This window comes from Macromonas nakdongensis (assembly GCF_002837145.1).
Classification (GTDB): Bacteria; Pseudomonadota; Gammaproteobacteria; order Burkholderiales; family Burkholderiaceae_C; genus Macromonas_B; species Macromonas_B nakdongensis.
The window spans coordinates 18,017-67,949 of sequence record NZ_NWMV01000068.1 but is presented as its reverse complement, the minus strand read 5'-3'; the positions used below and the strand labels follow the sequence as shown (position 1 = coordinate 67,949).

Genomic DNA, 49,933 nt, shown 5'->3' with positions numbered 1-49,933 from the left:
GACGTGACGGGGGATCGCACGGCGTGCGGATTCGATCTGGCGTGCCGTCAGACGGCCACGGTCGGTGGACTTCAGGCCGAAATCGCCAAAGGCCTCGGTGTTGCCGGTGGTTGCAATCCCTGTGTTGCGGCCTTTTTGCTCTTTACGGTCTTTACGGCTAGCCGGTTGCAACATTTTCTATTTCTCCTTAGGCCTGGGGCTTGTCGCTGCCATCGGCCGGGGCGGCACAGGCCCTGTGCGAGCAACTGCGCGCCCAGGGCCACCTGGCCACCCCGCTGGACGGCGACCTGACCACCGACGCCGGCCGCGACGCGCTGATGGACGCGGCCCGCGCACTGGCCGGGCCGCTGCGCTGTCTGGTGAACAACGCCTCGGCCTTCGAGCCCGACACCGGCGCCACGTTCGACGCCGACCTGGCCCGGCACCAGCTGGAGGTCAACCTGATCGCCCCGCTGGCGCTGGGCCGCCGGCTGGCCGCCGACTGGCCCGCCGCCGACAGCGACGCCGCCCACGGCAGCGCCTGCATCGTGCACGTGCTGGACCAGAAGGTCTACAACCTCAACCCCGACTATTTTTCATACACGCTGACCAAGCTGGCCCTGGAACGCGCGGTGGCACTGCAGGCGCAGGCGCTGGCACCCCAGGTGCGGGTGTGCGGCGTGGCGCCGGGGCTGATGTTCCTCAGCGGCCCGCAATCGCCCGAGAATTTCGAGCGCGCCAGCCGCGTCAACCTGCTGCGCCGCCCCATCGACCCGGCCGACGTGGCCCGCACCTGCCTGTTCCTGGCCAGCACCGCCGGCCTGACGGGCACCACGCTGTGCGTGGACAACGGCCAGCACCTGGTGCCGCTGGCGCGCGACGTGATGTTCGCCGTGGACAACGGCCACCCCCCTTTGATGCCATGAACGACCTGACCCTGCCCATGCACCACAGCCTGATGGACGAGCTGGCCCTGACCTGCCGCCGCCTGTTCCTGCGCAACCACGAGGTGCAAGCCCACATCGGTGCGCACGATTTTGAAAAAGGCGTGGCCCAGCGCTTGCTTGTCAACGTGGAATTGTGGGTGCCGCTGGCGCGCTCGACGCCGTCGCTGGACCGCCTGCACGAGGTGGTGGACTACGACTTTGTGCGCACCGAGGTGGCGCTGCGGCTGGCGCAAGGCCACATCGAACTGCAGGAAACCCTGTGCGACGACCTGGCCGACCGCTTGCTGGCCCACCCGGGCGTGCGCGCGGTGCGCCTGTCCACCCGCAAACCCGACGTCTACCCCGACTGCGAAGCGGTGGGGGTGGAAGTGTTCCGCCTCAAGCCCGACTCGCCATGAACCACCCCGCCTCCAAAGCCGGCACCCAGATCCTGACGCTGACCGGCCTGCGCTTCGACGCCAACCTGGGCATCCTCGACCACGAAAAAACCGGCCCCCAGCCCATCCAGGTGGACGCCGAGCTGAACCAGGGCACCCAGCCGTTGATGCCGCACGACGACGACATCAGCCACGTGCTGGACTACCGCAAAGTGCGCGAAATCATCATCGACGAATGCACCGCCGAACACGTCAACCTGCTGGAAAGCCTGATCGGCAAGCTGGCGCACCGGCTGATGCAGCTGCCCGGCGTGATTGGCGTGCGGGTGAAAATCGCGAAACTGGAAATTTTTGACGACTGCGAGGTCGCCATCCGCATGGAAAGCGGGCAATGGTGAACCCGCCACAGGACCCCGACATGAGCACCGATACCCCCACCCCAGACAGCGCCGAGGCGAAAAAGGCGCTGAAGATCGAACGCGAAGACCACAAGCTGGAAAAGCGCCTGTGCCGCCAGGTGGGCGAAGCCATCACCGACTACCGCATGATCGAGGCCGGCGACCGGGTGATGGTCTGCCTGTCGGGCGGCAAGGACAGCTACACCCTGCTCGACATCCTGATGAAGCTGCGCCAGCGCGCGCCGATCGACTTCGAACTGGTGGCCGTCAACCTCGACCAGAAGCAACCGGGCTTTCCGGCGCACATCCTGCCCGAGTACCTGTCCAAACTCGACCTGCCCTTCCACATCGAAACCCAGGACACCTACAGCGTCGTCAAAAAGGTGATCCCCGAGGGCAAGACCATGTGCAGCCTGTGCAGCCGGCTGCGCCGCGGCATTCTGTACCGCGTGGCACGCGAGCTGGGTTGCAACAAGATCGCCCTGGGCCACCACCGCGACGACATGCTGCAGACCCTGTTCCTCAACATGTTTTTCGGCGCCAAGCTCAAGGGCATGCCGGCCAAGCTGGTCAGCGACAACGGCGAATTCATGGTCATCCGCCCGCTGGCTTACGTGGCCGAAAAAGACATCGTCCGCTGGGCGCAGGTGCAGGCTTACCCCATCATCCCCTGCACCCTGTGCGGCAGCCAGGACAACCTGCAGCGCGTGCAGGTGGGCAACATGCTGCGCGAATGGGACAAGAAATTTCCCGGCCGGCTCGACAACATGCTGCGTGCCCTGCAGAACGTGGTGCCCAGCCACCTGATGGACCGGCAGTTGTTCCCGTTCGAAACACTCCAGACCACCGGCGTGGCCGACGAAAACGGCGACACCGCCTTCGACGAGGAGCCCCTGCCCAGCGCCCCCGCCCTGCCGGCGGAGCAGGTCATTGCCCTCACTCCCCTGGCCTGAACCGCTGCGCACCATGGGCACACCAGACCGCACCACCACCGCCCGGGACCGGGGGCGCCGCAGCGGCTGGGCGGCGGGCCTGCTGGGCCTGGCCCTGCTGCTGGGCGGCTGCGCCAGCGTCATCCGGCTGGACCACGAGGTGCAGAGCTACCCGCGCTGGTCGGCCGGTGCCGTGCCCGGCCCCGGCGACCGTTTCCGTTTTGAACGCCTGCCCTCGCTGGCGCAAGCCACGGCCGAACAGACCGCCCTGGAAGCGGCGGTGGGCCGCCGGCTCCAGGCCACGGGGCTGCAGCCGGCCAGCGACGCCGCACCCGCCCGCTGGCTGATCGAAGTGAGCGCACGCTCCCAAAAATTTCCTTATGCGCCCTGGGATGACCCGCGCGAACGCTGGCCCTTCGGTGGCTTGGCCGGGCGCGATTACGTGGTCACGGGCAACGGCAAAGTGGTGCGGATGCCGGGCTTCCCCGGCATGACCCCGCCCTACTACCAGCGCGAAGTGTCGGTGCTGGTGCGGGACGCACGCAACGGCCAGGCGGTGTACGAAAGCCGGGCCGCCCACGACGGCCCCTGGCACGGCACCCCCGCCATCTGGGAGGCCCTGGTGCAGGCGGCCCTGGACGGCTTTCCCCAGGCCCCCAGCGGTCCGCGCCGCGTCACCCTCGACGTGCCGCGCTGACACCCCGCCCGGCCGGGCGGCGTCCGTTCAGGCGGGGAGGTGGCCGTAGCGGGCCAGCACGGAACGCAGCACGTCGGCCAGTTCCTTGGCCGCGAACTTGGCCACATAGGCATCGGCCCCTGCGCTGCGCACGTGGTTCTCGTTGGTGTCGCCGGTCAGCGAGGAATGGATCACCACCGGCAGGCCGCGCATGCGCGGGTCTTTCTTGATGTTGCGCGTCAGGGTGAAACCGTCCATCTCGGGCATTTCCAGGTCGGTCAGGACCACCGCCACCTTGTCGTGCATGGGAATGCCCTGGGCCTCGCAGTCGGCGGCGATCTCGAGCAGCTTGTTCCATGCCTCCTGGCCGGTCTTGCCCATCAGGAAAGGCAGGTCGAGCACGCGCAGCTCCTGTTCGATCATGCTGCGCGCCACGAAGGAATCGTCGGCCGCCACCACCACGCTGCCGGGCTTGATGGCCACGGTCGGACCCACGGTCTCGGCCTTGACCTCCACCGCCTCGTTCGGCAGCACGCGCTGCAGGATGGACTCCACGTCGAGGATCTGTGCCAGGCGGGTGCTGTTCTGGTCGCCGTCCAGGCGGGCGATGCTGGTCACGTAACCGCGCGCCACGGTGCCGTCGGCCGACAGGATCTGGTTCCAATCCAGGCGCACGATGTCTTCCACCGACTCGGCCGCGAAGGCCTGGGTCGTGCGCGCGTACTCGGTCACCAGCATGATGTTCAGGCCGGTCTGGGGCGTGCAGCCGACCACGGCGGGCAGGTCGATCACCGGAATCACCTGGCCGCGCAGGTTGACCACGCCGAGCACGTGCTGCGGCGCGCCGGCCATGGCGGTCACCGGCGGCATGGCCACGATCTCGCGGATCTTGAAGACGTTGATGCCGAACAGTTCGGAGCGTTCGCTGCCGGCCGAGAGCCCCAGACGGAATAAGAGCATCTCGAACTTGTTGGAGCCGGTGAGGTTGGTGCGTTCGTCGATGTCCTTCTGGATGGAAGAGGCGCTCATGGAGGTTTCCTGGTGCTTGGCGGGCCCACGGCCCACCGGTTGTTACCATTCTAGGCACAACCGTCGCCCACACAAGGAGTTTCGTTTGCACTGCACCCGCATCCTGGCCATCCGCCACGGCGAAACCGCCTGGAACAAAGACACCCGCATCCAGGGCCAGCTCGACATCCCCCTGAACGACACCGGCTTATGGCAGGCCCAGCGCACCGCCGAGGCCTTGCGTGGTGAAGCGGTCAGCGCCGTCTACGCCAGCGACCTGCAACGCGCCGCGCAAACCGCCCAAGCGATCGGGGCCGCCCTGGCGCTGCCGGTGCAACACCACCCGGGCCTGCGCGAACGGCACTTCGGTGATTGCCAGGGCGCGACCTGGGCAGAACTGGAAACGCTGCGCCCGGAGGTGGCCGAGCCCTGGCGCCGCCGCGTGCCCGACTTTGCCCCGCCCGGCGGTGAATCCCTGCTGACCCTGCGCGAGCGGGTGGCGCAGACCTTTGCCGAACTGGCCGCCCAGCACCTGGGCGAGCAGATCGTGGTGGTGGCCCACGGCGGCGTGCTCGACATCCTCTACCGCCTGACCACGCGGCTGGACCTGCAGGCCCCGCGCACCTGGCTGCTGGGCAACGCCGCCATCAACCGGGTGCTGTGGACCCCCGAAGGCCTGACCCTGGTCGGCTGGGCCGACACCGCGCACCTGGCCGACAGCACGCGCGACGAACTCACGTCCTGAAACGCGAGCGCCCGGCGCTCAGGCGAGGGGACTCAGGCCGCGGCGCCTGGGTCAAACAGGCCGGGCTCCACCTGCGGCGGCTGCAGCCCCAGGTGCCGGAATGCCGCCAGCGTGGCGATGCGTCCGCGCGGCGTGCGCTGCAAATAGCCCTGCTGGATCAGGTAGGGCTCGATCACGTCCTCGATGGTGTCGCGCTCCTCGCCGATGCTGGCGGCGATGTTGTCCAGCCCCACCGGCCCGCCGTCGAACTTGTGGATCACCGCTTCCAGCAGCTTGCGGTCCATCAGGTCGAAGCCCACCGGGTCCACGTCCAGCATCGCCAGCGCGCGGTTGGCCATGTCCAGGGTGATGGTGCCGTCGCCCTTGACCTCGGCGTAGTCGCGCACCCGGCGCAGCAGGCGGTTGGCGATGCGCGGGGTGCCGCGCGAACGGCGCGCCACCTCGAACGACGCGTCGGGTGCGATCGGTGCGCCCAGCAGCCCGGCACTGCGTTTGACGATGCGGGCCAGCTCCTCGGGCGTGTAGAACTCCAGCCGCCCGACGATGCCGAAACGGTCGCGCAGCGGGTTGGTCAGCATGCCGGCGCGGGTGGTGGCCCCCACCAGGGTGAAGGGCTGCAGGTCCAGCTTGATGGAGCGCGCGGCAGGGCCTTCGCCGATCATGATGTCGATCTGGTAGTCCTCCAGCGCGGGGTAGAGGATTTCCTCCACCACGGGCGACAGCCGGTGGATCTCGTCGATGAACAGGACGTCGTTGGGCTCCAGATTGGTCAGCAGGGCGGCCAGGTCTTTGGGCTTTTCCAGCACCGGACCGCTGGTTTGGCGCAAATTGACGCCCAATTCGTGCGCGATGATGTGCGACAGCGTGGTTTTGCCCAAGCCCGGCGGGCCGAACAGCAGCACATGGTCCAGCGCTTCCTGGCGCTTTTTGGCTGCGCCGATGAAGATTTCCAGCTGCTCGCGCACCTTGGCCTGGCCCACGTACTCGGTCAGGCCCTTGGGCCGCAGGGCGCGCTCCAGCGCCTCCTCGCGGCTGCTTTCGGGCACGGCAGACACCATGCGCTTGGGCGCGGGGGCAAAGTCGTCGGTTTCGATCGCCATGCGGGTCCCTTATTTGGCCAGCGCCTTCAGTGCCAGCTTGATGCCTTCGCTCACGCCCACCTCGGCCGGCAGGGCCTTCAGGGCAGCCGCGGCCTCCTTGTCGTTGTAGCCCAGCGCCAGCAAGGCCTGCTGGATGTCATTGTGGGCGTCGCTGTGCGCCGCGCCGCCCACCGGCCACAAATCGGCACCGATCTTGCCTTTGAGCTCCAGCAGCAGCCGCTCGGCCGTCTTTTTGCCGATGCCCGGCACCTTCACCAGCCGCCCCACTTCCTGCGCGGTGATGGCCTGCGCCAAGTCCTGCACGCTCAGTCCGGACAACACGCTGAGCGCCATGCGCGGCCCCACGCCGGTGATCTTGATCAATTGCCGAAAGGCCTCACGTTCAGACGGCGTGGCAAAGCCGTAGAGGATCTGCGCGTCCTCGCGCACCACAAAATGCGTCAGCAGCGCCACCTTCTCGCCACTGGCAGGGAGGTGGTAGAAGGTGCTCATCGGCACGTCCACCTCGTAGCCCACGCCGTGGCAGTCGATCAGGATTTGCGGGGGGTTCTTTTCCAGCAGCGTGCCGGTCAACTTGCCTATCATTGGAAGATTCCTTTTTTCGGATTATCGGTTTGATTCTTCGCCACACCTTCTCCCCGCCCGACAACGTGCGCATGGCGCACCTGTGCGGCCCCATGGACGCGCACATCCGCACCGTCGAAGCCGCGCTGCAGGTCAAGGTGGCGCACCGCTTCGAGCAGTTCCGCGTCGAAGGCCCGAAGGCCAAGGCCGAACAGGCGATGGAGGTGCTGCAGGCGCTGTACGAGATGGCGCGCAGCCCCATCCCGGCGGAGCAGGTACAACTCATGCTCAGCGGCGACACCGCCCTGCCCGACGCTGGCGTGGACGCGGTGGTGGTGCAGACCCGCCGTGGCGAAGTGCAGGGCCGCACCGCCAACCAGCAGCGCTACCTGGCGAACATGGCCACGCACGACATCACCTTCGGCATCGGCCCGGCGGGCACTGGAAAAACCTATTTGGCCGTGGCCTGCGCGGTGGACGCGCTGGAGCGCAGCGCGGTGCAGCGCATCGTGCTGACCCGCCCGGCGGTGGAAGCCGGCGAACGCCTGGGCTTTTTGCCCGGCGACCTGGCGCAAAAGGTGGACCCCTACCTGCGCCCGCTGTACGACGCGCTGAACGACCTGATGGGCTTCGACAAGGTACAAAAAGCCTTCGAACGCCAACAGATCGAGATCGCCCCGCTGGCCTTCATGCGCGGGCGCACGCTCAACCACGCCTTCGTCATCCTCGACGAGGCGCAGAACACCACGCCCGAACAGATGAAAATGTTCCTCACCCGCGTCGGCTTCGGCAGCAAGGCGGTGATCACCGGCGACATCAGCCAGATCGACCTGCCACGCACGCAGTTGAGCGGCCTGATCGACGCCGAGCGGGTGCTCAAACGCGTCAAAGGCATCGCCTTCAACCGCCTGACCAGCGCCGACGTGGTGCGCCACCCGCTGGTGGCCCGCATCGTGGACGCCTACGACAAACACGGCCCGAAAGACTAGGGATGCGCAAGCCCCCACGCCCATTTCATTCGCTGCCCCCCAAGGGGGCTTCAGCCTCCTTGAGGCGGCTCCACGGAAGCTGACATGGCCCTGCCCCCACTCACCCTGTCCCTGCAATTCGGCCGCTTCGACGGCGTGGCCGAGCACCGCGCCGCCCTGCCCCGCCACAAAGTGGAACGCTGGCTGCGCCACGCGCTCGACGCCGACGGCGAAATCACCGTGCGCATCGTGGACGCCGAAGAAGGCCAGGCCCTGAACCGCGACTACCGTCAGAAAGACTACGCCACCAACGTGCTGACCTTCGACTACGCCACCGACCCTGTGGTGATGGCCGACCTGGTGCTGTGCGCCCCGGTGGTGGCGCGCGAGGCCGCCGAACAGGGCAAGACCCTGCAGCAGCACTACGCCCACCTGCTGGTGCACGGCGCCTTGCACGCACAGGGTTGGGACCACGAAACCAGCGAGGCCGACGCGGAAGAAATGGAGGCCCGCGAAATCGAGATCCTGGCCGGGCTGGGGCTGCCCAACCCCTACTGAGCGCGGCAGCCGACACACCGGCTGCCGGCCCCGGTCAGCTCAAAGCAGGCGCACCTTCACGCTGCGCCCCTTGATGCGCCCGGCCGACAGCCGGGCCTCGGCCTGCCGGGCCACCGAGCGCTCCACCGCCACGTAGGTGGAAAACTCGTTGACGTTGATCTTGCCGATCTGCTCCTTGGCGAAGCCGGCCTCGCCGGTCAGCGCGCCCAGCACGTCGCCGGCGCGGATTTTTTCCTTGCGCCCGCCCACGATCTGCAGCGTGGCCATGGGTGCGCGCAACGGTTCGCGGCTGGCGGCGGTCAGCTCGGCCAGCGGGGTCCAGCGGGTTTCGCGGCCCTGCAACTGCTCGATGCGGCCCACGCTGCCCATCTCGTCCAGGCTGACCAGGGTCACGGCCAGGCCCTCGGCGTCGCCGCGTCCGGTGCGCCCGATGCGGTGCACGTGCACCTCGGGGTCGGGTGTCACGTCCACGTTGACCACACAGCCCAGCTGCGCGATGTCGATGCCGCGCGCGGCCACGTCGGTGGCCACCAGCACCGAACAGCTGCGGTTGGCGAACTGCACCAGCACCTGGTCGCGCTCGCGCTGCTCCAGCTCGCCGTACAGCGCCAGCGCGCTGAAGCCCTGGGCCTGTAGCACCGCCACCAGGTCGCGGCACTGCTGCTTGGTGTTGCAGAACGCCAGCGTCGATTCCGGCCGGAAGTGGTTGAGTACCTGCGACACCGCGTGCAGGCGCTCGCCCTCGGCCACCTCCACCCACACCTGGCGGATCTTGGCCGCGTCGTGCTGGGCCCGCACCTTCACCGTCTGCGGCTGGCGCATGAACTGCGCGGCCAACTGGGCGATGCCGTCGGGGTAGGTGGCGGAAAACAGCAGGGTCTGGCGCTGCGCCGGGCAGCGGCGCACCACTTTGGCGATGTCGTCGAAAAAGCCCATGTCCAGCATGCGGTCGGCCTCGTCCAGCACCAAGGTGCGCACCGCGTCCAGGCTCAGGCTGCCGCGCTCCAGGTGGTCCAGGATGCGCCCGGGCGTGCCCACCACCACGTGGGTGCCGTGCTCCAGGCTCAGGGTCTGGCCGCGCAGGGCCACGCCACCGCACAGCGTGACCACCTTGAGGTTGCCCACCGCCCGCGCCAGTTTGCGGATCTCGGCGGTCACCTGGTCGGCCAGTTCGCGCGTGGGGCACAGCACCAGCGCCTGCGCCTGCCACTGGGCCGGGTCCAGCTTTTCGACCAAGGGCAGGCCAAAGGCCACGGTTTTGCCGCTGCCGGTGCTGGCCTGGGCGATCAGGTCCTGCCCGGCCAAGGCCAAAGGCAGGCTGGCCGCCTGGATGGCGGTCATGGCGGTGTAGCCCAGTTGGGTCAGGTTGTCGAGCGTGGCCGGTGTTAGGGGCAGCGCGGTGAAGGCGGCCCCGGCCGCGGCTTGTGCAGATGCGTTCATCGGGCGATTATCCGCCCGATGCCTCCGGTGCCCGCTGGGCGTGGGCGCGGATGGCGGGCAGGGATTGCAGGTAGTGGTAGGCGGTCTGCGCCTCGGGGTAGCGGTGTTCGGCGCCCACGGGGCAGGCGTTGCGCGCCAGGCAACGGTCCTGACAGCCCGAGTCCGCTTGCAAGCGGTGGCTCAGGCAGGCCTGCAAGCGCCACGGGCCGGTGGCCTCGCTGGCCAGGGCACCAGCCGGGCAGGCGCGCACACAGGGCTGGTCGACACAAGCCAAGCAAGGCGACTCCAGCTCCCGTTTCGGCGTCAGCGGCAAGGCCGTGTCGGTCAGCAGCACCGCGCGGTAGGCGAACCAGCTGCCCCACTCGGCGTCCACCCCCACCCAGAAGGGCGACGGCCGGTGCCAGCCGGCCAGGGCACCCAAGGCCTGCAGCCCCACCGGGTGCGGGCCGGGAAAGACCTGGCGCCAGGCGTGACCGGCCAGCGTGCCGTCCATCCAGGCCTTCACACACTCGCCCACGAAGGTGTCCACCGGGTCGCTGCCGTGCAGGCCGCGGCGTTGCAAAGCGGCCCAAAAATCGCGCCCGCGGTGACCGATCAGGATGAGCTGGGTGAAGCGCCCACGCTCGGCCTCGTTCAGGCCCAGGGTGGCCTGCACGCTGGCGGGCAAACGGTGCAGGTCGAACACCGCGTGCAGGTGCAGGCCCTGGGCAGACAAGGGGGCAAACACATCGGCAATCCCGGCCCGTGGCACCGTGGTCGATGCGCCGATGCCGGCGGCAGATGGGGCGTGCATGGTGTGGGATGGGTTGGCGCTCAGGCGCTCATCTGCAAGGAAATGGTCACCGGCCCGTCGTTGACCAGGTGCACCTGCATGTCGGCCGCGAACCGACCGGTTTGCACCAGCGGGTGCACCGCCCGGGCCTGGGCCACAAAGTGTTCGTACAGCCGGCGCCCTTCGTCGGGCGCGGCCGCGCCGGTGAAGCTGGGCCGGTTGCCGCCCGCCACGTCGGCCGCCAGGGTGAACTGGCTCACCACCAGCAGGCCGCCGGCCACGTCCTGGACGCTGCGGTTCATCTTGCCGGCCTCGTCGCTGAAGATGCGCAGCTTGAGGAGCTTCGCCAGCAGCTTGTCGGCCACCGCGTCGCTGTCGCCGCGCTCGGCGCACAGCAGCACCAGCAGGCCGGGGCCGATCTGGCCGACCACTTCATCGGCCACCACCACCCGCGCTTCGCGCACGCGCTGCAACACGGCCTTCATGCGCCGTCCTCCTGAAAATGCGCCTCGATGCCGGCCGGCAGCAGCTGGATGCTGGCACGCAAACCGGGCACGGCGGCCATCAAGGCGCGCTCAACTTCGGACCGCACCGCGGCGGCCTGGCCCAGCGTCCACTCCGCCGGCACATGCATGTGCACGTCCACAAAACAACGTTCGCCCGCCTGCCGGGTGTACAGATGGTCAAAGCGCACCGCTTCGGTCCCGGGGCGCTCGAAACCCGCCAGGGTGCTTTCAATCGCCTGGCGCACCTCGACCGGCACCGCGCCGTCCATCAGGCCGTGCGCCGATTGCCAGACGAGACGCCCGCCCTCGCGCAGGATGTTGAGTGCCACCCCAATAGCCAGCACAGGGTCCAGCCACCACCAGTCGGTCAGCCACACCAGCCCCAGGCCCAGCACCACGCCGGCCGACGTCCAGACGTCGGTGAACAGGTGGCGGGCATCGCCCTCCAGGGCCACGGAACGGTGCAGGCGCGCCGCCTTCAGCATCACCCAGGCCAAACCGCCGTTGAACGCCGAACTCAGCACCGACAGCGCCAGCCCCCAGTTCAACGCCTCCAGCGGCTGCGGCGTGACCAGACGCTCCACCGCCGTCCACACAATGCCCAGCGCCGCCACGAAAATGAGAATGCCCTCGAAACCGGACGAAAAATACTCTGCCTTGTGGTGACCGAAAGGGTGGTCCTCGTCGGCCGGACGGGCCGCCACCGTCACCATGACCAGCCCGAAGGTGGCCCCGGCCAGGTTCACCAGCGACTCCAGCGCGTCCGACAACAAGCCGACCGAGCCGGTGACCCACCAGGCCAGGGTTTTGAGGGCGATCGTTAGGATCGCCACCACCACCGACGCCGTCAGCAGGCGGCGTGGGGTCAGGTGCAACAACAGTTCTGGGGCCATATCAGGGGTGTCCACACATGAGATCCCCACATGATGTCTTCGCCAGATTAACCCAAGGTGACGCGCGCGAACTTGCGCTTGCCTACCTGCACCACGTAAACGCCAGCGTCCAGCTTCAGGCCCTTGTCGCTCACCACGCCACCGTCCACGCGCACGCCGCCGCCGTCGATCAGGCGGTTGGCCTCGCTGGTGGAGGGCGCCAAATTCGCCTGCTTGAGCAAGGCCCCGATGCCCAGCGGTGCGCCGCTCAGGCTCACCTCGGGGATCTCGTTGGGCACGCCGCCCTTGCTGCGGTTGATGAAGTCCTGCTCGGCCGCATCGGCCGCCGCCGCGCTGTGGAAACGCGCCGTGATCTCCTTGGCCAGCGCCACTTTGGCGTCCTTGGGGTTGGCGCCCTGGGCAATCGCCTGCTTCAAGGCGTCGATCTCGGCCAGAGACTTGAAGCTCAGCAGCGTGTACCAGTCCCACATCAGCGTGTCGCTGATGGACAGCACCTTCGCGAACATGGTGTTCGCGTCCTCGGTGATGCCGATGTAGTTGTTCTTGGACTTGGACATCTTGTCCACACCGTCCAGCCCCACCAGCAGCGGCATCGTCAGGATGCACTGCGGCTCCTGGCCATACTCGGCCTGCAGGTGGCGACCCATCAGCAGGTTGAACTTCTGGTCGGTGCCGCCCAGCTCCAGGTCGCTTTTCAACGCCACCGAGTCGTAGCCCTGCATCAGCGGGTACAAAAACTCGTGCACGCTGATCGAGGTGCCGGCGGTGAAGCGCTGGTGGAAATCGTTGCGCTCCATCATGCGCGCCACCGTGTACTTGGCCGCCAGCTGGATCATGCCCATGCTGCCCAGCGGCAGGCACCACTCGCTGTTGTAGCGGATCTCGGTCTTGGCCGGGTCCAGCACCAAGCTGGCCTGCTTGTAGTAGGTCTCGGCATTGGCCTTGATCTGCTCGGGCGTCAGCGGCGGGCGCGTGCTGTTGCGGCCCGACGGATCGCCGATCAGGCTGGTGAAGTCGCCGATCAGGAAGATCACCTGGTGACCCAGGTCCTGCAGTTGGCGCATTTTGTTGAGCACCACCGTGTGGCCGATGTGGATGTCGGGCGCCGTCGGGTCCAGGCCCAGCTTGATGCGCAGCGGCTGGCCGCTGGCCTCGCTCTTTTGCAGCTTCTTGACCCAGTCGGCCTCGGGAATCAGCTCCTCGCAACCGCGCCGGGTCACGGCCAGGGCGTGTTGCACCGCGTCCGACACGGGCGCCGCCGGCGTTTCAGAAACAGCAGATTGGTGATCGTTCATAAGGGTTATTACAGATGTCTGCAGACGCGCAGCCGGTACAATGTCAAATGGTCCGAAGCCAGATTTTAGTTGGCCTGCTTTTTGCAGACACAACCATCTGACGCAGATTGCCCGCGCGCCTGCCGTCGCTTCACCGAATGTAACTTGTTGCCGGCTGACGCGCCCTGGGGCGTGAAGACGGCATTTTGTGCCTCCATCACGCATGAACGAACTGGCCCGCCAACTCCTGTCCACCTTGCAGCGCTACCCCAAGCGCTTCATGGGCGGCCTCGGTGCCCTGCTGCTGGGCACCGGTGTCACGGCCTTCGGTATCGCCCCCATCGACGACGGCATCGAACAACTCCCCGTGCGCCAGCTGGTCGAAGCGGTGCAGCCCACCACCGTGGCGGCACAGGACGCACTCGCCGCCCCCGTGCCCTTCGTGCTGTTCCGCAGCGACGTGACCCGCCGCGACGACAACGCCGCCAGCCTGCTGCAGCGCCTGGGCGTGAACGACACCGAAGCCAGCGCCTTCCTGCGCCGCGATGCCGTGGCACAGGCCCTGCTCCAGGGCCCGGCCGGCAAATTGGTCATGGCCGAAACCGGCGACGACCAGCGCCTGCAGCGCCTGACTGCCCGCTGGCTGCCCAGCGACGACAGCGACAGCTACCGCCGCCTGGTGGTCGAACGCACCGCCGCTGGGCTGACCGCCCGCACAGAAACGGCCGAATTCACCAAAGCAGTGCGCCTGAGCAGCGGCACCGTGCGCAGTTCGCTCTTCGCCGCCACCGACGCCGCCCGCCTGCCCGATGGCATCGCCTCGCAACTGGCCGACCTGTTCTCGGGCGAAATCGATTTCCGCCGCGACCTGCGCGCCGGCGACACCTTCAGCGTGGTCTACGAAGCCCTCGAAGCCGACGGCGAGGTGCTGAAATACGGCCGACTGCTGAGCGCGGAATTCGTCAACCAGGGCAAATCGCACCAGATGTTGTGGTTCGAAGAGCCCGGCCAAAAAGGCGCCTTCTACACCTTCGAAGGGCAAAGCCTGCGCCGCGCCTTCCTGGCCTCGCCCCTGGCCTTCTCGCGCGTGAGCAGCGGCTATGGCATGCGCTTCCACCCCATCTCGGGCGGCCGCAAAGCCCACTTGGGCGTCGATTACGCCGCCCCCACCGGCACCCCGGTGCGCAGCGTGGCCGATGGCGTGGTCGAGTTTGCCGGCTGGCAACGCGGCTATGGCAACGTCATCCACATCCAGCACCGCCAGAACAAGACCACGGTGTACGCCCACCTGAGCCGCATCGACGTGCGCAAGGGCCAGCGCGTCGGCCAGAGCGACCGGATCGGCGCCGTCGGCTCCACCGGCGCCTCCACCGGCCCGCACCTGCATTTCGAGTTCAAGGTCGCCAACCAGCACCAAGACCCCCTGAACATCGCCCGCAACAACGAAGGCCTGCCCATTTCCTCCAGTTCGCGCAAGGCCTTCAGCCAAGTGGCCGGCGCCATGCGGCTCAAGCTCGCCTCGGCCGCCACCCTCGTCCAGGCCAGCGCGGACTGAGCCGCCGCCGGCATCGCGCGTGCGCGAACACTACATCGGCCTGATGTCGGGCACCTCGCTCGACGGGGTGGACGGCGTCCTGATGGCTTTCGAAGCCAACCACGCACAGGTGCTGACTTCGGCCAGCACGGCCATGCCTCCCGACTTGCGGACCGCCTTGGCCGCCCTGAACCAGAGCGGCCCCGACGAACTCCACCGCGCCAGCGTGGCGGGTCATGGCTTGGCCCAGCTTTACGCCGAGGTGGTGCAGCGCCTGCTGCAGCAGGCCGATATGCCTGCATCGGCCATCCGGGCCATCGGCGCCCACGGGCAGACCGTGCGCCACGCCCCACCCGGCCCGCAGCACGCCACCCCCTACACCATCCAACTGAACCAGCCCGCCTGGCTGGCCGAGCGCACCGGCATTGCCGTGGTCGCCGACTTCCGCAGCCGCGACATCGCCGCCGGCGGCCAGGGCGCCCCGCTGGTTCCTGCATTCCACAAAGAGGTGTTTGGCCAAACCGGCCGATCGGTGGCCGTGGCCAACATCGGCGGCATCGCGAACCTCACCGCCCTGCCAGCGGACGGGCGCGTGCTGGGCCTGGACACCGGCCCCGGCAATGCTTTGATGGACGAGTGGTGCCAGCGCCACACGGGCCACTGGTACGACGCCGGAGGCGCCTGGGCCGCGAACGGCACCGTGGCGGAGTCGCTGCTGGGCGTCTTGCTGGCAGAGCCGTATTTTCAACAGACCGGCGTGAAGAGCACCGGCCGCGACCTGTTCCACGCCGCCTGGCTGGACCGGCACCTGGCGCACCACCCCGGACTGAACCCGGCCGACGTGCAGGCCACCTTGCTGCAATTGACCGCCCGCACCCTGGCCGCGGGCGTGCAAGGCACAGACTGGCGCGGACAGGCGCCCGAAACGTTGCTGGTGTGTGGCGGCGGCGCCTTGAACCACACCCTCATGGCCGCCCTGCGGGCCTGTTTGCCGGGCATGGAGGTTGAAACGACCGCCCGCCTGGGCTGGCCGATCGATCAAGTGGAGGCAGCCGCTTTCGCTTGGTTGGCCCGCCGCTGCGTGCAGGGCTTGGCCGGCAACGAACCGCAAGTCACCGGCGCCCGCGGCCCGCGCGTGCTCGGCGCCATCTACCCCGCCTGAACGGGGCCAGCCCCGCTCAGACGCTGAAGCTGGAACCGCAGCCGCAGGTGGTGGTGGCGTTCGGGTTCTTGATCACGAACTGCGCGCCCTGCAGGTCTTCCTTGTAATCGATCTCGGCGCCCACCAGGTACTGGTAGCTCATCGCGTCGATCAGCAGGGAGACGCCGTTCTTGGTCATTTCGGTGTCGTCTTCGTTGACGACCTCGTCGAAGGTGAAACCGTACTGGAAACCCGAGCAGCCGCCGCCCTGGACGAAGACGCGCAATTTCAGGTCGGGGTTGCCTTCCTCGGCGATGAGGTCGGCCACCTTGGCCGCGGCGCTGTCGGTGAAGACCAACGGGGCGGGCATTTCGGTTTCGACGTGTTCAGCTAGAGCGCTCATGGTGCAACTTTCGACTCGGGGACAACGGGCAGAATACTAAAGCAAAATGGTCAGGAATCGAACCGCCTGGCGATTCCCAGCACCACAGGTGGGGTTTTTCACCCGACCAGAAAAAAACCGCCACCGGACAGATCCAGCAGCGGCTTTTGGAGAAACCGCCCACCGACCCAAGGGCCCGAGGCGGTTTCGCAGACCCCAGCGATCAGCGCTTGGAGAACTGCTTGCGGCGGCGTGCAGAACGCAGACCGACCTTTTTACGTTCGACTTCGCGGGCGTCGCGGGTCACGTAACCGGCGGCGCTCAGGGCGGGCTTGAGCGCTGCGTCGTAGTCGATCAGGGCACGGGTGATGCCGTGGCGCACGGCGCCGGCCTGGCCGGATTCGCCACCGCCGTGCACGTTGACTTGAATGTCAAACGACTCGGTGTTTTCGGTCAGCACCAGCGGCTGCTTGGCAATCATGATCGAGGTCTGGCGGCCGAAGAACGCTTCGATGTCCTTGCCGTTGACCGTGATCTTGCCGGAGCCTTTTTTCAGAAACACGCGGGCGACGCTGGATTTGCGACGGCCGGTGCCATTGTTCCAATCACCAATCATGGCAGCTCCTTAGATGTCCAACACTTTGGGTTGCTGGGCGGTGTGCGGGTGCTCGGCACCACCGTACACTTTGAGCTTCTTGATCATGGCGTAACCCAGAGGGCCCTTGGGCAGCATGCCCTTGACGGCCTTCTCGAGTGCGCGGCCAGGGTGCTTGGCTTGCAGATCGCGGAAGTTCGTACCGTAGATGCCGCCCGGGAAACCGGAGTGGCGGTAGTACATCTTGTCCAGGGACTTGGTGCCCGTGACTTTGAGTTTGGCCGCGTTGACGATGACGATGAAATCGCCGGTGTCGACGTGAGGGGTGTAAATGGCTTTGTGCTTGCCGCGCAACCGGAGTGCCACTTCGCTGGCAACACGTCCGAGCACCTTGTCGGTGGCGTCAATCACAAACCACTCGTGCACCACCTCAGCGGGCTTGGCGCTGACGGTTGTTTTTTGCATGAGATTGCTCTGTTCAGAGTTGGTTTGGCGGGTTCTTTTCCACGGTCGGTGTTGCTCTGTTGGCAACCTCTTAGGTGGGACTTCGCCCCAGGGGCGCCTTCGCCGCGGAACCCAAAAATCGCTGCGAAGCTTGCCATTATAAGCCACGCTCGCCTGCGGCGCAAATATCTGCTGCAAGCGGCGGCGGGCGGCAGACAGGGCGGGGCCTACCTACAATGCCAACCCTTGCGGCCCGTCCTTCTCTCCGTACGGACCGTTTTTGACGAAAGACACTGAGCATGCGCAACGAATTCCGACTGATCGCCCTGGCCGCCACCCTGACCGTGGCCGCTTGCGGCCAAAAAGAAGCCTCCACCCCCTCCGCTGCCCCGGCCAGCGACGCTGTGGTGGTCAAGATCGGCCACGTCGGCGCCACCAGCGGCGCGGTGGCGCACCTGGGCAAGGACAACGAGAACGGCGCCCGCATGGCCATCGACGAGCTGAACGCCGCCGGCATCACCTTCGGCACCCAGAAGGTCACCTTCGAGCTGCTGGCCGAAGACGACGCCGCCGACCCCAAGCAGGGCACCGCCGCGGCCCAGAAGCTGACCGATGCGCAGGTCCACGGCGTGGTCGGCCACCTCACCTCGGGCACCACCCTGCCGGCGTCGCAGATCTACAACAGCGCCGGCATCCCGCAGATCACGCCCTCCTCCACCAACCCCAAGCTGACGCGCCAAGGCTACGCCGGCGCCTTCCGCCTGGTGGCCGACGACGTGCAGCAAGGCAGCGCCATGGGCCGTTACACGGCCGAGACGCTGCAGGCCAAGACCGTGGCCGTCATCGACGACCGCACCGCCTACGGACAGGGCCTGGCCGACGAGTTCGAAAAGGCCGCCGCAGCAGCAGGCGCCCAGGTGGTGGCCCGCGAGTTCACCAACGACAAGGCCACAGACTTCAACGCCATCCTGACCAGCATCAAGGCCAAAAAGCCGGACGCCATCTTCTTCGGCGGCATGGACGCCGTGGGCGGCCCGATGCTGCGCCAGATGCGCCAGTTGGGGATGCCGGCCAAGCTGGTCGGCGGCGACGGCCTGTGCACGGGTGAAATGATCAAGCTGGCGGCCGAAGCCCTGGGCGACGGCCAGGTGTATTGCGTCGAAGCCGGCGGCGTGGACGGCGACGAAGTGGCCCTGTCCGAGAAGTTCCGTGCCGACTACAAGGCCAAGTACCAGATGGAAGTGCAAGCCTACGCCCCCTACGCCTACGACGGCGTCAAGCTGCTGGCCCAGGCGATGCAGACGGCCGGTTCCGCCGATCCGGCGCAATACCTGCCGGCGCTCAAGGCCATCCAGTACCAGGGCGCCTCGGGCAAGGTCGCTTTCGACGAGCAGGGCAACCGCAAGAACGCCGCCCTGACCCTCTACACCTTCAAGGCGGGGCAGCGCGAACGCCTGGCCGTGATCCGCTGACCCCCGGCTGACCATGGGGTACCATCCGCCCCATGTTCAGTTACCGCCACGCCTTCCACGCGGGCAACCACGCCGATGTGCTCAAGCACATGACGCTGGTGGCCCTGTTGCACTACCTGGGCCAGAAAGACACGGCCCTGACGGTGGTGGACACCCACGCCGGCGCCGGGGTCTACCGGCTGGACCAGGACCATGCCCGCACCTCGGGCGAATCGGACGACGGCATCTTCCGACTGCAGGCCGCCGCTGCGCAAGCCCAATCCGTCGGGGCAACGCCACCGGACCTGGTGCAGGCCTACCTGGGCCAGGTGGCGGCCTTCAACCCGGGGCTGCCCTGGCGCACCTACCCCGGTTCGCCCTGGATCAGCCAGGCCCTGCTGCGCCCGCAAGACAAGCTCAAGCTGTTCGAAGTCCACCCCACCGACACCAAGGTGCTGGAAAAACAGGTGGCCGAGTTGGGCCGTGGCAAGCAGATCGAGGTGCTGCGCCGCAACGGCTTCGAGGGCCTCAAAGCCCTGCTGCCGCCGCCCAGCCGGCGCGGCCTGGTGCTGATCGACCCGAGCTACGAACTGAAAACCGACTACCAGGCGGTGCTGGACTGCCTGGAGGACGCGCTCAAACGTTTTCCCACCGGCACCTACGCGGTCTGGTACCCGGTGATCGCCCGCCCCGAGGCCCACGCCCTGGCGCGCAAGCTCAAAACCTTGAGCCAGCGCCACCAACGCAACTGGGTGCAGGCCGAACTGAACGTGGGTCTGACCCCGACCGAAGGCACCAGCACCCAGGTGGCGCAAGGGCGCACCGCCACCTCGATGCGCGCCAGCGGCATGCACATCATCAACCCGCCCTTCACCCTGGGCGCGCAATTGCGTGAAGCCCTGCCCTGGGTGACGAATGCCCTGAAAGCCAGCACCGGCTCGGGCTGGACCGTCGAGCACGGCAACGCCTGAAGTCGCCGGCGCCAGGCCGCACCTCAGGGCTGGGGGGTGGCCGGCTTTTCGATCAGCTGCACCTCGGACACCCCATGCCGGCGGATGCCCAAGGCTTCGGCCGCGGCATGGCTCAGGTCGATGATCCGGCTTTTGAGGTGTGGACCCCGGTCGATGATGCGCACCACCACCTCGCGACCGGTGCGCAGGCTGCGCACGATGACCTCGGTGCCAAAAGGCAGGGTTTTGTGGGCGGCGGTGAGCTGGCGGCGGTCGTAGCGCTCGCCGCTGGCGGTGCGGCGGCCGTGGAAACGGTTGGCGTAATACGACGCCGCGCCTTGCTCCAGCACAGACCTGGGCAACGGGAGATCGATCGACTCGGCGTGCAGGGCCTCCACCGCGTCAACCAGGCTCCCGGTGGGCACGGTGGACAGCAACGGCGGCGGCAAGCCGGGCTCTGGCACAGGCTCTACCGCCCAGACCGGCACCGCCCCAGCCACCGCCAGGACCAGCGGACACACCGCTTGGCGCACGCAGCCCCGGACACCCCGGTGCTGGGGCATCCCGCGAAAAGCCCAGATCGTGAAGGTCATGGTGCGGTCAAGGGGCCGACGCCATGTCCTGCTCGGCCACCTGGGCCATCAACCCAGGCCCAAACGCCGCGCCAGCGCCAGCGTGGCCGCGCTCTGGTTCATGGTGTAGAAGTGCAGCGCCGGCACACCACCGCTGCGCAGGCGTTCGCACAGTTCGGCCGTCACGTCCAGACCGAAGGCCTTGATGGACTCGGCGTCGTCGCCGAAAGCCTGCAGGCGCAGGCGGATCCAGCGTGGCACCTCGGCACCGCAGCTGTCGGCAAAGCGCAGCAGGCCCGACGAGTTGATGATGGGCATGATGCCCGGGACCACCGGCACGTCGGCACCCAGCTTGGCCGCCTCGTCGACGAAACGGAAGTAGGCGTCGGCATTGAAGAAGAACTGCGTGATCGCCGAACTGGCGCCAGCCTTGACCTTGGCCACGTAGGCCTGCACATCCGACTCGGGCGACTTCGCCTGCGGGTGCATCTCGGGGTAGGCCGCCACTTCGAGGTGGAAGTGGTCGCCGGTTTCGGCGCGGATGAAGGCCACCAGATCGGCGGCGTAGCGGAACTCGCCCATGCTGCCGTAGCCGCTGGGCAGGTCCCCGCGCAGCGCGACCAGGCGCTTGACACCCATGGATTGGAACAGGGCCAGCTTCTCGCGCACCGAGTCGCGCGAGGCGCCGACACAGGTGAAATGCGAAGCCCCCTGCTGGCCCTCGTCCAAAATGGCCTGCACGGTCTGCAGCGTGCCATCCTGCGTGGAGCCACCGGCGCCGTAGGTGACCGAACAGAACTCGGGCTGGAGCGCGTAGAGCTGCTGGCGCACGGCACGCAACTTTTCGGCACCCTCGGGTGTCTTGGGCGGGAAAAATTCAAAACTCAGGGGCAGGCCCATACAAAAAACTCCCGGTTGCCGTCACCGCCGGTGATCGGACTTTCGAAATAATCCAGACAACGCCAGCCGACCTGCACACAGGCCTGGCGGATGCGCGCCTCCACCAACGCGAGGCTGGCCGGGTCTTTGACCAGACCACCCTTGCCGATGTGCTCGGGCTGCAGCTCGAACTGGGGTTTGACCAGCATCAGCACATGGCCTTGGGGCGCCAGCAGGGGCACCAGCGCCGGCCACACCAGCGTCTGGGAAATGAAGGACAGGTCGCCCACCACCAGATCGAACGGCGGTGCGACCGGCGCACCCCCGGCTTGCGCCAGGGCGTCGGCCGTCAGCTCGCGGGCGTTGCACTTTTCGATGCACCGCACCCGGGCGTCGCCACGCACCCGCGGGTGCAACTGGCCGTGGCCCACGTCCACGCCCACCACCTGGGCGGCGCCGTGCTTCAGCAGGCAGTCGGTGAAACCGCCGGTGCTCTGGCCCACGTCCAGGCAACGCAGCCCCGCCACCGGCTGGCCGGTGTGGCGCAAGGCGCCTTCCAGCTTGAGACCGCCGCGCGAAACGTAGCGCGACTCGGCGGCATCGGCCAATTCCAGCTCGGCACCAACGGGCAGCTCGTCGCCGTTCTTGGCCACGGTACGCCACGCCCCCTCGCCCGCGCCGGGCAGGCGCCAGCGCAAACCGGCGGCGATCAGCCGCTGAGCTTGGGAGCGCGACGCAGCCAGCCCGCGTTCGACGAGGAGCTGGTCCGCCCGCATCAGTAGCGGTAGGTGTCCGGCTTGTACGGACCTTGCTTGGGCACGCCGATGTAGGCGGCCTGCTCGTCCGACAGCTCGGTCAGCATGGCGCCGACCTTCTTCAGGTGCAGGCGTGCCACTTTCTCGTCCAGGTGCTTGGGCAGCACGTAGACCTTGCCCACGTCGTAGCCTTCGGGGTGGCAGAACAGCTCGATCTGGGCGATGGTCTGGTTGGCAAAGGACGACGACATGACGAAGCTGGGGTGGCCGGTGCCGCAACCCAGGTTCACCAGGCGGCCTTTGGCCAGCAGGATGATGCGCTTGCCGTCCGGGAAGATCACGTGGTCCACCTGCGGCTTGACCTCTTCCCACTGGCATTTTTCTTCCAGCTTGGCGACCTGGATCTCGTTGTCGAAGTGGCCGATGTTGCAGACAATGGCCTGGTCCTTCATGGCGGCCATGTGCTCGAAGGTGATCACGTCGCGGTTGCCGGTGGTGGTGACGAAGATGTCGGCCTTGTCGGCGGCCCACTCCATGGTCACGACCTTGTAGCCTTCCATCGCGGCCTGCAGGGCGTTGATGGGGTCGATCTCGGTCACCCACACCTGGGCGCTCAGCGCGCGCAGGGCCTGGGCCGAGCCCTTGCCCACGTCACCGTAGCCGGCGACCACGGCCACTTTGCCGGCGATCATCACGTCGGTGGCGCGCTTGATGCCGTCCACCAGCGACTCGCGGCAGCCGTACAGGTTGTCGAACTTGGACTTGGTGACCGAGTCGTTGACGTTGATGGCGCGGAACATCAGCGTGCCCTTGGCCGACATTTCCTTCAGGCGGTGCACGCCGGTGGTGGTCTCTTCGGTCACGCCGATGATCTGGGCGCTCTTGCGGCTGTACCAGGTGCTGTCCTCGGCCAGCTTGGCTTTGATGGCCGCAAACAGGATGCGCTCTTCATCGCTGCCGGGGTTGGCCAGCACGCTCTGGTCTTTTTCGGCCTGCTTGCCCAGGTGCATCAGCAGCGTGGCGTCGCCGCCGTCGTCCAGAATCATGTTGGGGCCTTCGCCCTCGGTGCCCTTGGCGCCGAAGTCGAAGATGCGGTGGGTGTAGTCCCAGTAGTCGACCAGGGTTTCGCCCTTGACGGCGAACACCGGCGTGCCGTTGGCGGCGATGGCGGCGGCGGCGTGGTCCTGGGTGGAGAAGATGTTGCACGAGGCCCAGCGGACTTGCGCGCCCAGGGCCTGCAGGGTCTCGATCAGCACCGCCGTCTGGATGGTCATGTGCAGCGAACCGGTGATGCGCGCGCCCTTCAGGGGCTGCTTGGCCGCGAATTCCTCGCGAATGGCCATCAGACCGGGCATTTCGGTTTCGGCGATGCGGATTTCCTTGCGGCCCCACTCAGCCAGACCGATGTCGGTGATGGCGCAGTCGGCGTTCACGGGGTGTTTCAGGGATGCGTTCATGGTGGCTCCAAAGCACAGCTTCGCGGACGAAGCGTCGTCAAAAAACCACTGACTCGGGGAAAAGGGACTCACCGCACGGCCAGTGGGTGAGCGTCGTTGCGGATGGAGGCCAAGCGCGGCTTGACCGACTGCCGAGCCTCGCGTCCCGTGGGCCGGATTACCCGGGTGTGGACGCTGCAACGCTCCTCGGCAGGCTTGTATTATAGAGAGAGGTACGGCAGCTTGCCAAGCGAGCGCCGGGGAGTGCCTCTCTATAATCGCCCAAACCCCAGCCGGACCCCGCCTTGAGCCAGCCCACGCCCACTCCCTTCAACGCCTTGTCTCTGGTGGCCGCCGACATGCGTGCCGTGGACGCGGTCATCCAACACAGCCTGAGCAGCGACGTGCCGCTGGTGGGCCAGGTGGCGGAGTACATCATCGGTGCCGGGGGCAAACGCGTGCGCCCCGCCCTGCTGCTGCTGCTGTGCGGCGCACTGGGTTGCACCGACCCGCGCCGGCACAGCCTGGCCGCGGTGGTGGAATTCATCCACACCGCCACCCTGCTGCACGACGACGTGGTGGACGAATCCACCCTGCGCCGCGGCCGCGACACCGCCAACCAGGTGTTCGGCAACGCCGCCAGCGTGCTGGTGGGCGATTTCCTGTACTCCCGCGCCTTCCAGATGATGGTGGACGCGGGCAACATGCGCATCATGCAGGTGCTGGCCGACGCGACCAACGTGATCGCCGAGGGCGAGGTGCTGCAGCTGATGAACATGCACGACGCCTCGCTGGACGAACAGGCCTACCTGCGCGTGATCCGCGCCAAAACCGCCCAGTTGTTCGAAGCCAGTGCCCGCCTGGCCGCCATTCTGGCGGGTGCCGACGCCGATCTGGAAGCCCGCTGCGCCGACTACGGCCAGGCCTTGGGCGCCGCCTTCCAGGTGGTGGACGACGTGCTGGACTACGAAGGCGACGCCACCGAACTGGGCAAGAACCTGGGCGACGACCTGCGCGAAGGCAAAGTCACCCTGCCCATCATCTGCACCCTGCGCCGCTGCAATGCCGAAGATGCCGCCATGATCCGCGCCGCGATCGAACAAGGCGACACCGATCGGCTCGACGACATCTTGCGCGTGGTTCGGGACAGCGGCGGCCTGGAAGACGCCCGCCGCGCCGCCCTGGCCGAGGCGCAACGCGCGGTCGACGCGGCCCGCGCGCTGCCCCCAAATATTTACGCCAAAGGTTTGGTACAATTGGCGGCTGTTCTGTTGGAGCGACGCTCCTGAGAACACATCGGGGTGTAGCTTAGCCTGGTAGAGCGCTACGTTCGGGACGTAGAGGCCGGAGGTTCGAATCCTCTCACCCCGACCAGACAAAAAACGAAAAAGCCTAAGTGAATCAAGCACTTGGGCTTTTTTGCTTTTGATCGCCATGAATGACGATTCGGAGTAAATCTCGATCCTCGATGGCCCAAGAATGGCCCAGAGAATCGATGTAGTTTTGACTCGCGGCGCGTGCTGCACGTCCGCACAGAACAGGCTTACAGCTTGACGGTGCTGTGAATTTCCCCATACTGTCATGCATGGGTGGACGTAACAGCGCTCCTGCCTTGCGCCCTACAAGAACGCTGTGTAGCCCAAGGCGCAAGAGGCAGGTGAGATCAAGTGAAATGAGAGATAGCTTGATCAATAGAGCACGCAACGCTCGGCTGCTTTGAGCAGCCAGGGGGCGCAGACTGGGCCGTAAGCGCACGCGGTCCTTTCGAAACCCCAAGTGACTACGGCACCGTGAGGTGCGGCGACCAGCGCATGAGCTTCGACCACCAGTGGCTCTGCACGCCGCAACCAACAGCATCGGCTCTCGCAAGCGCGTTTGCTTGTGAGACTCCTATGCCGAGATCATCTCCGGTCGCCCGTACTGGCGACTCATCACCCCCCGCACGCTCAAAGAGCACGCCCAGGGCGGTTGTTCAGGCCGTCGCTGAGGGCTTTGCCCCCATATGCCTAGCTCCTGCACTGCCGCCTATAGCCTCGCCCGCGGATCTGCCACGGATTCTGTTCATCGAGCAACTTGCCCCCCTCATTGGCAAGACGGAGACGACGATCAGAACGTGCGCCACCAATGCCAAGTATGCCCACCTAATTCCCCGGCCATTCAAGATGCCGGGATCACGTCGTCTCTGCTGGTACGAAGCCGACGTACTCGCCTGGATCGAGTCCACCCGTCCTGCCGAGCCACCGCCGCCGCGCCGCCCCCGAGGCCGCCCCACCAAAGCCGAGCAGCTCGCTCGGCAGCGCTGGGCCAACACAGCGACGGAAGGGAGGTGAGCCATGTCTGCGCCACACGCCTTCGCCGAGGCCACTCCGAAATCCCAGCAACACCGTCTGGATCAGGCCCTCGAACGACTACGGCAGCGGGTTCTTGAGCGCTCTGCCACAGCCTCGGCAACGCCACGCCCAACCGCAGGGGCGGTCGTCCAGCTTCCTTGGTGGCGTGACCCGGATCGGGCCATTCCCAACCATCTTGCAAGGTCCAGTCTCTTTGCACCCATCGGTCGGGGTGCCCGCGCCATGCATGACGGGAAGATCCTTACGAGCAGGTCGGATGTCCAGCTACGGTACTGGGGGGCACAGCTTGACGAGCCGGACTGCGACGTCTGGATGCATGCGCTCCATGAAGCGCGCCTCCGTCCCATCGGTAGTCCTGTGCCCATCATCCGGTCGCGCTTTCTGGAGTCCATCGGGCGGCACTCTGGCCGTTCGGAATATCAATGGCTGCATGAGTCGTTCCTTCGCCTCAGCCGCGGCATGCTGGAGGTGAAGACCTCGAAATACACAGTGGGCGAAGTACCGCGTGGGGTCACCCCACGCAAGGGCGTTCACCGGGTCCTGCACCTGATCGACAGCTTCGATCTGGACGAAGACCTGGACACCTACGCTCTGCGGATCGACCGCCGCATGGTTCAGTTGTTCGGCGACCGCGAATTTGCACTGGTGGACTGGGAGAAGCGGCTGCAGATCAAACGGCAGCAGGATATGGCCAAGGCGCTGCAGCGCTTGGTTGCCACCTCGTCCGATACGACACAGCGCCACAGCCTCGCCTGGCTCAAAGAAAAGCTCCAGTACAGCAGTCCCATCCGCAAGTTCCGCCGCGCCATCTTGGCCGCTGCGGCTGAGCTGGAACGGTTGGAAGTCATCGTCGGCATACGGCTGGAGCAAAGCACTCACGGGAAGGAGCAGATCGTATGGACACGCCTGTGATAGCAGCCCCCGAAGAACACCGGAAATGGTCTGATGCGGGGGCTGCGACTACCGCGTCACTTCCCGCCGTGGAGCAACTGGTTGCCACTGTTCGCACGTGCCTGGACACCCTCTCCGCGATCAGGCCCAAGGGTGAACCCACGAGCCAATCAGCAGCCACGCAGGCGGAGTACCTGAAGCTGGCCAGGCAACTGATACGGCAGGGTAACAGTGCCGACGGCGGCCTCGTAGCCGTGGTGCGCAACACGGGTAGGCCGACTACGTTTTACAAGCGCCTGGCGGCGCTGCGTTATCACTGCTTTCACAGCATCGACGTGCTTGCCACTGAGCTACCGCAGGCGCTGGACGCCACCATCCAGGAGCGACTGCAGGCCTCCTGCCACGAACTACTGATGACCATGCAGGCGTTGATTAGCCTACAGCGTCAAGGCATGACCCAGCCGAGGCGAAAGCGCCGAAGCAAGCGGCAAGCGCTACGAGGCCTGCCACCCACTTGGCGGGAAGACCTTTGCGCGCGCGGTGTTCGCGGCAAGTATGCCGACGCGCTTCTGATCTCCGCGCTGACTGGCGCTCGTCCGGCCGAGGTGGCTGCAGGCATTGATGCCTGGGTGGAATTCGACGACCTGCTGGGTAGGGACATCCTCTGCTTATATGTGACTGGCGCCAAGGTCAAAGCAAACCAGGGTCAACCGAGCCGCTTCGTGGCCTACTCGGCGAACGACACTCATCCGCTAATCGCAGCCCTTGTAAAGCGGCTTAGCTCGGAGCCCGGCAAGAAGCTACGCGTCCAGATCGCCAAAGCTGGTAACTTCACGACGGAAATCCAGCGACTCGGGCGCAGCCTCTGGCGCGATCACGGTCACACCATCACCGCCACTTGCTTCCGACACCAGTGGAGCGCGGACGTGAAGGCATCAGGTGACGGCGATGCCGCCAGCCGTGGGCTCGGCCATCGCAGCGCCAAAACGCGGCGTCATTACGGCACGGCGCATCAAGCGCGCGGCGGACACGCCTTACGTCCGGTGCGCATTGAGGCCAATTTGCCCGTCAAGGCGCTGCAATCCCAGGCTCGACCAGACGTGCGAGCGCCTCAGCCGGAATGAGGTAATGCCGTCGCCAAATGGGGCAATGTCGCCTTTCATTGCCCCATTTGCACCTGGTGCCGATCAGCCACGGCATACATCCAGAGGGGCAATGGGCATGGTGCAACTTTGCATTGCGCAAATGCATGCAAAGGCAGTACATTTGCGTGACACTATTGACGAGACACCGCCATGTCACGCCTGAAAGACGAAACCCTTTCCATCCGCACCTCTGCCGAGATCAAGCAGCTTTTGCGCTTGGCGGCTGATCGCGAACGCCGCTCGGTGGCATCGATGATCGAAATCCTGGTGCTGGAGTACGCGCGCAGTCATGACTTGACACTGGACCGCCCGAACGGAGAACCGGCCAAGGCGGGCGCTTGACATGGCTGCTCAAACCACAGGGAGCCGCCTGCCCGCCACACCCGCACATCCATGACGGCAGGAACAGATTCATGACGACCACAGAACACCAAATCGAGCTGGACCTGATCAGCAAGCTCGGCGACCTCAAGTACACCTATCGCCCGGAAATCCGCGATCGCGTCGCATTGGAAGCCAACTTCCGCGCCAAGTTCGAAGCGCTCAACCGGGTACATCTGACCGACAGCGAGTTCCAGCGCCTCCTCGATGGCATCGTCACGCCCGATGTTTACAACGCAGCCCAGACGCTGCGCAACATCAACAGCTTTGAGCGAGACGACGGAACGCCGCTGAACTTCACCCTAGTGAACATCAGGGACTGGTGCAAGAACGACTTCGAGGTCGTCAACCAGTTGCGTATGAACACCGATAACAGCCATCACCGCTACGACGTGATGCTGCTCATCAACGGTGTGCCGGTGGTGCAAATCGAGCTGAAGACCCTGGCCGTCAGCCCACGCCGGGCCATGCAGCAGATCGTTGATTACAAGACCGATCCCGGCAATGGCTACGGCAAAACGCTGCTGTGCTTCCTGCAGCTCTTCATCGTCAGCAATCGCACCGATACCTGGTACTTCGCTAACAACAACGCGCGGCACTTCAGCTTCAACGCTGATGAGCGCTTCTTGCCGGTTTACCAGTTCGCCAGCGAGGACAACAAGAAGATCACGCAGCTCGATAGCTTTGCTGAGAAGTTCCTGGCCAAGTGCACCTTGGGCCAGATGATCAGCCGCTACATGGTGCTGGTGGCCAGCGAGCAGAAGCTGCTGATGATGCGGCCGTACCAAATCTATGCCGTCAAAGCCATCGTGGAATGCATCCACCAGAACTGCGGCAACGGCTACATCTGGCATACCACCGGGTCAGGCAAGACGCTGACTTCGTTCAAGGCGTCCACCCTGCTCAAGGACAACCCGGACATCGACAAGTGCCTGTTCGTGGTGGACCGCAAAGACCTGGATCGCCAGACCCGCGAGGAATTCAACCGCTTCCAGGAAGGCTGCGTCGAAGAGAACACCAACACAGAAGCGCTGGTACGCCGCCTGCTGTCCGACGACTACGCCGACAAGGTCATCGTCACCACTATTCAGAAGCTGGGCCTGGCTCTGGACGGCACCAATAAGCGCAACTACAAAGAGCGTTTGGAGGCGCTGCGCGAAGCTCGCATCACGTTCATTTTCGACGAATGCCACCGCTCGCAGTTCGGCGAGAACCACAAAGCCATCAAAGAGTTCTTCCCCAACGCTCAGCTCTTTGGCTTCACGGGCACGCCCATCTTTGAGAAGAACGCCAGCTATCAACAAATTGAGGGGCAGCACGCCAGCTACCGAACCACCGACGATCTGTTCCAGCGCTGTCTGCACCAGTACACCATCACCCACGCCATTGAGGACCGCAACGTCCTGCGCTTCCACGTGGACTACTTCAAGCCCGAGGGCAAGAACCCATCCAAGCCCGGCGAAGGTATTGCCAAACTGAAGGTCATTGAAACCATCATGGCCAAGCACGACGCCGCTACCAATGGGCGCAAGTTCAACGCTGTGCTGGCGACCGCCAGCATCAATGATGCTATCGAGTACTTCGAACTATTTGCCAACGTTCAGAAGCAGCGAGCGGAGCAAGACCCCGAATTCCGCCCGCTGAACATTGCCTGCGTGTTCTCCCCGCCCGCCGAGGGCAACAAGGACGTGCAGCAGATTCAGGAAGACCTGCCGCAAGAAAAGGAGGACAACCAGCAGGACCCTGAAGGCAAAAAAGCGGCGCTCACCCGTATCGTCGCTGACTACAACGCCCGCTTCGGTACCAACCACCGCATTGGCGAGTTCGACCTGTACTACCAGGATGTGCAGAAGCGCATCAAGGATCAGCAGTACCCGAACACCGATCTGCCAGCCGAGCAAAAGATCGACATCACCATTGTCGTGGACATGCTGCTCACCGGTTTCGACTCCAAGTACCTCAACGCGCTGTATGTGGACAAGAACCTCAAGCACCATGGCTTGATCCAAGCGTTCTCGCGGACTAACCGCGTGCTGAACGACAGTAAACCCTACGGCAACATCCTCGACTTCCGCCAGCAGCAGAAGCCGGTCGAAGAGGCGATTGCGCTCTTCTCCGGCGAGAAGATCGACAACCCGCGCGAAATTTGGCTCGTAGACCCTGCGCCCAAGGTCATCGACAACCTGCAGACGGCCACCCAGAAGCTGGCTGACTTCATGCAGTCACAAGGCGTGGCCAATGCGCCGGAAGAGGTAGCCAACCTAAAGGGCGACGCCGCTCGGGCGCAGTTCGTCAACCTGTTCAAGGAAGTGCAGCGCCTCAAGACCCAGCTCGATCAATACACCGATCTTTCCGAAGAACAGAAGGCGCAGATCACCCAGATTGCGCCGCCCGATCAGCTGCAAGGCTTCAAAGGGGTGTACCTGGAGACTGCCAAACGGCTGAAGGAACAGCAGGACCGCGATCAGGCTGTGCCCGAAGTGCAGCAGCTTGATTTCGAGTTCGTGCTCTTCGCGTCTGCGGTGATCGACTACGACTACATCATGGGCCTCATTGCGAAGCTGACGCAGCAGAAGCCCGGCAAGCTCACCATGAACCGGGAGCAGCTCATCGGTCTGATTCAGTCCGACGCCAAGTTCATCGATGAGCGCGAGGACATTGCCGAGTACATCCGGGGCCTGCCGGTCAATGAAGCATTGGACGAGAAGCAAATCCGCAGCGGATTTGACCGCTTCAAGGCAGAGAAGAAAGCACGGGAACTGACCGATATTGCTAACCGCCATGGGCTTGTGCCTGACGCACTGCAAGGCTTTGTCGATGAAATCCTGCGACGCCGCATCTTCGACGGAGAGAAGCTCACCGACTTTCTAGAACCGCTCGGACTCAACTGGAAGAGCCGGCGTGTGAAGGAGTTGGCCCTGATGGAAGAGCTGACTCCACTGCTGCACAAGCTCGCCCAAGGCCGAGAGATCGCCGGCCTGGCTGCGTATGAGGAGGGACGATGATGGGGACCGTCTTTGCACAAGGGGCACAGTGGATTCGTGCAGACTTCCATCTGCACACCCGCGCAGACCGCGAGTTCAAGTTCACGGGCGATGACAACTTCTACAACAGCAACTATGTGGATGCGTTGGAGAACGCGGGCATTCGCCTGGGCGTCATCACCAATCACAACAAGTTCGACTTCGATGAGTTCAAAGCGCTGCGCAAGACAGCGCAGAAGAAGGGGATTGCGCTGCTGCCAGGCGTCGAGCTGTCGGTCAATGATGGGGCCAATGGCATTCATACGCTGGTTGTCTTTTCCGATGATTGGTTGGCCGATGGTCATGACCATATCAATCCCTTCTTGGGCGTCGCGTTCAAAGGAAAAGTCCCAGCGCAGTATGAACAGGAAAATGGTCGATCTTCGCTGTCGCTGGCGAACACCATCGAGGAGTTGGAAAACTACCACCGCGACTTCTTTTTCGTCTTTGCTCATGTCGAAGCGCCGAGTGGGCTTTGGGCCGAGCTGGATGGGGGGCGTCTTGCCGAGCTGGGCCGAAATGAGTTATTTCGCCGCCGCACGCTTGGCTTTCAGAAGGTGCGCACGTACAACAAGGTGCAAGAGAAAAACAAACCCTGCCGGACTAAAGCGCAGCAGCATCTAGGTGACTGGTATCCCGCCGAACTCGAAGGCTGCGACGCCAAATGCATAGAAGACATTGGTCAGGGCAAAGCCTGTTATCTCAAATTGGGCGAGCTGTCCTTTGAGGCGGTCAAGTTTGCCTTGAGCGATCCCGCTGCGCGGGTCGCCACGGAGCCGCCCAAGCATCAGGCGTCGCACATCCGCAGCATCCACTTCGACGGGGGCATCCTCGATGGTCAGACGCTGCACTTCTCTTCCGAACTCAACACGCTGATCGGCATCCGGGGCAGCGGCAAGTCGTCCATCCTGGAGGCGGTGCGCTACGCCCTCGATATTCCACGAGGTGAGAAAGCACAGGACACCAAGTACAAGGACGAGTTGATCCGGCACACCCTTGGCAGCGGCGGCAAGGTCACGCTGACAGCCTGCGACGTGTACGGACAGGAGTTCACCATCTCCCGCATCTTCCGCGAAGCGCCGAACGTCTACCTGGGGGGCAAGTTGCAGCCCGGCGTGTCGATCCGGGAGACTGTACTGCGTCGCCCGATCTACTTCGGCCAGAAAGACCTTTCCAGCACCGGCGAAGGCTTCGAGACCGATCTGGTGGAAAAGCTGGTTGGCGAGAAGCTGCGTGTGCTGCGTGAGGAAATAGATGCCCAACGCCAGCGCGTGCGCGACGCTGCTCAGCGCTGGCTCAAGCTCAGCAACACGGCCGAACTCAAGCGCGACTTCGAGACCCAGCTCAATGATGCCAATTTCCGTCTGACCAAGTTCGCGGAGCACGGCGTCGCCGACAAGCTTCAAAAGCGCCTCGGCTTCCAGCAGGACGCCACTGCGCTCGCGCGCATGAAAGAGCGGGCAGACAGCTTCATCCTCGCCCAGGGGCAATTGATTGCCGAGCATGAGGACGAGTTGCGCAACGCGACGAGTTACGTGTCCAAGCAGAACCCAGATTTCTTCACGGCCTACTACGCCGAGTTCTCCAAGCTCGTTGCCAAGGTCGATCAGCTCAAGCAGATCGAGCAAGACGCGCGAGCCATTGCGGGTCGCCTCCAGGCCAAACAGGGCGAGTTTGAAGGCGCAAGCAAGAACCTTAAGGAGGAGTTCGCACAAGTCGAGCGCCAACTGGCTCAGGAACTCAAGCAGACCGGCATGACAGCCATCCAGCCGGACGACTTCCTCACCCAGCAGCAACGCAAGACCAAGGCGGAGCAAATGCTGGAGGCGTTGACCAAGCAGGAATCACAGCAGACCAGCATCCGCGACACGCTGTTTGCCGAGATCGACAAGCTCAATGAACTCTGGCTGCGCGAGTTCAACACCATCAAGGCGGAGCTGGACCGCGTGAACGCTGGCCACACCGCCTTGCAGATCGAAGCCGACTTCAAGGGCGACAAGGAAGCCGCCATCAGCTTCATGCAGCAACTCTTCAAGGGCAGCAACATCCGCGAAACCACCCTGCGCGCAGTGATGGAGGACTATGCCGATTTCGGCGGCCTCCTGCGTGCCCTTCCGGGAGCCTTGGCCAAGGCCGGCAGCACACCCGAGGTCTTCGAGAAGACCTTCATGCAGAACCTGACCGAGTTCGTCACCTGGCAGGTGCCCAACCGCTTCGTCATCCGCTATCGCGGCAAAGAGTTGAAGCACCACTCGCTCGGGCAGCGCGCTTCGGCGCTGCTGCTGTATGTGCTCAGCCAACGCCAGAACGACGTGATCATCATCGACCAGCCGGAAGACGATCTGGACAACCAGACCATCTACGACGATGTGATCAAGCTGCTGCGTGAGATGAAACCTCACGCCCAGTTCATCTTCGCCACCCACAACGCCAACTTCCCGGTGCTGGGTGACGCCGAGCAGGTGCACGCCTGCCAATACCAGGACGAGAAGGTCGCCACGCGAAGCGGCAGTATCGACGCCCGCCCGGTGCAGGAAGCCATCATCAACATCATGGAAGGAGGCCAGGAAGCCTTCAACCGTCGCAAAGAGGTCTACAACCTATGGAAACCACAGAGCTGATCGACATCCTCAGCCGGGGAGAGGACAGCCGCCATCAGTTCAAAGCGGATATCACCAATGCTAATTCACTTGCGGCAGAGGTGGTCGCCTTCAGCAACTCTTCGGGCGGACGAATTTTCATCGGCGTGAACGATGACGGTTCGGTGCGTGGGCTATCTAACGACGACGTAGCCCGTCTCAATCAATTAATTGCCAACGCTGCCACCAACAATGTGCGTCCGGCAATGGCTCCGCTAACAGAAAACGTGCCCCACCCGAATGGGATCGTGTTAGTTATCACTGTGCCAGAAGGAATCAGTAAGCCCTACATGGTGGCCCAGGACGGCGCCCTCTCTATCTGGGTAAAAAAGGGGTCGGACAAGCGTAGGGTCAATGACCGTGAAGAAATCCTGCGCCTATTTCAGCAAGCCGGTTCGGTACACGCAGACGAAACTCCCGTTGCGAGACTCAGTGCCGGAGATATAGACCTGCCGTACTTCGAAAGATTTTTTGAAGGACAATTCGGCGAGTCACTCGCCCAGCATAACCAGCCGCTGCCGCAGTTGCTGACCAACATGAACCTGATGAACCAGGGGCAGCTCAACGTGGCGGGCGGCCTGCTGTTCGCCAAAACACCGCAGTACGCGCTACCCGCCTTCATCGTCAAGGCCGTCGCTTTTGTCGGCACTGAGATCGAAGACGAGCGCTACATCGACAGCCGCGACATCACCGGCAAGCTGGCCGATATGTTTCAGCAAACGCTGGGCTTCATCGTCGCCAACACCCGCGCCGCGCAGGGCGAGCAGGGCTTCAACACCCAGGGTCAGCCCGAGATTCCGCGCATCGTCTGGGAAGAGCTGGTCGCCAACGCCCTCATTCACCGCGACTACTTCGTCAGCGCGCCGGTCCGTGTTCTGGTGTTTGCGGATCGGGTCGAGATCATCAGTCCCGGCCACCTGCCCAACAACCTGACCATCGAGAACATCAAGGCGGGCAACTCCAATATGCGCAACCCGATTCTGGCGTCCTTTGCCGCCAAGCTCCTGCCGTATCGCGGACTGGGCAGCGGCCTACTGCGCGCCTTGCGGGCATGGCCGCAAATTGAACTCATCGACGACCGGGCGGGAAATCTGTTTAAGGTCACCGTCGCGCGGCCATCGGGGCAAGATGCATGAATAACAGCGAAAAACAATCCTTGGTGCCTCAGCTACGGTTTCCAGAGTTTCTAGATGCGAAGTCGTGGAGTTTTCAGACGCTAGCGAAGCTAGCGAGGCGCTCCACGCAGAAAAATACCGACGGCGAAGTAATCCGCGTTCTAACCAATTCCGCCGAATTTGGCGTGATTGATCAACGTGATTTTTTCGACAAGGATATTGCCACCCAAGGAAATTTAGAGGGATATTACATCGTCGAGGATGGCAGTTACGTCTACAACCCTCGCATCTCCGCCTTGGCTCCGGTCGGACCCATTTCCAAGAACAGGATCGGCTTAGGCGTGATGTCGCCGCTATATACGGTATTCAAGTTTAATGATGCCCGTAACGATTTTTACGCCCATTATTTCAAATCGACGCATTGGCATCAGTACATGCGCCAAGCCTCCAGCACAGGCGCACGACATGATCGCATGAGCATTTCAAACGATGCTTTCATGAGCCTGCCACTCCCAGTTTCCACACCAGATGAGCAACAAAAAATCTCAGACTGTCTGTCTTCCCTCGATGAGCTGATCACAGCGGAAACTCTGAGACTGGACGCCCTCAAGCTCTATAAAAAGAGCCTTATGCAGCAGCTTTTCCCCCGCGTGGGAGAAAATATGCCCCGCCTCCGATTCATCAACGAAGGTGATTGGACTGTAGCAAGTTTGCCTGAGGTCGTGTTCTTCCAAGAAGGCCCGGGAATTATGGCGGTTGATTTTCGAAGTGAAGGAGTACCGCTTGTTAGGCTTGCAGGAGTTGGAGGGATCAACGTCACCCTGGATGGTTGCAATTACCTAGACCCCGAAAAGGTGGATCAGAAATGGGCACACTTTCGTCTTGAGCTCGATGATTTAATCATTTCAACCAGCGCCACCTTTGGCCTCACATCAATTGTGACAGAGGTTGCAGTAGGAGCCGTCTTTTACACCGGACTCATTCGGTTTCGACCAAGCAATGAACGGCTAACCCTTAGCTACTTGAAGGTTTTCTTGGGAAGTCCTCATTTTGAGCAACAAGCTGCATCTGCCGCAGTGGGTGGAGGGATAAAACACTTCGGCCCCACGCACTTGAAGCAAATGGAGATTCCAATTCCACCTTTGGCAGAGCAACGATCTATTGCCGACTGCATGGGAAGCCTCGACGCTAGGATTGCTGCCGACACTCGAAAGCTCGAAACCCTCAAACTTCACAAGCAAGGACTGATGCAGAAGATCTTCCCCGTGCTTGATGGGCTATCGGTATGAGACCAGGCGTACCCTTCGCTAACCTTCCGGTGCTGGCCGCCCATCTGCGGGGAGAGCTAGAAAACAAGAAGGTCATCCTGCTCTATGCCTACAACGGCACCGGCAAGACGCGGCTGTCCATGGCGTTCAAGGACATTGGCAAACAGAATGAGGCCCGCGATACGGTGTATTTCAACGCCTTTACCGAAGACCTGTTCCACTGGAACAATGATTTGGCTGGCGATTCTGATCGTCGCTTGTTGCTCAATAGGGATTCGCGGTTTTTCCAGGGCGTGTTCGAGCTGGAAATGGACAACCGCATCCGCCCGCTGCTGCGGCGTTATGCGGACTTCGATTTCCGCATTGACACACAGGGGCACGAGTGGGCTGTGCGCTTTTCGCGCTTAGTAGACGGGCAGACCGTTGACAACATCAAAGTCTCGCGCGGTGAAGAGAATATCTTCATCTGGTGCTTTTTCTTGGCCGTGGTCGAACTGGCAATGGACCCGGAGATCGAGGCTTACCAGTGGGTGAAGTACCTATATATCGACGATCCGATTTCTTCGCTGGATGAGCACAACGCGATTGCCGTGGCCAACCATCTGGCGCAATTGCTAAAACGGCAGGATAACAAGCTCAAAACGGTGATTTCGACGCACCATACGTTGTTCTTCAACGTGTTGTGCAACGAGATGAAGAGCGCCCGCAAGTACGTTGTCAACAAGCATCCAAACAATGGGGGATACCTGCTGCGCCCCGAAGATGGCGACACACCATTCTTCCACCACGTTGCTGCCTTAGCCGAGCTGTACCAGGCTATGCAGGAAGACCGGTTGTTCACCCATCATTTCAACATGCTGCGCACGATTCTGGAGAAGACGGCCAGCTTTCATGGGCACAAGAATTTCTCGGTATGCATCAAGCAGGATGATGACGACCCGGACGGCATTCTGCACACACGCCTGATCAACATCCTCAGCCACGGCAACTATTCGCTATACGAGCCGCAGCAGATGCTCGATGAGAACAAGGCTTACTTCAAGAAGGTTCTGAACGACTTCCTGAATCGCTACCCCTTCAATCCCGATTTGTTCCCTCAGGCTCCTGAGGCCGCACCAGCAGGCACACCATGACCGATCTCGAAAGACAAAAACTGGGCAAGACCCTCTGGGCCATTGCCGACCAACTGCGCGGCGCGATGAATGCGGATGACTTCCGCGACTACATGCTGGCCTTCCTGTTTCTGCGCTATCTGTCGGACAACTACGAAGCAGCCGCCCAGAAGGAGCTAGGGTCGGACTACCCTCAGCAGATCGATGGTTCGGTCTCCACGCCGCTGCAGCAATGGTATGAAGGCAATCTAGACGATGTGCCCGAGTTCGAGAAACAAATGCGCCGCAAGGTGCATTACGTGATTGAGCCGCAATACCTGTGGCGCAATATCGCCGAGATGGCTCGCACACAGCACGCTGAATTGCTAAGCACACTGCAAGCCGGCTTCAAGTACATCGAGGAAGAATCCTTCGCCAGCACCTTCCGGGGGCTGTTCTCGGAGATCAACCTGGCATCGGACAAGCTGGGCAAGACCTACGCCGAGCGCAATGCCCGCCTGTGCAAGATCATCGCCGAAATCGCCAAGGGCCTGGGCCAGTTCTCCACCGACAGCGACACCCTGGGCGACGCCTATGAATACCTGATCGGTCAGTTCGCGGCAGGCTCGGGCAAAAAGGCTGGCGAGTTCTACACGCCGCAGCGCATTTCAGACATCCTGTCGGCCATCGTCACGCTGGACAGTCAGGAGCCAGCCACGGGCCAGCGTTCGCATCTGGACAGCGTGCTCGACTTCGCTTGCGGTTCTGGCTCTTTGCTGTTGAACGTGCGCCACCGGATGGGGCCACATGGCATCGGCAAGATTCACGGGCAGGAGAAGAACATCACCACCTACAACCTGGCGCGCATGAACATGCTGCTGCACGGGGTGAAGGACTCGGAGTTCGAAATCTTCCACGGCGACACCCTGCTCAACGAGTGGGACATGCTGCGTGAAACCAACCCCGCCAAGATGCCGAAGTTCGACGCGGTTGTAGCCAACCCACCATTCAGCTACCGCTGGGAACCGAGCGAGGCGCTGGGCGAGGACACCCGCTTCAAGAACTATGGCTTGGCACCGAAGTCGGCCGCTGACTTTGCCTTCCTGCTGCATGGTTTCCACTTCCTGAAGCAGGACGGCGTGATGGCCATCATTCTGCCTCACGGCGTGCTGTTCCGTGGGGGTGCTGAGGCGCGCATCCGCACCAAGTTGCTCAAGGATGGGCATATTGACACGGTGATCGGCCTACCGGCGAACCTGTTCTTCTCCACCGGCATTCCGGTGTGCATCTTGGTGCTGAAGAAGTGCAAGAAGCCCGATGACGTGCTGTTCATCAACGCGGCTGAGCACTTCGAGAAGGGCAAACGGCAGAACCAGCTGCTGCCCGAGCACATCGACAAAATCATCGACACCTACCGCTACCGCAAGGAAGAGCCTCGCTACTCGCGCAGGGTGCCATTGGAAGTCATCGAGAAGGAACACGACTTCAACCTGAACATCTCGCGCTACGTGAGCACGGCCGAGGCGGAGGAAGAAATCAAACTGGCGGCGGTGCATGCGGAGCTGGTGGCGCTGGATCAGAAGATCAGGGCAGCCACCGATCAACACAATGAATTCCTCAAGGAACTGGGGCTGCCACCGCTGCCCTATGGCGCCGAGGCATCACGGTAAGGATTCCCCATGGCGATCTGGCTAGTCCGTGCAGGCTCGCACGGCGAATACGAGCAGAAGTTCATCCAGGAGGGTCGGGTCTATGTGACCTGGGATGACCTGAACCTGGACCTATCCAAGCTGCAACAGCGAGGCGAGCTGACCGCTGAAATGACCCAGCGCTACCCCGAGGCCAAGCCCAAAGCAGTGCTGAACTGGGTGAGTCAGGTCTGGCCGTTCGCGCATGAGATGCAGATTGGTGATCTGGTGGTGCTGCCGCTGAAGACGCAGCCTGCGGTCTACATCGGCGAGATCACGGGCGACTACCGCGCCGAGAAGGCGGGCCCGAACCCCTTCTTTCATTGGCGCGCAGTCAAGTGGATCGGCGAAGCCATCCCGCGCACGCACTTTGGCAAAGACCTGCTGTTCTCCTTCGGCGCGTTCCTGACGATCTGCCGCATCCAACGTAACAACGCGGAGCAGCGGATTGCGGCCATGCGGGCCAGCGATTGGAAAGCGGAAACACTGTCCGCCCCCGCCAAAGCGGCCACGGCAACGACGACTGATGCAGAGGCCGCCGACACCGATCTGGACGAACTGGCACGCGACCAGATCGCCGCGCTCATCTCTGCTCGCTTCAAGGGTCACGGCCTGACCCGCTTGGTCGAAGGTATCCTGAAAGCGCAGGGCTACACCACCTACCGTAGCCCGGAGGGCGCAGACGGCGGCGCCGACATCCTGGCGGGCTCTGGCCCCCTGGGCTTTTCCGCGCCGAGGTTGTGCGTGGAGGTGAAGTCCGAGGATTCACCGATTGGGCGCGAATCGGTGGACAAGCTGCTGGGGGCAATGACCAAGTTCAATGCCGACCAAGGCCTGTTCGTTGCGTGGGGCGGCTTCAAGGGCAATGTGCAGAAAGAGCTGGCATCGCAGTTCTTCCGATTGCGTCTGTGGACGCAGAAGGAATTGCTTGAACAGCTATTCGAGCAGTACGAGCGTCTGGACGAAGACCTCAAGGCGGAGCTGCCGTTGAAGCGGGTATGGATGGTGGCATCGCAAGACGAGGCGCTTTGAAGACCAAGCTGGGCGAGGTGTTCACACCTTGTTCGGCAGGGTGCCGCCACATTGTTCGCGCCCTTCATGGCATGCAGTCGCCATAGTCTTCACACACTGCCCCCACTTGTTTCGCACAAGGCAGGCACCGGTCTTCGCACATGGGTTGGCACCGTCTTTCGCACATTCATGCTGGACGCACGGTCGCAAGCAGGCAGTCCCCATCGCATTCGGCACATTCTTTGAGCTAGCTTCTTCGAGCTCAAAGAATGTGGCCGCTGAGCGCCAAGCCGACAGGTTTGGTGGGCAGCGGCGGATGGGGACAGCCCGATAGCTGCTGCGTCCAAGATACCTCTCAGGCTGAGTCCTCGTTGCGGCCAGGTGCCGCGTTGGCACCGCCGAGCACCAGCAGGTCGATCTTGAAAGCCAGCATGGCGGGATTCATGCCAGCCCGCATGGCCTTGCGCAACGTGGCCTCCAAGATGCGCCAGCCCAGAGAATCCCCTTCTGTGAGCGAAAAGCCTTGCCCAGGGGGGGCCCCCAAGTGCTGCATGAACCCATGCGCCAGCTCACCGCTGGGAATCTCTTGCCCTCCCTGCTCGGCAAGACTCAACAGCACGGATGCCAACTCTCGCGGGTCTTGGGTCGGAATCCCTTCCAGCGCCACAGGCAGCACGATCATGCGGTCTGGCCTGACCATCGCGGCCAAATCATCCTGCGCCGTGGGCCCCGGCGTGAGAGACAGTCGAACCCATGCCTCGCCCCACTGCAAAAATCTCGTGTGTGACATGCCAGGATGCTCGTCGAGGAACAAGCATCGGGGCGCCACTGGCTCCTGAAGCAGGTTGAACACGGTGCGCAGGTGGGCCCAGTCACCTTGGTCGGTCCAGCTGTGCACCATGTCCGACCGAACCTGACCGCCTTGCACGCCCAGGTGGTACAGCAGCGCCGTCACGCGCGCCGCAGAGATGACCTGTGGCTTGCCCTTCAGCCATGCAGACAAGTTGGCCGCACGGATGCCGGTGGCGTCGAACACCGCAGCCAATGTGAGGCCTCGCAGGCGTAACAGAGCGCCTGCGAGTATGGGGAGTTGTTCGTTACTTAAAGCGGGCATGGCAGTCTTTTAGACGATCACAATAAATCACTATAACCCTCAGTCGCCATACTGACGAGACTGGATTGCCGTCCTTTCTACTGTTATAGTAATTTATAGCTAAACAGGAGAGATCGCCATGACACGCACATCCCGTCATCGCTCTTTGAGCCGTGCGACCTACCAAGAGGCGGTGGCAGCGCTTAAAGCCCGGCATCCCTGGCTTGCCCGGCAGGTGGTGGAGCCTGCCCCGGGTCATTTGGCCGTGCTGGAGTATTTCGTGACGCAGTGCGAACTGCTGATGAAACCCGCAGACTATCGGCACCTGCCGCTCTTCTGCGCCACCACGCAGCGGGACAAGCTGAGCATGCGGGTCGAATTGGTGGGTGCCAGCGTGAACCGTGACCGGGCACTGCTAGATCTGATTGAGGCCGCCCGTCATGCTGCGCAACAGCATTGCCCCGTGTGCTCGGCCCCGGTAATTGGCGGCGATGCCAACGCGGGCCAAGGTGTGCGCTGCAAACGGCACGAGGCCACTATCGGCCTATACACGGAAGACCTGAAGCGCAACCACAAGCTCGCGGTCGCGCAGGGCCTGCTGCCTGCACCCGCCAAGGCCGAGAAGTCCATTCGCGGCGAGCCGCTCGATCCATCCATCGACCACGCCGTGCATGCCCTCGTGCAGGCCTTGCCCGACATGAAGCCGTCCACATCCACCCCGGAGCAGCCTGCCCGGCCAGAGCCGAGGGCCACACCGCAGATTGCCTTTCTGGAGGCGGCAGGCCTGCGCAGCTTTGTCGAGCGCCACCGCGCCAAGCCTGAGGAGAAGGCAAGGCGGGCGCAGTACATCGCCGAGCGCATCCGCTCAGCAGGCCACGAGCGTCGCCGACTGGGTGAACTGCCCGATGATTGGCCGGAATTGATTGCGGAGTTCCAGCGTGACTTCCCCAACTTCGCAGAACTGACCGAGGTGCTGCACGACCACTTCGCGCTGCATGCGATGGGGGACGGCCGCGTGGCTTGGTCGCCCATTCTGTTGGTCGGCCCAGCGGGCATCGGCAAGACCGAGGCCGCGCGTTGGCTGGCAGATCGTCTCTGCCTTCCCTTCCGGGTGATCGACATGGCCAGTACGCAGTCCAGTTCGCCATTAGCCGGGTCGGAATCCTTCTGGTCCAACTCCGAGCCGGGTGTTGTGTTTGAGCTGCTCGCTTACCAGCCGAAGGCCAACCCCGTGGTGGTACTGGACGAACTCGACAAGACCGACCAACAGCGTCAATACGACCCGCTGGCCGCGCTCTACACTCTGCTGGAGCCCCGCAGCGCGCGCAAGTTCGTAGACCTGTCGATCCGCGATTTCTCAATTGACGCCAGCCACGTGAACTGGATCGCCACGGCTAACAGCACCGATGGCATCCCGGCTCCCCTCTTGTCGCGGATGACCGTGTTGCACATGCAGGCACCCACGCCTGAGCAGGTCGCCCATATCGCCCAGACGATCTACGGCCGCTTGCGAGCTGAAAGCAGCTGGGGCTCAGTCTTTGCGCCCAGGCTGGACGAGCAGGTCGTGAGCCAGTTGAAAGACCTGCCGCCACGGAGCTTGGGCCTGGCCTTACGGCGCGCGCTTGGGCGTGCAGCCAGGGAGGAGCGGGATCACATCCAGGTCAGCGATTTGCCTGCCACTTCCGCCCCTTCGCGCCGGGGAATCGGGTTCATGGCCTGAAATGCAGCAAAGATGAGGGGGGCGTTGGCGTGTGAGAGTTTCAGCGCGCCGCGTCCCGTTTCATCGGCTCGTTGCCCCCCGATTACCGTAATTATGATAATTACGGTAATCACTGGGATGGTCACCCTCGAAGATGAGACTGCCCGCAAGCATGGCAGAACCAGGTACTCTGCCACTGGCGTTTCGCGGCACTGTAGACTTTGGCCTGCGCATGCCAGCCCTTCATCAGCAGCCAGCCAAACGCGATCAGACTCAGACCGATAGCGGCTTGCTTCCAGTTGTAGAGCAGGAGTGCCATCGCGGACATACCGACTCTGCAGCCGCGCTCGAAAAGATCACATACCGTCGCGGCGTGGTAGACCACGGCGCCACCCAACCCGTAAGCAGCGACGAACGGAATGGGGGACGGCGGGGCTGGCGGAGCACAATGCTGGGCCAACACCGTTGCCTGGGAGCCTTGGGTACTCCCCTGCACGAACTGCCCATCTAAGGTGACGGCGGTGTGCGTCGCGTGAAAGTGCTGCGTGCCGTTTGCGTGCACGACGGACATGGGCTGGATATGTGCGCTGCCACAACTCGGACATTGCATCGCCATGGTCAGCCCTCCGAACCTTCGGTGTTGACCGTGCAGGTCAACGTAGTTTCTCCGCCTTCCATACCCGCCGATAGCTCGCCGACCTTGGTCAAGCGGCCATAGGTCTTGCCGTCCTTGCCCAGCTTCAGCGCGGCCGATTTCACAAGCTGCTGGACGGTGACGCGAGCCAAGTAGCTGCGATAGGTTTGTTCACCTCCGTCACGCGACACCGCAACCTTGCGGACGCCGAACCCGTAGACCTTGACGGGCTCAGCGAGGGTGACGGGCGTGATTCCCTGGTCTGGATTCCAACCGGCCTGCTTGAGCTTGGACTCGGCCAGATCAAATCGTGGGCCGATGGCACTGCAAGTCAGTGCCTGTTCGAGTTGTGCCTTGGCCTTGGTGTTCATGGGCTGCGACGCTCCGTAGCTGGAGACAGGAAGCACGGTTGGCTTGATGACCACATTAGCGTCGTACCCCACCAACCAAAGATTGGTCGGTGCGCCGGGCTGCCAGCCGGTGTCGAGCACCAGTTGCTGGACAAACCCCTGGAAGGCGAGCTGCTGCCGCTCGCTGATCGGCTGCCGGTCGGGGATAGCCAACATAGGCGGCTTGGGGCCAGTCGTGCGGACATTGCCGCTGTGCTCGACCGCCATCTGCTGCATGAAGAGGTGCAGGTTGGCGGCGTTGTTGACCGCGTACCCCACCGACTGCCCCCAGCACACAGAGAAGGCTGGCACCGCTTCGGACTTGCTCTTGCTCCACCAAATGGTGGCGGAGCCGATCCAGCAGTCATTGCGAGACCATTCCGTGACCGTGACAGCCACTCGGGGGAAATAGGTCTTGGGCGTTCCGTCGTAGGGATGCTTGCTGAAGACGCCTGCCAATGCTGTCGTGCGGATGCCGGGAGCACTGACCGGGCTCGTTCGATCCTGCTTCGCCTGATTGGTTGCACCAGCAGGTCGGACCTCCGTGGCGGGGGTTAGTACAGGCTGCGTGCTGTCTGGGCTGACTTTGGCCGGGGCGCCAAGAGAGAGATGGACTTTAGTCGAACCGTCAGGCTGGGGCTGCGTCGTCACGCAGCCCGTCAAGGTAATCACCGCCATGACAGTCATGGCTGCTTTGTGAGCCATCATGCCGACGGCCTTCGCCGAGTCGGAACGTGCGTTGCCTTGCGAGAACAAATTACTGTTTACATCCTTCATAAGCCTCCCCTGAGATTTCGGTAGCCGTTCGATTGTTATCTATAGACACGTGTCAATAGTAAACCAAACGCAAAGACTTGGCGCCTATGCGTCCAAGTCGAAACCAACTGCTGATCACTGCCCTGGGGGTAGAGGTCAAGGTGCGCCGGTTGGAATTGGCGCTGTCTCAAGAGGATGTAGCCGGGCGCTGTGAGCTCGACCGTCCATTCATCACGATGATCGAGAGTGGCCGCAAGCAACCCACTATCAGCGTCCTGCACCGCCTGGCGGTTGCCCTGGATTTGTCGCTGGGTGAGTTCTGTCAGAGGGTCGAGAACCGCTACCGCGCAGAGTCGGCGGCTGCAGCCGCCAGCCTGTCCACAGGCCAGTCGGGTAAATAACTGGTAGAAGACGGTAGAGGTTGATCGCGTGGCCGCGAACCGTTGTGCCAGTTAGCCTTTCAGGCTGAGGGCGGAACGCTCTCCCGACGGATCGGAATGCCATCCCGAAGGTGCGGAACGCCATCCCGAGCAGGATGGAACGCTATCCCGATTGGCCTGGGCAAGTTATCCACAGTCAGCCCAACTTCTTGGCCAAGTCTTCGGCGCGGGGGTGGTAGTAACGTTTGAGCATGCGAAGGTCTTTGTGGCCGGTCACAGCAGACAGCTCCAGGACGTTGCTGAGCTTCTCGGCCAAGCGCGAAGCACCTTCGTGACGCGTGTCGTGGAAGTGCACATCTTCCAGAAAGCTCGCGACAGGCTTGCGCTTGGCGGCCTTGCAGTCAGCCCGGTACTGTTCCTGCGCGCGCTCAACCGCCCTCACAAAGCCCTTGCGCAACGCCATGGCCGTAGTCTCAAACACGGGCCCTGTGCGTTGGGTTGACTGGTCATCCTCATCCGCGCGAGGCAAGGCTCTCAGAATGGCGACTGCTCTGGTGGACAGTGGCACCGTCCTGGCCTCACCGTTCTTGGTGTCGGGCAGGTGAGCAGTCTGGCGTTCCAGATCCACGTTCTCCCATGTCAAGGCAAGGAGCTCGCCTCGCCTCATGGCCGTTTCGATCGCCAGCTTCACGAGCGGCAACAGCCACGGATTCCGGGCGCCTTTGCTGAAGGTGCCATCAGCCAGCCGCTCGCCCCCCGTTAGTGCCGCCAGCAGGTATGTCTCTTCCTCCGCAGAAAAGCGCCGATCCCTCGCCCGGGCCTTCTCCGGACGCTTGATGTACGGAACCGGGTTTTCAACATGGATGCCCCACTCCCTGCGTGCGTGATTGAGTACGGCAGACAGCACGTCAATGTCGCGGTTGACCGTCGCTCCGCCGACTTCCTTCAAGCGCCGGTCGCGCCAACTGGCGACAGCGCTGCTGGTCAGTGCCGACATCTTCAGTTTCGGGAGGACCGCATCCTTCAAAATCACGTTGATCTTGACCGACTCGATGGTGGCCGACTTCTTCGTCGGGGTGACCTCACGCTGGTAGCGGCGCAACACCTCCCCCAGCGTGTTCTTGTCCGCCTCGCGGCGATCCACGAAGCCGGAAGTCTCCAGCTCGCGTTCAACTGTCCGAATCCACTTCTCTGCGTCCTCGCGGTAGGTGAAGGTGCGCGACTGTTCAGGGAAGCCCTTGCGTCGGACCTTTGCCCGCCACTGGTACTCGCCTCGCTTTGTGATCTGTCCCATACGTCTCCCTGATGGCCCAATGGCCCAAGAATGGCCCAAATAATCAGGAAGCACCTTAAACCACCAGTAAAAACGGCACAAGGGCTAAGCGTTCGGGACGTAGAGGCCGGAGGTTCGAATCCTCTCACCCCGACCAGAATTTTTCTTGCACATCAAGAAGTCATCAAAGCCCCAGTCACTGGGGCTTTGTCGTTTCTGAGCCCGCCCGTGGCAGATCGGACGTCTTCGCGCCACGTCCGCGCAAACGGATAAACAGCCTCTCGGGACCTTGCTCTTCCAGTTGGGGCAAGGTCAAAGGCGATGAGCGAAGGCAAAAGTGCACACAAAAAAGCCGCAACGTTCACACGTTGCGGCTTTCGCATTCGGCCAGGAAAAACGGGGGCGCTCACACCCGCTCGGCCACCCAAGCCTGCACGCTGGCCAAAGCCTGCGGCAGCGCGCTGGCGTCGGTGCCGCCGGCCATGGCCATGTCGGGCTTGCCACCGCCCTTGCCCCCCACCTGCTGGGCGACAAAGTTCACCAGCTCGCCGGCCTTGAGCTTGCCGACGCTGTCGGCGGTCACGCCCGCGGCGATCTGCACCTTGCCACCGTCCACGGCGGCCAGCACGATGGCGGCGGTTTTCAGCTTGTCCTTGAGCTTGTCCATGGTGTCGCGCAGTACCTTGGCGTCGGCGCCTTCCAACTGGGCGGCCAGCACCTTCAGGCCTTTCACGTCCACGGCCTGGCCCAGCAGTTCGTCGCCTTGGGCCGAGGCCAGCTTGCCTTTCAAGGCAGCCACTTCCTTTTCCAGCGCCTTGATCTGCTCCAGCGTCTGCGCGACACGGGCGGTCAGCTCGGCGGCGGGGGCTTTGAGCGCACCGGCGGCTTCGCCCACGGTGCTTTCCAGCTGCTGCAGGTAGGCCAGGGCGTTGGCACCGGTCACCGCCTCGATGCGGCGCACGCCGGCGGCCACACCGCCTTCGGCCACCACCTTGAACAGGCCGATGTCGCCAGTGCGCTGCACGTGGGTGCCGCCGCACAGTTCGCGGCTGGAGCCGATGTCGAGCACGCGCACGGTTTCGCCGTACTTTTCGCCGAACAGCATCATGGCGCCGGTCTTCTGTGCGCTTTCGATGTCCATCACCCGCGCCTGGGCGGCCGCGTTGGCCAGGATTTCGGCGTTGACGATGGCCTCGATCTGGCGGATTTCGGCGTCGGTCACCGGGGCGTTGTGGGCAAAGTCGAAGCGGGTGCGTTCGGCGTTGACCAGCGAGCCCTTTTGCTGCACGTGGCCACCCAGCACTTCGCGCAGGGCCTTGTGCATCAGGTGGGTGGCGCTGTGGTTGCGCACGGTGGCGGCGCGCAGGGCGGTGTTCACCTCGGCGGCCACGTGGTCGCCCACGGCCAGGGTGCCTTGTTCCAGCACGCCGTGGTGGCCGAACACGTCGGCCTTGATCCTCAGCGTGTCTTCCACCGCGAAGCGAGCGGAGCCGCTGGTCAGCGCGCCCTGGTCGCCCACCTGGCCACCGCTTTCGGCGTAGAAGGGCGTCGTGTCCAGCACCACCACGCCGGCCTGGCCGTGCTTCAACTCGGCCACTGGGGTGCCGTCCACGTACAGGGCCAGCACCTTGGCCTGGCTGGCCAGCTGCTCGTAGCCCACGAAAGTGTTGCCGTCACCGCTGTAGTCCAGCGCCTTGTCCATCTTGAACTTGCCAGCGGCGCGGGCCTGGGCCTTTTGCTTTTCCATGGCGGCTTTGAAGCCGGCTTCGTCCACGCCCAGGCCGCGCTCGCGGCACACGTCGGCACTCAGGTCCAGCGGGAAACCATAGGTGTCGTGCAGCTTGAAGGCCACCTCGCCCGGCAGCACTTTTGCGCCGTCGGCCAGGGCAGCGTCCAGGATCTGCATGCCGTTTTCCAGCGTTTCGTAGAAGCGCTCTTCCTCGGCCTTGAGCACCTCGGTGATGCGCTGGGCTTGTGCCGCCAGGTTGGGGTAGGCCTCGCCCATCAAGCGCACCAGGTCGGGCACCAGCTTGTGGAAGAAAGGCGCCTTGCGGCCCAGCTTGTAGCCGTGGCGGATGGCGCGGCGCACGATGCGGCGCTGCACGTAGCCCCGGCCTTCGTTGGACGGGATCACGCCGTCGCTGATCAGGAAGGCCGTGGCGCGGATGTGGTCGGCGATCACCTTCAGCGACGGGTTGGCCAGGTCGGTGCAACCGGTTTCGCGGGCAGCGGCTTGGATCAGCGCATCGAAAATGTCGATTTCGTAGTTGCTGTGCACGCCTTGCAGGATGGCGGCCAGGCGCTCCAGGCCCATGCCGGTGTCCACGCAGGGCGCGGGCAGCGGGGTCACGGAGCCGTCTTCGTGCATCTCGAACTGCATGAACACGTTGTTCCAGATCTCGATGAAGCGGTCGCCGTCTTCTTCCGGACTGCCCGGGGGGCCGCCGGGGATGTGCTCGCCGTGGTCGTAGAAGATTTCCGAACACGGGCCACAGGGGCCGGTGTCGGCCATCATCCAGAAGTTGTCGCTCTTGTAGCGCCCGCCCTTGTTGTCGCCGATGCGGATCACGCGCTCGGGAGGCAGGCCAATCTCTTTCGTCCAGATGTCATAGGCTTCGTCGTCCTCGGCGTAGACCGTGGCCAGCAGTTTCTCGGCCGGCAGCTGGTAGACCTGGGTCAGCAGTTCCCAGGCCCATTTCAGCGATTCGCGCTTGAAGTAGTCGCCAAACGACCAGTTGCCCAGCATCTCGAAGAAGGTGTGGTGGCGGGCGGTGTAGCCCACGTTTTCCAGGTCGTTGTGCTTGCCGCCGGCGCGCAGGCAGGCCTGCACAGACGCGGCGCGCACGTAACTGCGCTTGTCGGTGCCCAGGAACACGTCCTTGAACTGCACCATGCCGCTGTTGGTGAACATCAGCGTCGGGTCGTTGCCGGGCACCAGCGGGCTGGACGCGACCACGGTGTGGCCCTTGGCGGCGAAGAAGTCCAGGAAGGTCTTGCGGATCTCGGCCACGGAGGCCACGGGTTTCGCGGAAGGCTGGGTCATGGTCGGCTGCGGCGTGGCGGAGCCACGCGGTGTATCGGTTCAAGAACTGGGGTTTGCACGCCGGCGCAGCAAGCACCCGTGGCAAAGCAACCCTTCATTTTAGCGACTGGACCTGCCGGACAGCGGTCCTGCCCTCCGATGCGCCCCAAAGCGCGCCGTGGTGCGGGTGGCGCTCAGGCCCGCCAGCCACTGGCCAACGCTCGGGTCAGCTCGCCGGCTGGCATGGGGCGGCACAGCGGCGCGGCCTGTCCCGCCCACAGGGGCGTGAAATCGCTGCGGCCGGCCTGTTCGGCGGCGCTGCGCAAGGGGGCCATGGCGCTGGCCGCCAGCGGAAACGCCGGCGCCACGGGGCACCAGCCCACGCTGCCCTGGCCCAGGGCACGCATGGCGCGGTTGACGATGCCGCGCGCCGGCCGCCCGGTGAACACATTGGTGAGCGCGGTGTGGTGGGCGGCGTCGGACTGCAGCGCCTGGCGGTGCAGGGGCGAGGTCTGCGCCTCGGGGCACAACAGGTAGGCCGTTCCCACCTGCACGGCCGCGGCGCCCAGGGCCTGCGCGGCGGCCACGCCCGCGGCGTCGGCAATGCCGCCGGCCGCGATCACCGGCACGCGCACGGCACGCACCACCTGGGGCAGCAGGGCGCAGGTGCCCAGTTGCAGGCTCAGGTCGTCGCTCAAGAAATGGCCGCGGTGGCCGCCGGCCTCCAGTCCCTGGGCGATGACGGCGTCGGCGCCATGGGCTTCGAGCCAGCGCGCCTCGTCCACCGTGGTGGCGCTGGCCAGCACCT

The 49,933-nt window shown here is 63.9% G+C and carries 47 protein-coding genes, 1 tRNA gene and 1 riboswitch; of the genes, 26 read left to right on the top strand and 22 right to left on the bottom strand.

Features of this window, described 5'->3' with window-relative positions:
- A partial coding sequence (locus tag CON77_RS10545) for a ribosomal protein L16 (RefSeq protein ID WP_198552339.1) occupies window positions 1-174 on the bottom strand: 174 nt, incomplete at its 3' end.
- A gap of 26 nt (window positions 175-200) precedes the next feature.
- Between CON77_RS10545 and CON77_RS10540 the strand changes: the two genes are divergently transcribed.
- The 5 genes from CON77_RS10540 to CON77_RS10520 are packed head-to-tail and all read left to right on the top strand — an operon-like array spanning window position 201 to window position 3,330.
- Window positions 201-905: an SDR family oxidoreductase gene (locus tag CON77_RS10540; protein ID WP_101049104.1), complete on the top strand. Its 705-nt coding sequence runs from the start codon at window positions 201-203 to the stop codon at window positions 903-905.
- Window positions 902-1,324: a dihydroneopterin aldolase gene (locus CON77_RS10535; RefSeq protein WP_232788497.1), complete on the top strand. Its 423-nt coding sequence runs from the start codon at window positions 902-904 to the stop codon at window positions 1,322-1,324. Before CON77_RS10540 ends, CON77_RS10535 begins: the two co-directional genes overlap by 4 nt.
- Window positions 1,321-1,701, top strand: coding sequence for a dihydroneopterin aldolase (locus tag CON77_RS10530; protein ID WP_101049103.1), 381 nt, complete (start codon window positions 1,321-1,323; stop codon window positions 1,699-1,701). The genes CON77_RS10535 and CON77_RS10530 overlap by 4 nt, the downstream gene beginning before the upstream one ends.
- Window positions 1,702-1,721: 20 nt before the next feature.
- Window positions 1,722-2,654, top strand: coding sequence for a tRNA 2-thiocytidine(32) synthetase TtcA (gene ttcA / locus CON77_RS10525; RefSeq protein WP_101049110.1), 933 nt, complete (start codon window positions 1,722-1,724; stop codon window positions 2,652-2,654).
- Between the two features lie 13 nt (window positions 2,655-2,667).
- Window positions 2,668-3,330 carry a DUF4136 domain-containing protein gene (locus CON77_RS10520; RefSeq protein ID WP_101049102.1) on the top strand — a complete coding sequence of 221 codons (663 nt, stop codon included), beginning with the start codon at window positions 2,668-2,670 and terminating at the stop codon, window positions 3,328-3,330.
- A gap of 27 nt (window positions 3,331-3,357) precedes the next feature.
- On the opposite strand, the gene CON77_RS10515 is transcribed toward CON77_RS10520, so the two are convergent.
- Window positions 3,358-4,338, bottom strand: a complete 981-nt coding sequence (locus CON77_RS10515) for a chemotaxis protein (RefSeq protein WP_101049109.1) — start codon at window positions 4,336-4,338, stop codon at window positions 3,358-3,360.
- Between the two features lie 85 nt (window positions 4,339-4,423).
- On the opposite strand from CON77_RS10515, the gene CON77_RS10510 reads away from it, so the two are divergent.
- Window positions 4,424-5,062 carry a histidine phosphatase family protein gene (locus CON77_RS10510; RefSeq protein ID WP_101049101.1) on the top strand — a complete coding sequence of 213 codons (639 nt, stop codon included), beginning with the start codon at window positions 4,424-4,426 and terminating at the stop codon, window positions 5,060-5,062.
- A gap of 32 nt (window positions 5,063-5,094) precedes the next feature.
- Here CON77_RS10510 and ruvB read toward each other — a convergent pair whose 3' ends face one another.
- Complete coding sequence (gene ruvB, locus CON77_RS10505; protein WP_101049100.1) at window positions 5,095-6,162, bottom strand: Holliday junction branch migration DNA helicase RuvB; 1,068 nt, start codon at window positions 6,160-6,162, stop codon at window positions 5,095-5,097.
- A 9-nt stretch (window positions 6,163-6,171) separates the two neighbouring features.
- Window positions 6,172-6,747: a Holliday junction branch migration protein RuvA gene (gene ruvA, locus CON77_RS10500; RefSeq protein ID WP_101049099.1), complete on the bottom strand. Its 576-nt coding sequence runs from the start codon at window positions 6,745-6,747 to the stop codon at window positions 6,172-6,174.
- Between the two features lie 29 nt (window positions 6,748-6,776).
- On the opposite strand from ruvA, the gene CON77_RS10495 reads away from it, so the two are divergent.
- A complete protein-coding gene (locus CON77_RS10495; protein WP_101049098.1) occupies window positions 6,777-7,715 on the top strand; it encodes a PhoH family protein in 939 nt (312 codons plus the stop codon).
- Window positions 7,716-7,799: 84 nt separating this feature from the next.
- Window positions 7,800-8,252, top strand: a complete 453-nt coding sequence (gene ybeY, locus CON77_RS10490; RefSeq protein ID WP_101049097.1) for an rRNA maturation RNase YbeY — start codon at window positions 7,800-7,802, stop codon at window positions 8,250-8,252.
- A 39-nt stretch (window positions 8,253-8,291) separates the two neighbouring features.
- Here the strand turns inward: ybeY and dbpA are convergent, their stop codons facing one another.
- The 5 genes from dbpA to tyrS are packed head-to-tail and all read right to left on the bottom strand — an operon-like array spanning window position 8,292 to window position 13,158.
- Window positions 8,292-9,692 carry an ATP-dependent RNA helicase DbpA gene (gene dbpA / locus CON77_RS10485; protein WP_101049096.1) on the bottom strand — a complete coding sequence of 467 codons (1,401 nt, stop codon included), beginning with the start codon at window positions 9,690-9,692 and terminating at the stop codon, window positions 8,292-8,294.
- Between the two features lie 7 nt (window positions 9,693-9,699).
- On the bottom strand, window positions 9,700-10,485 hold the full coding sequence (locus tag CON77_RS10480) for a hypothetical protein (RefSeq protein ID WP_198552338.1): 786 nt from the start codon (window positions 10,483-10,485) through the stop codon (window positions 9,700-9,702).
- A gap of 20 nt (window positions 10,486-10,505) precedes the next feature.
- Window positions 10,506-10,949 carry a D-aminoacyl-tRNA deacylase gene (dtd, locus tag CON77_RS10475; RefSeq protein WP_101049095.1) on the bottom strand — a complete coding sequence of 148 codons (444 nt, stop codon included), beginning with the start codon at window positions 10,947-10,949 and terminating at the stop codon, window positions 10,506-10,508.
- Complete coding sequence (locus CON77_RS10470) at window positions 10,946-11,863, bottom strand: cation diffusion facilitator family transporter (RefSeq protein WP_101049094.1); 918 nt, start codon at window positions 11,861-11,863, stop codon at window positions 10,946-10,948. Before CON77_RS10470 ends, dtd begins: the two co-directional genes overlap by 4 nt.
- Window positions 11,864-11,910: 47 nt before the next feature.
- Window positions 11,911-13,158, bottom strand: coding sequence for a tyrosine--tRNA ligase (tyrS, locus tag CON77_RS10465; RefSeq protein WP_101049093.1), 1,248 nt, complete (start codon window positions 13,156-13,158; stop codon window positions 11,911-11,913).
- A 202-nt stretch (window positions 13,159-13,360) separates the two neighbouring features.
- On the opposite strand from tyrS, the gene CON77_RS10460 reads away from it, so the two are divergent.
- Together CON77_RS10460 and CON77_RS10455 are read left to right on the top strand one after the other, a co-directional pair.
- Window positions 13,361-14,692, top strand: a complete 1,332-nt coding sequence (locus CON77_RS10460) for a M23 family metallopeptidase (protein WP_101049092.1) — start codon at window positions 13,361-13,363, stop codon at window positions 14,690-14,692.
- A gap of 19 nt (window positions 14,693-14,711) precedes the next feature.
- Window positions 14,712-15,833, top strand: coding sequence for an anhydro-N-acetylmuramic acid kinase (locus CON77_RS10455; protein ID WP_101049091.1), 1,122 nt, complete (start codon window positions 14,712-14,714; stop codon window positions 15,831-15,833).
- Between the two features lie 16 nt (window positions 15,834-15,849).
- Here the strand turns inward: CON77_RS10455 and erpA are convergent, their stop codons facing one another.
- From erpA to rplM, 3 genes are all read right to left on the bottom strand, one after another.
- Window positions 15,850-16,215, bottom strand: coding sequence for an iron-sulfur cluster insertion protein ErpA (gene erpA / locus CON77_RS10450; protein ID WP_101049090.1), 366 nt, complete (start codon window positions 16,213-16,215; stop codon window positions 15,850-15,852).
- Between the two features lie 202 nt (window positions 16,216-16,417).
- Complete coding sequence (gene rpsI, locus CON77_RS10445; RefSeq protein ID WP_101049089.1) at window positions 16,418-16,810, bottom strand: 30S ribosomal protein S9; 393 nt, start codon at window positions 16,808-16,810, stop codon at window positions 16,418-16,420.
- A 9-nt stretch (window positions 16,811-16,819) separates the two neighbouring features.
- The gene (gene rplM, locus CON77_RS10440; RefSeq protein WP_101049088.1) at window positions 16,820-17,254 is read right to left on the bottom strand and encodes a 50S ribosomal protein L13; all 435 of its coding nucleotides are present in this window, start codon (window positions 17,252-17,254) and stop codon (window positions 16,820-16,822) included.
- Window positions 17,255-17,532: 278 nt separating this feature from the next.
- Here rplM and CON77_RS10435 point away from each other — a divergent pair, with 278 nt between their 5' ends.
- Window positions 17,533-18,705 (top strand): branched-chain amino acid ABC transporter substrate-binding protein, encoded by a 1,173-nt coding sequence (locus CON77_RS10435; RefSeq protein WP_101049087.1) that lies wholly within the window; start codon window positions 17,533-17,535, stop codon window positions 18,703-18,705.
- Between the two features lie 32 nt (window positions 18,706-18,737).
- On the top strand, window positions 18,738-19,655 hold the full coding sequence (locus tag CON77_RS10430) for a 23S rRNA (adenine(2030)-N(6))-methyltransferase RlmJ (protein WP_101049086.1): 918 nt from the start codon (window positions 18,738-18,740) through the stop codon (window positions 19,653-19,655).
- 23 nt (window positions 19,656-19,678) lie between these two features.
- On the opposite strand, the gene CON77_RS10425 is transcribed toward CON77_RS10430, so the two are convergent.
- The 4 genes from CON77_RS10425 to ahcY are packed head-to-tail and all read right to left on the bottom strand — an operon-like array spanning window position 19,679 to window position 23,297.
- Complete coding sequence (locus CON77_RS10425) at window positions 19,679-20,227, bottom strand: septal ring lytic transglycosylase RlpA family protein (protein WP_232788496.1); 549 nt, start codon at window positions 20,225-20,227, stop codon at window positions 19,679-19,681.
- 48 nt (window positions 20,228-20,275) lie between these two features.
- Window positions 20,276-21,106, bottom strand: coding sequence for a methylenetetrahydrofolate reductase [NAD(P)H] (metF, locus tag CON77_RS10420; protein ID WP_101049084.1), 831 nt, complete (start codon window positions 21,104-21,106; stop codon window positions 20,276-20,278).
- Window positions 21,091-21,861: a TlyA family RNA methyltransferase gene (locus tag CON77_RS10415; protein ID WP_101049083.1), complete on the bottom strand. Its 771-nt coding sequence runs from the start codon at window positions 21,859-21,861 to the stop codon at window positions 21,091-21,093. The genes metF and CON77_RS10415 overlap by 16 nt, the downstream gene beginning before the upstream one ends.
- Entirely contained in the window at window positions 21,861-23,297 is a 1,437-nt protein-coding gene (ahcY, locus tag CON77_RS10410; protein WP_101049082.1) for an adenosylhomocysteinase, read from the bottom strand. The genes CON77_RS10415 and ahcY overlap by 1 nt, the downstream gene beginning before the upstream one ends.
- 81 nt (window positions 23,298-23,378) lie before the next feature.
- A riboswitch (S-adenosyl-L-homocysteine riboswitch) is annotated at window positions 23,379-23,491 on the bottom strand.
- A gap of 90 nt (window positions 23,492-23,581) precedes the next feature.
- On the opposite strand from ahcY, the gene CON77_RS10405 reads away from it, so the two are divergent.
- From CON77_RS10405 to CON77_RS10345, 12 genes are all read left to right on the top strand, one after another.
- Window positions 23,582-24,565: a polyprenyl synthetase family protein gene (locus tag CON77_RS10405; protein WP_439650554.1), complete on the top strand. Its 984-nt coding sequence runs from the start codon at window positions 23,582-23,584 to the stop codon at window positions 24,563-24,565.
- An 8-nt stretch (window positions 24,566-24,573) separates the two neighbouring features.
- Window positions 24,574-24,650: transfer RNA gene (locus tag CON77_RS10400), tRNA-Pro, on the top strand.
- A 959-nt stretch (window positions 24,651-25,609) separates the two neighbouring features.
- Window positions 25,610-26,539 (top strand): plasmid replication initiator TrfA, encoded by a 930-nt coding sequence (gene trfA / locus CON77_RS10390; RefSeq protein WP_157826913.1) that lies wholly within the window; start codon window positions 25,610-25,612, stop codon window positions 26,537-26,539.
- Window positions 26,524-27,642, top strand: a complete 1,119-nt coding sequence (locus tag CON77_RS10385) for a site-specific integrase (RefSeq protein ID WP_157826912.1) — start codon at window positions 26,524-26,526, stop codon at window positions 27,640-27,642. Before trfA ends, CON77_RS10385 begins: the two co-directional genes overlap by 16 nt.
- Before the next feature lie 171 nt (window positions 27,643-27,813).
- Entirely contained in the window at window positions 27,814-28,005 is a 192-nt protein-coding gene (locus CON77_RS10380) for a hypothetical protein (RefSeq protein WP_101049079.1), read from the top strand.
- A 71-nt stretch (window positions 28,006-28,076) separates the two neighbouring features.
- On the top strand, window positions 28,077-31,049 hold the full coding sequence (locus tag CON77_RS10375) for a type I restriction endonuclease subunit R (RefSeq protein WP_101049078.1): 2,973 nt from the start codon (window positions 28,077-28,079) through the stop codon (window positions 31,047-31,049).
- On the top strand, window positions 31,046-33,688 hold the full coding sequence (locus CON77_RS10370; protein ID WP_101049077.1) for a TrlF family AAA-like ATPase: 2,643 nt from the start codon (window positions 31,046-31,048) through the stop codon (window positions 33,686-33,688). Before CON77_RS10375 ends, CON77_RS10370 begins: the two co-directional genes overlap by 4 nt.
- A complete protein-coding gene (locus tag CON77_RS10365) occupies window positions 33,670-34,842 on the top strand; it encodes an RNA/DNA-binding domain-containing protein (RefSeq protein WP_101049076.1) in 1,173 nt (390 codons plus the stop codon). The genes CON77_RS10370 and CON77_RS10365 overlap by 19 nt, the downstream gene beginning before the upstream one ends.
- Window positions 34,839-36,110: a restriction endonuclease subunit S gene (locus CON77_RS10360; RefSeq protein ID WP_101049075.1), complete on the top strand. Its 1,272-nt coding sequence runs from the start codon at window positions 34,839-34,841 to the stop codon at window positions 36,108-36,110. The genes CON77_RS10365 and CON77_RS10360 overlap by 4 nt, the downstream gene beginning before the upstream one ends.
- A complete protein-coding gene (locus CON77_RS10355; protein ID WP_101049074.1) occupies window positions 36,107-37,222 on the top strand; it encodes an AAA family ATPase in 1,116 nt (371 codons plus the stop codon). The genes CON77_RS10360 and CON77_RS10355 overlap by 4 nt, the downstream gene beginning before the upstream one ends.
- Window positions 37,219-38,850, top strand: a complete 1,632-nt coding sequence (locus CON77_RS10350) for a type I restriction-modification system subunit M (protein WP_101049073.1) — start codon at window positions 37,219-37,221, stop codon at window positions 38,848-38,850. The genes CON77_RS10355 and CON77_RS10350 overlap by 4 nt, the downstream gene beginning before the upstream one ends.
- Before the next feature lie 9 nt (window positions 38,851-38,859).
- Window positions 38,860-39,900: a restriction endonuclease gene (locus CON77_RS10345; RefSeq protein WP_101049072.1), complete on the top strand. Its 1,041-nt coding sequence runs from the start codon at window positions 38,860-38,862 to the stop codon at window positions 39,898-39,900.
- 334 nt (window positions 39,901-40,234) lie between these two features.
- Here the strand turns inward: CON77_RS10345 and CON77_RS10340 are convergent, their stop codons facing one another.
- On the bottom strand, window positions 40,235-40,993 hold the full coding sequence (locus tag CON77_RS10340; RefSeq protein WP_101049071.1) for a helix-turn-helix domain-containing protein: 759 nt from the start codon (window positions 40,991-40,993) through the stop codon (window positions 40,235-40,237).
- A 118-nt stretch (window positions 40,994-41,111) separates the two neighbouring features.
- On the opposite strand from CON77_RS10340, the gene CON77_RS10335 reads away from it, so the two are divergent.
- Window positions 41,112-42,692 (top strand): AAA family ATPase, encoded by a 1,581-nt coding sequence (locus CON77_RS10335; protein ID WP_101049070.1) that lies wholly within the window; start codon window positions 41,112-41,114, stop codon window positions 42,690-42,692.
- A gap of 121 nt (window positions 42,693-42,813) precedes the next feature.
- On the opposite strand, the gene CON77_RS10330 is transcribed toward CON77_RS10335, so the two are convergent.
- Entirely contained in the window at window positions 42,814-43,242 is a 429-nt protein-coding gene (locus tag CON77_RS10330; RefSeq protein ID WP_101049069.1) for a hypothetical protein, read from the bottom strand.
- 47 nt (window positions 43,243-43,289) lie between these two features.
- On the bottom strand, window positions 43,290-44,471 hold the full coding sequence (locus CON77_RS10325; protein ID WP_232788494.1) for a hypothetical protein: 1,182 nt from the start codon (window positions 44,469-44,471) through the stop codon (window positions 43,290-43,292).
- Window positions 44,472-44,557: 86 nt separating this feature from the next.
- Here CON77_RS10325 and CON77_RS10320 point away from each other — a divergent pair, with 86 nt between their 5' ends.
- On the top strand, window positions 44,558-44,851 hold the full coding sequence (locus CON77_RS10320; RefSeq protein ID WP_101049068.1) for a helix-turn-helix domain-containing protein: 294 nt from the start codon (window positions 44,558-44,560) through the stop codon (window positions 44,849-44,851).
- Window positions 44,852-45,026: 175 nt separating this feature from the next.
- Here CON77_RS10320 and CON77_RS10315 read toward each other — a convergent pair whose 3' ends face one another.
- The 3 genes from CON77_RS10315 to CON77_RS10305 all read right to left on the bottom strand — a co-directional run.
- Complete coding sequence (locus CON77_RS10315) at window positions 45,027-46,124, bottom strand: site-specific integrase (RefSeq protein ID WP_101049067.1); 1,098 nt, start codon at window positions 46,122-46,124, stop codon at window positions 45,027-45,029.
- A 385-nt stretch (window positions 46,125-46,509) separates the two neighbouring features.
- Window positions 46,510-49,146, bottom strand: a complete 2,637-nt coding sequence (alaS, locus tag CON77_RS10310; RefSeq protein WP_101049066.1) for an alanine--tRNA ligase — start codon at window positions 49,144-49,146, stop codon at window positions 46,510-46,512.
- Between the two features lie 173 nt (window positions 49,147-49,319).
- A partial coding sequence (locus CON77_RS10305; RefSeq protein ID WP_232788492.1) for an NAD(P)H-dependent flavin oxidoreductase occupies window positions 49,320-49,933 on the bottom strand: 614 nt, incomplete at its 5' end.

Excerpts from the sequence above, each read along its gene's own strand:
- CON77_RS10535 (WP_232788497.1), top strand. The coding sequence starts at position 902 with ATGAACGACCTGACCCTGCCCATGCACCACAGCCTGATGGACGAGCTG.
- CON77_RS10530 (WP_101049103.1), top strand. The coding sequence starts at position 1,321 with ATGAACCACCCCGCCTCCAAAGCCGGCACCCAGATCCTGACGCTGACC.
- ttcA (WP_101049110.1), top strand. The coding sequence starts at position 1,722 with ATGAGCACCGATACCCCCACCCCAGACAGCGCCGAGGCGAAAAAGGCG.
- CON77_RS10520 (WP_101049102.1), top strand. The coding sequence starts at position 2,668 with ATGGGCACACCAGACCGCACCACCACCGCCCGGGACCGGGGGCGCCGC.
- CON77_RS10515 (WP_101049109.1), bottom strand. The coding sequence starts at position 4,338 with ATGAGCGCCTCTTCCATCCAGAAGGACATCGACGAACGCACCAACCTC.
- ruvB (WP_101049100.1), bottom strand. The coding sequence starts at position 6,162 with ATGGCGATCGAAACCGACGACTTTGCCCCCGCGCCCAAGCGCATGGTG.
- ruvA (WP_101049099.1), bottom strand. The coding sequence starts at position 6,747 with ATGATAGGCAAGTTGACCGGCACGCTGCTGGAAAAGAACCCCCCGCAA.
- ybeY (WP_101049097.1), top strand. The coding sequence starts at position 7,800 with ATGGCCCTGCCCCCACTCACCCTGTCCCTGCAATTCGGCCGCTTCGAC.
- dbpA (WP_101049096.1), bottom strand. The coding sequence starts at position 9,692 with ATGAACGCATCTGCACAAGCCGCGGCCGGGGCCGCCTTCACCGCGCTG.
- CON77_RS10480 (WP_198552338.1), bottom strand. The coding sequence starts at position 10,485 with ATGCACGCCCCATCTGCCGCCGGCATCGGCGCATCGACCACGGTGCCA.
- dtd (WP_101049095.1), bottom strand. The coding sequence starts at position 10,949 with ATGAAGGCCGTGTTGCAGCGCGTGCGCGAAGCGCGGGTGGTGGTGGCC.
- CON77_RS10470 (WP_101049094.1), bottom strand. The coding sequence starts at position 11,863 with ATGGCCCCAGAACTGTTGTTGCACCTGACCCCACGCCGCCTGCTGACG.
- tyrS (WP_101049093.1), bottom strand. The coding sequence starts at position 13,158 with ATGAACGATCACCAATCTGCTGTTTCTGAAACGCCGGCGGCGCCCGTG.
- CON77_RS10460 (WP_101049092.1), top strand. The coding sequence starts at position 13,361 with ATGAACGAACTGGCCCGCCAACTCCTGTCCACCTTGCAGCGCTACCCC.
- erpA (WP_101049090.1), bottom strand. The coding sequence starts at position 16,215 with ATGAGCGCTCTAGCTGAACACGTCGAAACCGAAATGCCCGCCCCGTTG.
- rpsI (WP_101049089.1), bottom strand. The coding sequence starts at position 16,810 with ATGATTGGTGATTGGAACAATGGCACCGGCCGTCGCAAATCCAGCGTC.
- rplM (WP_101049088.1), bottom strand. The coding sequence starts at position 17,254 with ATGCAAAAAACAACCGTCAGCGCCAAGCCCGCTGAGGTGGTGCACGAG.
- CON77_RS10435 (WP_101049087.1), top strand. The coding sequence starts at position 17,533 with ATGCGCAACGAATTCCGACTGATCGCCCTGGCCGCCACCCTGACCGTG.
- CON77_RS10430 (WP_101049086.1), top strand. The coding sequence starts at position 18,738 with ATGTTCAGTTACCGCCACGCCTTCCACGCGGGCAACCACGCCGATGTG.
- CON77_RS10425 (WP_232788496.1), bottom strand. The coding sequence starts at position 20,227 with ATGACCTTCACGATCTGGGCTTTTCGCGGGATGCCCCAGCACCGGGGT.
- metF (WP_101049084.1), bottom strand. The coding sequence starts at position 21,106 with ATGGGCCTGCCCCTGAGTTTTGAATTTTTCCCGCCCAAGACACCCGAG.
- CON77_RS10415 (WP_101049083.1), bottom strand. The coding sequence starts at position 21,861 with ATGCGGGCGGACCAGCTCCTCGTCGAACGCGGGCTGGCTGCGTCGCGC.
- ahcY (WP_101049082.1), bottom strand. The coding sequence starts at position 23,297 with ATGAACGCATCCCTGAAACACCCCGTGAACGCCGACTGCGCCATCACC.
- trfA (WP_157826913.1), top strand. The coding sequence starts at position 25,610 with ATGTCTGCGCCACACGCCTTCGCCGAGGCCACTCCGAAATCCCAGCAA.
- CON77_RS10385 (WP_157826912.1), top strand. The coding sequence starts at position 26,524 with ATGGACACGCCTGTGATAGCAGCCCCCGAAGAACACCGGAAATGGTCT.
- CON77_RS10380 (WP_101049079.1), top strand. The coding sequence starts at position 27,814 with ATGTCACGCCTGAAAGACGAAACCCTTTCCATCCGCACCTCTGCCGAG.
- CON77_RS10375 (WP_101049078.1), top strand. The coding sequence starts at position 28,077 with ATGACGACCACAGAACACCAAATCGAGCTGGACCTGATCAGCAAGCTC.
- CON77_RS10370 (WP_101049077.1), top strand. The coding sequence starts at position 31,046 with ATGATGGGGACCGTCTTTGCACAAGGGGCACAGTGGATTCGTGCAGAC.
- CON77_RS10365 (WP_101049076.1), top strand. The coding sequence starts at position 33,670 with ATGGAAACCACAGAGCTGATCGACATCCTCAGCCGGGGAGAGGACAGC.
- CON77_RS10360 (WP_101049075.1), top strand. The coding sequence starts at position 34,839 with ATGAATAACAGCGAAAAACAATCCTTGGTGCCTCAGCTACGGTTTCCA.
- CON77_RS10355 (WP_101049074.1), top strand. The coding sequence starts at position 36,107 with ATGAGACCAGGCGTACCCTTCGCTAACCTTCCGGTGCTGGCCGCCCAT.
- CON77_RS10350 (WP_101049073.1), top strand. The coding sequence starts at position 37,219 with ATGACCGATCTCGAAAGACAAAAACTGGGCAAGACCCTCTGGGCCATT.
- CON77_RS10345 (WP_101049072.1), top strand. The coding sequence starts at position 38,860 with ATGGCGATCTGGCTAGTCCGTGCAGGCTCGCACGGCGAATACGAGCAG.
- CON77_RS10340 (WP_101049071.1), bottom strand. The coding sequence starts at position 40,993 with ATGCCCGCTTTAAGTAACGAACAACTCCCCATACTCGCAGGCGCTCTG.
- CON77_RS10335 (WP_101049070.1), top strand. The coding sequence starts at position 41,112 with ATGACACGCACATCCCGTCATCGCTCTTTGAGCCGTGCGACCTACCAA.
- CON77_RS10330 (WP_101049069.1), bottom strand. The coding sequence starts at position 43,242 with ATGTCCGTCGTGCACGCAAACGGCACGCAGCACTTTCACGCGACGCAC.
- CON77_RS10325 (WP_232788494.1), bottom strand. The coding sequence starts at position 44,471 with ATGAAGGATGTAAACAGTAATTTGTTCTCGCAAGGCAACGCACGTTCC.
- CON77_RS10320 (WP_101049068.1), top strand. The coding sequence starts at position 44,558 with ATGCGTCCAAGTCGAAACCAACTGCTGATCACTGCCCTGGGGGTAGAG.
- CON77_RS10315 (WP_101049067.1), bottom strand. The coding sequence starts at position 46,124 with ATGGGACAGATCACAAAGCGAGGCGAGTACCAGTGGCGGGCAAAGGTC.
- alaS (WP_101049066.1), bottom strand. The coding sequence starts at position 49,146 with ATGACCCAGCCTTCCGCGAAACCCGTGGCCTCCGTGGCCGAGATCCGC.